This window comes from Azospirillum melinis, from assembly GCF_013340935.1.
In the GTDB taxonomy this organism is placed as follows: Bacteria; Pseudomonadota; Alphaproteobacteria; order Azospirillales; family Azospirillaceae; genus Azospirillum; species Azospirillum melinis.
This window is the reverse complement of the sequence record NZ_WHOS01000024.1, coordinates 57,672-104,519: the sequence shown is the minus strand read 5'-3', so window position 1 is coordinate 104,519 and position 46,848 is coordinate 57,672. Positions and strand designations below refer to the sequence as shown.

Genomic DNA, 46,848 nt, shown 5'->3' with positions numbered 1-46,848 from the left:
CCCCTCCCCTGCCCCCATCACCCAGACGCGAGACAGAGGCACACCATGATCCTTCTCACCGGCGGCACAGGCTTCCTCGGCGGTTCCTTCTACCTCGACGCCGTGCAGAACGGGTCCGCGGCGGACTGCCTTCTGCTGATCCGCGGCGCCGACGAGGCCGCCTGCCGCGCCCGTCTCGCCTCCAACCTCGCGCGCTGCGTCGACCGCGCCACGGCCGATGCCTATGCCGGCCTGTGCCAGATCCTGCCGGGCGACCTGCAATCGCTGGCGACCAGCACCGACCCGCGGCTGGACGCGGTGACCCATATCGTCCATGTCGCCGCCGACACCTCCTTCGACAGCCGCCATTCGGTCTGGCAGATCAATGTCGACGGCACGCTGGCGCTCGCCGCCCGCGCCCGCCGGATGAAGCATCTCCAGCGCTTCCTGCACATCGGCACCGCCTTCTGCTGCGGCGAGACGCCGTGGCTGGAGATGGTGAGCGAGGCCCCGGCCCCCGGCCACGACACGCCGCACATCGTCGAGTACACCCGCAGCAAGGCCGCGGCCGAGCGCGCTCTGGCCGCCGGCTTCCCCGACCTGCCGATCGTCGTCTGCCGCCCGTCCATCGTCGTCGGCCACACCCAGCTTGGTGTGCGCCCCAGCGCCAGCATCTTCTGGTTCTTCCGTCTGGTCGACCGCACCGGCATCCTGCCCTGCTCGCCCGACGGCTTTATCGACATCGTGCCCGTCGACTGGGCGTCGGCCCGTCTGCACGACCTGCTGCGCAAGCCGGACCTGAAGCACAACCTCTACCACATCTCCGCCGGCCTCGGCAGCCGCACGACCTGGGTCGATTTCGAGGAAGCCTTCGCCAGCCACGGCCATGAGGGCACCCGCCCCTACAGCTTCTTCGACCCGAAGGGTCCGGAAGGCTGGAAGCCCTTCGACCGCGCCTATCGCCTGGCCTTCCCGCAGCGCGACATCCTGCACCGGACGATGGCCGCCGGCGGCCGCAAGTACCACCGCTTCACCGCCCAGGACATCGCCTTCGACAACAGCCGCCTGCTGGCCGAAGGCTTCGCCCCGCCGCCGCGCTTCGCCGACTATATCGGCGTCTGCCTGCAACAGCCGCGCACGACCGTCGAGGAGCAGTTCGTCGACGACGCCGCCAGCTTCGAGTTCGACGAGTCGCTGGCTCCCGCCAACGCCGCCGCCTGACGCACCAACGGGTCCGCCGGAAGAAACGCCATGCCGCTGCTTATCCCCACCCGCCTCGCCTCCAGCCCGATCCACGGGCTGGGTCTGTTCGCCGAGGGGCCGGTTGCGGCCGGCGTGCCGGTGTGGCGGTTCGATGCCCGCGTCGACCGCCTCTTCGCTCCCGACGATGCGCTGCTGGACGAGTTCCCCCAGCTTTCCCGGCTGGTGGATTTCCACGGCTGCGTGATCGACGGGGTCGGCGTCCTGCTGCCCGGCGACGACGCCCGCTTCCTCAACCATGACGACGAGCCGTCCATCGGCCGGGCCGACCCCGGCGACTGGCGGGTCTTCGTCACCCGCCGCGCCATCGCCGCCGGCGAGGAGATCACCTGCAACTACGAGGACATTTGCGCCGATGTCCGCGATGCGGGTGCGGCCAGCTACCTGTCCGCCAGCGATCTGTCCGGAGCGCCGGCATGAGGCCGCGCGCGTCGCATCACCCCCTGATGACCAGCATCGTCGAACCCGCCGCCCTGACTCCTGAGCGGCGGGCGGTGATGTTCGCCCTGCTCAGCGTCTGGTTCGAGGGCTACGGCGAAGAGTATTTCAACGAGGAGCTGGGCGACCTCGACCACTGCGTCCTGCAGGAGGATCCGGATACCGGCGAGCTGGTCGGCTTCGCCACGATCTACCGCCAGGAGGCGGAGATCGCCGGCACCGCCGTCGGCGCCTTCCACACCGCCCATTGCATTCTGGAACGGCGCTTCTGGGGGTCGAACGGGCTGGTGCGCGCCATGGTCGCCGAAATGGTCGGGCGGGCGCGCGCCGACCGGTCGGGGCGGCTCTGGTACTGGAGCTACAGCGCCGTCGGCTACCGCTCCTACCGCTACATGCCAATGCTGTTCCTCCGCCACACGCCCAGCGCGGACCGGACGCTCGACGACCTCGACCGGGCCTTGCGCGACCATATCGGCCGCGAATGCTTCGCGCACTACTACGATCCCGATACCGGGACGGTGGACTGGAAATGGCAGGGCTACGGCCTGACGGAGGAGGCCCGCGCCATCAGCGAGGCCAAGCTCGACAGCCCGGCGGTTGCCCAGTTCCGCCACCTCAACCCGCGCTGGGCCGACAGTGTCGAAATCCTCTGCCTCGCCCGCCTGACCGACGACAACCTCACCCCGTTCGGCCGCCGCTGGTTCCCCATTGCCCAGACGGCCTGACGCCTGACGCCCTTTCCCGGAATGACCATCCCGATGCGCCCGATGTCCCAGATCTCACTTCTCCGCACCGCAGCCCTGGCCGGCACCGCCACCGCCGCCCTTGTCGTCGCGCTTCAGGCCGCCCCGGCCCTTGCCGAGGCTGAATTCAGCCTGACCATCGGCGGCGATGCCTATTTCCAGGGCGCCTATGTCAGCCAGAAGCAGGACAGCGGGCTGCGCTCGACCGAATTCTCCAACCGCCTGCGTCTGACCGTCACCCCGTCGGCCACCACCGACAACGGGCTGACCTACGGCGCCCGGCTGCGTCTGGTCTCCGGCAACGGCGACCCCTCGGTGTCGAGCCGCACGGTGGAGAACGACCGCGCCTTCCTCTTCGCCAACGGGTCCTTCGGCACCATCCAGGCCGGCGTCATCAACGGGCTGTCCGACGAATACGGCATGATCGGCCCCAACACGGAGGGCATCGCCGGCAGCCCGGACAGCAACGGCATTCTGTTCCTCCACGGCTCGTCCACCTATGCCGCCCTGCCGCTGGCGGCGACCAGCCTGCGCACGCTGGTGTCCTACGACACCGGGACCAAGTTCATCTACATCAGCCCCAGCTTCGGCGGTTTGCAGGCCGCGGTGTCCTACACCCCGCGCACCGGCGATTCCAACACGTCGATCAACCGCCGCAAGGTGGATGCGCTTGGCGATGCGCTCGCCTTCCGCGACGTGGTCGAAGCGGGTGCCGCCTTCCAGAACAGCTTCGGCGACGTGACGGTGGAGGCCAGCGCCTTCTACCAGACCGGCAAGGCGGTGCGGCAGAGCGACGGCATCGCCAGCCAGTCCTTCGAGGATCTGAACTCGTTCCATGTCGGCGCCAATGTCGGCTACGGCCCGGCGAAGGTCGGCGTCAGCTACGCCTACAGCGGCGACAGCGGCTATGCCAAGGGGACCGCGCAGTCGCGCAACCAGCAGAACCTGATCGTCGGCGCCCAATACACCAGCGGCCCGCTGCTGTTCGCCGCCAACTACATGCGCGCGCTGGGCAACGACATGGCGACCATGACGACGCCGGCCAAGGCCGATGTCTGGCAGGGCGGCGTCACCTGGACCGTCGCCCCCGGCCTGACCACCGGGCTGGAGTATGACTATGTCCGCTCGACCCTGTCGGGCGCTGCGGCCAGCGGCGGCGACCTGACCGACCGCGCGCACATCCTGATGCTGGACACCCGTCTGGCATTCTAAGGGTCCGGACAAGCGCACCCTGACGGGCCGGCCCGAATGCCGGCCCGCCGGAACCCCCGGGAGCTTTCACCGCACTGCACGCCACGCATCGGACTCCGTTCCGTTCATCCCTTCGCAACCCGTTTTCGCGGCAATATATCTGTGGTAGAATCCACCCGCTGTTTATAAAGAAAAAAGATAATCAGGGGTTGGTGTGGATATGACCTGTCTGGAGCCGGCAATGCCGCCACTGGCGTCGCCGACGGCAAGCTTCGATCCGTCACAGCTCCTGGAATTGACTCAGAAGGCGCGGGAACCGCTTTACATCTTGCGGAACCGGGACGGCCGGTTGGGAGCTTCGAGCCTTCCCCCGGATCTTGCCGGCGGCGAGCTTCATCCCGTCGCCACCCTGCCGCCACTTTATCCGGAGTGGCTGGGCGACCGCGCTTTTCAGGAAACCCATGGTTGCCGCTTCGCCTATGTGGCCGGCGAGATGGCACGCGGCATCGCCACGCCGGCGATGGCGGTGGCCGCCGCCCGTGCCGGGCTGCTCGGCTTCTATGGCAGCGCCGGCCTGTCGCCGCAGCGCGTGCAGGAGGGGATCGCCGAAATCCACGCGGCCCTTGGCACCCGGGCGCCGAACTGGGGCGCCAACCTGATCCACAGCCCCAACGACCCTTCGCTGGAAACCGCCGTTTGCCGCCTGTTCCAGCAGCAGGGCGTGCGCCGCGTCTCGGCCTCCGCCTTCATGGCGCTGACGCCGTCGGTGGTCGAGCTGGCCGCCAGGGGGTTGAGCCGCGATCTGGCCACCGGTGCGGTCCGCCGCCTGACCCACATCTTCGCCAAGGTCTCGCGCGCCGAGGTCGCCCGCCAGTTCATGGCCCCAGCCCCGCAGCGCATGCTGGCCGATCTGGTCGCCCAAGGCCGCCTCACCGCCGGGGAGGCCGACCTGGCCTCCACCATCCCGGTTGCCGAGGACATCACGGTGGAGGCCGATTCCGGCGGCCACACCGACAACCGCCCACTCTCAGTCCTTTTCCCGATCATCCAGCGCCTGCGGGACGAGCTGGTGGCCGCCCATGGCTATGACCGCAACATCCGCGTCGGCGCCGCCGGCGGGCTCGGCACCCCCGCAGCCATCGCCGCCGCCTTCGCCATGGGGGCCGCCTATGTCGTCGTCGGCTCGGTGAACCAGTCGGCCACGGAGTCCGGTCAGCCGCTGTCGGTTCGCCGCATGCTGGCCGACCTGTCCAGCACGGACGTGACGATGGCACCGGCCGCCGACATGTTCGAAATGGGCGTGAAGGTGCAGGTGATGAAGCGGGGCACCATGTTCCCCTTCCGCGCCCAGCGCCTGTACGACCTGTATTGCCGTCATTCCGGCCTGGACGATTTGCCGGCGGCAGAGCGCGCGACCCTGGAACGCGACGTCTTCCAGGCTCCGCTGGAGGAGATCTGGCGCCAGACCCGCGAGCATTTCGCCGCCCGCGACCCGGCGGAACTGGCCCGGGCCGAGGCCGATCCCCGCCACCGCATGGCGCTGGTTTTCCGCTGGTATCTGTTCAACGCCGCGCGCTGGCCGATGCTGGACGATGCCGCCCGGCGCCACGACTTCCAGGTCTGGTGCGGCCCGGCCATGGGCGCCTTCAACGACTGGGTGAAGGGCAGCTTCCTGGAAGCCGCGGAGAACCGCAGCGTCGAACAGATCGCCCGCAACCTGCTGGAGGGCGCCGCCGTGGTGACCCGCGCCCAGCAGATGCGCACGGCGGGCCTGCCGGTCCCGGCCGCCGCCTTCACCTGGGTGCCGCGCCGGCTCGCCTGACCCGCCGGCACGCCGGTTTCGCCCCCCTGATCCTCCTTCCGAACCTCCGAGACGGCCTTGAAGAACCGCCATCCCATCGCAATCGTCGGCATCGGCGCCATGTTCCCCGGTTCCGGCACCACGCACGGTTTCTGGCGCGACATTCTCGCCGGACGGGATTGCATCGGCGACGTGCCGGCTACCCATTGGCTGGTGGAGGATTATTACGACCCCGATCCGACGGCGCGGGACAAGACCTATTGCCGGCGCGGCGCCTTCCTGCCGCCCGCCACGCTGGATCCGCTGGAGTTCGGCATCCCGCCCCAGGCGCTGGCCGCCACCGACACCGCGCAGCTTCTGGCGCTGATCGTCGCCAGGGAGGTGCTGGACGAGGCCTGCCGCTCCCGGTTCCGCGACATCGACCGCAGCCGGACCAGCATCGTGCTGGGCGTGGCCTCCGCCACCGAACTGGTCGGCACCATGGGGGCACGGCTGCAACGGCCGGTCTGGGTCAAGGCCCTGCGCGAAGCCGGCCTGCCGGAAGCCGAGGTGACCGCCCTCTGCGACCGCATCGCCTCGCAGTATGTGGAATGGCAGGAAAGCACCTTCCCCGGCGTGCTCGGCAATGTGGTGGCCGGGCGCATCGCCAACCGCCTCGACCTTGGCGGCACCAACTGCGTGGTGGACGCCGCCTGCGCCAGCTCGCTGTCGGCCCTGCTGATGGCGATGAACGAACTGGAGCTGGGCCATTCCGACATGGTCATCAGCGGCGGCGTCGACGCGCTGAACGACATCTTCATGTACATGTGTTTCAGCAAGACGCCGGCCCTGTCCAAGAGCGGCGATTGCCGGCCATTCTCCGACGCCTCCGACGGCACCATCGTCGGCGAGGGGCTGGGGCTGTTCGCCCTGCGCCGGCTGGAGGATGCCGAGCGTGACGGCAACCGCATCTATGCCGTCATCCGCGGCATCGGCTCGTCGTCGGACGGGCGCGCCACCAGCGTCTATGCCCCCCGCCCCGAAGGTCAGGCGGTCGCCCTGCGCCGCGCCTATGCCGACGCCGGCTACGGCCCGCGCAGCGTCGAGCTGGTGGAAGCCCACGGCACCGGCACCCGCGCCGGCGATCTGGCGGAGTTCACCGCCCTGACCCAGGTGTTCCGCGAAGCGGATGCGGAAACGGACTCCTGGTGCGCCATCGGCTCGATCAAATCGCAGATCGGCCACACCAAGGCCGCCGCCGGCTCCGCCGGTCTGCTGAAGGCGGCGCTGTCACTGCACCAGAAGGTTCTGCCGCCCACCATCAAGGTCGAGCGGCCCGACAGCCGTCTGAAGCTGGAAACCAGCCCCTTCTACCTCAACACCCGTGCGCGTCCCTGGGTGAAGGGCGCGGGACTGGATCGCGCCCCCCGGCGCGCCTCCGTCAGTTCCTTCGGTTTCGGCGGCAGCAACTATCACGTGGCGCTGGAGGAATATTCCGGGTCCCACACCGCTTCCCGCCTGTGGGCGGGCGGTGCGCTGGTGCTGGCCGGCGGTGCCGACGCGCAATCCCTTGCCGATGCCGCCCGCACCCTCGCCGAGCGCATGAAATCGGAAGGGCTGGAAGCGGTCGCCCGCGACAGCCGGATCGCCTTCGATCCCGCCGCACGCCATCGCCTCGCCATCGTCGCCGCCGACACCGCGCAGTTCGAGGCGCGCTTGGCGACGGCGCTGAGCCGGTCCGGTCCCTTTTCCACCCGCGGCATCCATCTGGCGGTGGGCGAAGCCACCGGCGGCAAGGTCGCCTTCCTGTTTCCCGGCCAGGGCAGCCAGTATGTCGGCATGGGCGCCGATCTGGCCGTCGCCTTCGATGAGGCGCGGGCCGTCTGGGATGCCCAGGCAGCGCTGCCCACCGCCCCCGGCCAGCCGCCTTTGCACCGCGTGGTCTTCCCGCCGCCCGCCTTCACCCGGGAGGAGGGCGACGCTCAGGATGCCCTCCTGACCCGGATGCTGCATGCCCAGCCCGCCATCGGGACGGCGAGCCTCGCCCTGCTGGCGGTGCTGGAGCGCGCCGGCCTCCGCGCCGATGCCGTCGCCGGCCATTCCTTCGGCGAGATCACCGCACTCTGCGCCGCCGGAGCCATCGACCGGCACACCGCCCTGACCCTGGCCGGCGAGCGCGCCCGCTGCATGGAGGCCGCTGCGGCCGGCAGCGACGGCGCCATGATCGCGGTGGCCGCCGGACGGGAGCGTGTCGCCCCACTTCTGCAAGGGCTGGACGTGGTGCTGGCCAACGACAACGGCCCGGAGCAGGTGGTCCTGTCCGGCGCCCGCGCAGCGGTCGAAAGCGCCGTCGCTTTGCTGGAGGCCGAGGGGCTGCGGGCCGTCCGCCTGAAGGTCGCCAGCGCCTTCCATTCTCCGGTGGTGGCAGCGGCGTCGAAGAGCTTCCGCAGCGTTCTTGAGAACACGCGGTTTGGCGCCGCCGCCATCCCGGTCTATGCGAATCTCACCGCTGCCCCCTACGGCGACAGCGAAACCCGCGACCTGCTGGCCGGGCAGATCGCCGGGACGGTCCGGTTCCGCGAAACGATCGAGGCGCTGTATGGCGACGGCGTCCGCACCTTCGTCGAGGTCGGCCCCGGCGCGGTGCTGACCGGTCTGGTGGCGCAATGCCTGGACGGCCGCCCGCATCTTGCCGTGCCGCTCGACCGGCGCGGTGCCGATGGCGTCCTCAGCCTGCTGGACGGGTTGGGCGCCCTGGCGGTGCATGGCGTGCGCCTGGATTTCGAAGCGCTGTGGGCTGGCTTCGCCGAGGAGCGCAAACCAAGAAAGCCGTCACCGGCCGCGGTCCAGATCTCCGGCGCCAATTTCGGCAAGATTTATCCGCCCCAGGGCGGTGCGGCCGCATTGCCCAAGCCCAACCCGCCGCGGCCCGTTCCCACGCCGGCCGTGCCAATTCCGGCCGCGCCTGCATCGTCGGCACCGGTCCAATCCACCGCCTTCCAGTCCCAGCCCATCGAAGAAGCCCAGATCATGGTCACGAACTCCCCCGCTCCGCAGCCGGCGCCCAACCCCGTCGCTACGGCGTCGGTGGAGACGATCTATCACCATGTCGCCGATGCCCACGCCGCCTTCCAGCGCGCCATCGCCGAGAGCCATCAGGCCCTCCTCGCCGTCGCCGGCCAAGCGATCCAGAGCCTCAGCGGCGTTCCGGCGCAGCAGCCTGCTTTCACCGCCCCGCCTGCGCCGATCATGCCGAGCGCACCGGCCATCGCCGCTCCGCAGCCAATGCCGGTCCTGGCTCCCGCCCCTGTGGCGGCACCCACTCCGCCGATGCACCGGCCGGCGCCGGCTCCAACGGTCCCGCAGCCTGTGGCCACGCCCAGGCCGCAACCGGTGGCAGTCCCCATTCCGCCTGCAGCCAGCGCCCGCGACACGGTTCTGGCGGTGATCGCCGAGAAGACCGGCTACCCGGTCGAAATGCTGAGCGCGGAGATGGAGCTTGAGGCCGGGCTCGGCATCGATTCCATCAAGCAGGTGGAGATTTTCTCGACACTGCAGGAGCGCATCCCGGCACTGGGCACTGCCGACATGCGCGAGTTGAACGCGCTGAAGACCATCGGCCAGATTCTTGCCATCGCCGCCGACGGCCGCGGCGGCAGTCCGGCCCCGGCGCCCGTCACGGCAGCGCCCGCAGCCGTGCCGTCAGTGACCGAACCGGCCGTGCCCTCCGTCGATGTCGGCAAGCTGTTCATGGGGCTGGTCGCAGAGAAGACCGGCTATCCCGTCGAGATGCTCAGCCCGGAGATGGAGCTGGAAGCCGGCCTCGGCATCGATTCCATCAAGCAGGTGGAAATCTTCTCGGCTCTGGTCGAACGGCTGCCGGACCTCGCCTCGGTCGAAATGCGCGAACTGACCGCGCTGAAGACCGTCGGCGCCGTGATCGCGCGCATCAGGGGCGACGCTTCCGCCGCCCCGCAGACGCCGCAGTCGCAGTCCCTGCCCGCGTTATCGTCCGGCACCCTGCGCACCTGCTCGGTGCTGGAGGACCGACAAGCCTCCGGAACCGACATGTTGCGCGGCCTGACCAGCATCGCCGTCATCCCGGATTCGGCGGGCGTCGCAGCCGAACTGGTGACGCTGCTGTCGGCCAGGGGCATCGCCGCCCGCCTCACCGAAGAGCCGGGCGCGCAGGACGACGGCGTGCTGTTTTTGGCCGGCCTCGACGGCGCCGATGCGGCGTCGAGCGCCGACCTGCACTGGCGCGCGCTTGCCGCCGCCAAGGCCGTCGCTCCCCGCCTGGGCGAGGCCGGCGGCGCCTTCGTCACCGTCCAGAATGGCCGGGATGCATGGCTCGGGCTCGGCGGCCTCGTCCTGACCGCCGCGCATGAATGGCCGGCGGCGCGGGTCAAGGCCATCGGCCTGGAGGCCGGAAGCCGCTCCGCCGCGGAACTGGCGCAAATCCTGGCGACCGAACTCACCACCGGCGACGGCGATGCCGAGTTGCGGCTGACCGCCGACGGCCGGCGTCTCGTCCGCACTCTTCGTCAAGAGGAAGCGGCGGACGGCCCGCTGCCGCTTCCCGAGGGTGCCGTGATCGTCGTCTCCGGCGGCGCCCGCGGGGTGACCGCGGTGGCGCTGGAGCAGTTGTCCCGCCACATCCGCCCGACCCTGGTCATCCTCGGCCGCAGCGACCCCGACGCCGCCCCGGTCCTGCCCGGCCTCGCCGGAAATTCCGACGAGACGGCGGTGCGACGGGCGGTGATCGCCGGCCCCGGTGCTGGCAAGCCGCCGCGCGAGATCGAGGCGACGGTCAGAACCATCCTCGCCGCCAACGAGGCCCGCGCCACGCTCCGCCGGCTGGAAGCGGCCGGCGCCCGCGTCCGCTACTGCCGCGCCGACGTACGCGACGCCGCCTCCGTCGCCCAGGCGCTGGCGACGGTCCGGGCGGAGGCCGGCCCGATTTCCGGCATTGTCCATGGCGCCGGGGTGCTGGCCGACAAGCGCATCGGCGACAAGACCCGCGACCAGTTCGACGCCGTCTTCGGCACCAAGGTGGACGGGATCGGCAACCTGCTGGAGGCGACCCGCCAGGATCCCGTGCGCGTCATCTGCCTGTTCTCCTCCATCGCGTCGCTGCACGGCAATGCCGGCCAGTGCGACTACGCCATGGCCAACGGCGTCCTGAACGCCGTGGCGCGGGCGGAGGCGGCGCGCCGCCCCGACTGCACGGTGAAGGCCATCGCCTGGGGGCCGTGGGACGGCGGCATGGTCGGACCGGCGTTGAAGCAGCATTTCCGCCGCCTGTCCGTCGGCCTGATCGCCCCGGACGACGGCGCCGCCTTCATGCTGCGCGAACTGTCCCAGCCCCCCGCCGGAAACCCGGTCGTTTCCTGCATCGGCCGCTCGGCATGAGCCGCGTCCCGCCCATCGCCATCGTCGGTCACGGCTGCGTGCTGCCGGGTGCCCTCAGCCCGGCGGAGCTGTGGCGGGCCGTGGTCGAGGGGCGGGATTTGCTGCGCCCGGTGCCGCCCGGCGTCTGGCGCGTCGACACCGCACAGGCCCTGTCGCCGCAGGCGCCGGAACGCTCGGCCACCGACCGCGGCGGCTATGTCCAGGGCTTCGATGCCGTCTTCGATCCCAGCGGCTTCGCCTGCCCGGCCGAGGATCTGGCCGGCCTCGACCCGCTGGTGCTCTGGCTGGTCCACTGCGGGCGCGAGGCGTTGCGCGAGGCCGGGCTGACCGTCGCCCTGCCGGAGCGGTGCGGCCTGATCGCCGGCAACCTGTCCTACCCCACCGCCAGCCTCAGCGCCTATGCCGAGGCGGTGTGGCTCGACCGCGAACGGCCCAACCCAGCCAACCGCTTCTCCTCCGGCCTGCCGGCCCGGCTGGCGGCCCGCGCGCTCGGCCTCGACGGTCCGGCCTTCTGCCTGGACGCCGCCTGCGCCTCCTCGCTCTACGCCGTCAAGCTCGCCTGCGACCAACTGCGCGACGGCCATGCCGACCTGATGATCGCAGCGGGCGTCAACCGCGGCGACGATCTGTTCCTCCACATGGGCTTCACCGCCCTCAACGCCCTCAGCCCGACCGGCCGCAGCCGTCCCTTCCACCGCGAGGCCGACGGGCTGATCCCCGCCGAGGGGGCCGCCTGCGTGGTGCTGAAGCGGCTGGACGACGCCGTGCGCGACGGCAACCGCATCCTCGGCGTCATCCGCGGCATCGGCCTGTCCAACGACGGGCGCAGCCGCGGCTTCCTGGTCCCCGATGCCGGCGGGCAGGAACGCGCCATCGCCGCGGCCTATGCCCAGGCCGGCCTCGGTCCGGAGGCGGTGTCTCTGGTCGAATGCCACGCCACCGGAACCGCGTTGGGCGACGCCACAGAGATCGCCAGCATGGGCCGGGTCTTCCAGGGGCTGGACGGCGTCCCCATCGGCTCGCTGAAATCCAACCTGGGCCACCTGATCGCCGCCGCCGGGCTGGCCGGCATGGTCAAGGTGATCCAAGCGATGGCGGCAGGCGTCCGCCCACCCACCCTGCATGCCGACTCCGCCCCGCTGGACGGCATCGCCGCCTCCCCCTTCCGCCTGCTGAACCGGGAGGAGCCATGGGAGGTCGACGGTCCCCGCCGCGCCGCCATCAGCGCCTTCGGCTTCGGCGGCAACAACGCGCATCTGATCCTGGAGGAATGGCAGCCCGCCACCCCGTCCGTGCAAGTGGCCGCCGTCCCGCCGCCGTCTCTGCGCGTTGCCGTCGTCGGGCTCGCCGTCGTCACCGCCGCGGACGATTTCGCCGCCGCCCTGGCCGCAGCCCCACCGACCGGGGACGGCCAGCGCGCCCTGGACAGCATCACGCTGGACCTCGCCACCGCCCGCGTCCCTCCCGCCGACCTGCGCCATGCCCTGCCCCAGCAGTTGCTGGCGATGAAAGCGGTGGCGCAGGCTGTTGCCGACGCTCCCCCCCTGGCGGCGGCCACCACCGGCGTGCTGATGGGCATGGGCTGCGATGCCGAGGTGGCGCGGCGCGGGCTGGGCGTGCGCCTTGCCGGCCTCTGCGATCCGGATGCCAGCGTCGAACTCGGCCCACCGCTGAACGCGGCCGGCGTCATCGGCACCATGCCGAACATCGTCGCCAACCGCTTCAACGCACAGTTCGACTGGCGCGGTCCAAGCTACTCGGTGTCGGCGGAGGAACTTTCGGGGCTCGCCGGGCTGCGCATCGCCGCCCGCGCCCTGGCGACAGGCGAACTGGACGCCGCGGTCGTCGGCGCGGTCGACCTGTCCTGCGAACCGGTCCATCGCAGCGCGCTAGCCGCCCTGCGCCCCGACCTCGCGACGGCCGGCGACGCCGCCGTCGCCCTGGTGCTGCGCCGGGTGGAGTGCGCCGAGGCGGCAGGGGAGCCGATCCACGCCATCCTCGACCTGTCCGAGGCCGGTGGCGCCGATGGCGCCGAATTCGTCCTCGCAGGCCCGCAGGGCGCCAGCCCGGTCACCCGCCGCTTTGGCCATGCCCATGTCGCGTCCGGCCTGCTGCATGTCGCCGCCGCCATCGTTGCCTGCCGCGGGCGCATGCAGCCCGCGGACGGCCCCGCCCGCCCCTGGCTGGGCGCCGGACCGTTGCGCACCCGTGTCACCGTCGAGGCGCTGGGCGGAGCCGCCGACAACCTGCTGGTCGAAAGCGGCGGCATCGTCCGGCCGGCCCTGCCTCCGCCCGCCATCCGTCTCCGCTGGTTTGCCGCCGGCAGCCGGGCCGAGCTGTGCGGGCGCATCCGGCGCGGCGAGGATGGCGGGCAAGGCCCCGTCCGCCTGTCCTTTGCCTGCCCATCCGGCCGGGAAGCCGACACCCTGTCCCGCGCGCTCGCCCTGGCCGAAGGCCGCGCGGCCGTCGCCGACGGCATCCATTTCCGGGAGCGGCCGCTGGGCGGCGCGCTCGCCTTCGCCTTCACCGGGGCCGCTGCGGCCTACAAGGGCATGGGCCGCGACCTGCTCCTGTCGATGCCCGACATCGGTCAAGCGGTCACACAGCGTTTTCCTGTCCTGGCCCATGCGGCGGAACGGCTCTATGGTTCCGCCGCCCCGCTCGACGCCATGGCGCAGTTGCAGACCTGTGCGCTGCTCTGCCAGACCCATGCGGAGGTCAGCCGCGGCGTCCTCGGCCTGCGGCCCCAAGCGATGCTCGGCCTGTCCTCCGGCGAGACCAACGCGCTGTTCACCGCCGGTGTCTGGACCGACATGGGCGCCATGTTCGCGGAGATCGACGCGTCGGGCCTTTATGGCCGTCATCTGACCGGCGACTGCCTCGCCGCATCCCAAAGCTGGGGACGGACGGGCACCGCGGACTGGCGCAACTGGCGCCTGCTCGCCCCCGTCGAGGAGGTCGAAGCGGCGCTGGCTGGCCTGCCCCGCGTCTCGATCACCATCGTCAACGCGCCGCAGGATTGCGTGATCGGTGGCGATGCCGAGTTCTGCCGGCAGGCTGTCGCCCGCCTCGGCACCCACCGTGCGCTGCCGCTCGGCCAGGACATGGTGGTGCATTGCGCCGAACTGGAGCCCTGCGCCCCGGTCTGGCGCCGCATCCACCGGCGCGCAACCACCCCGCCCGAGGGCGTCGCCCTTTACGCGAACGCCTTCGCCCAAGCCTATCCGCCGTCCATCGAGCTGTGCGCCGAGGCGCTGACCCGGCAGGCGGTGGAGCGGGTGGACTTCCCCCGCACCGTCCACCGCGCCTATCACGACGGCGTGCGCATCTTCGTCGAGCATGGCCCGCGCAACGCCCTGACCCGCTCCATCGCCGCGATCCTGTCCGGCCGCGACCATCTGGCGGTCAGCCTCGACCATCCGGGCCGCGCGCCGCTGGAGCAGTTGGCCCATGTGGCGGCCGAACTGTTCACCGCCGGTCTGGATCCCGCCATGGCCGAGGTCGCCCGTCGCCTGGAGCGTCCGGTTGCGGCACCGCCGGCCCAACCCCTGACCTTCCCCGCCCCTGCCGCCCCCCTGGTGGGGACGCTCGGGCAACAGATGCACCCCGCGCCGCCCCTGCCGCCGGTCGCCGGCCTTCCGCCCCCCGATCTGGCCGCCCGCCGCCCCCTGGACGCAGTGCCGGAGCAGGTCGCGTCCGAAACGGTGTCAGCGCACGTCCCGCCGGCCGATAGCCCGATTGCCCGCATCCTCGCCCGCACGGCGGAGCTTCACACCGGCTACCTGACCATCGCGTCGGACCTGCATCGGACCTACCTGCACGGCTTCGGTGTGTCGACATCGCAGCCGACCACAAGCGCCCTCTCCCGCCCCGGGAGAGGGAGGGGACCCACCGAAGGTGGGGAGGGTGAGGGGCAGGGCGAGAATCAAGGAGCGCATGGTTCCTCGGATCACCCCTCACCCTTCCCGCCGCTGCGCGGCGGGCCCCTTCCCTCTCCCGGGACGGGAGAGGGAGCGCTTCCCCCCCTTTGGACCCGCGCCCAGTTGGAAACCCTTGCCTCCGGCAAGGTCTCCGAAATCTTCGGCCCGCTGTTCGCACAGCAGGACGGCTATGCGCGTCAGGTCCGCATGCCGGAACCGCCGCTGCTGCTGGTCGACCGCGTCGTCTCCATCGCCGGCGAGCCGGGCAGCATGGGCCAGGGCTCCATCGTCACCGAGACCGACGTCACGGCCGACGCCTGGTATCTGCACAACGGCCGCATGCCGGTGGGCATCGCCATCGAATCCGGGCAGGCCGACCTGTTGCTGGTCTCCTGGCTGGGCGCCGATTTCCGCAACAGGGGCGAACGCGTCTACCGCCTGCTCGGCTGCGAGATGACCTATCATGAAGGTGGTCTGCCCACGGTCGGCGATACCCTGCGCTACGACATCCACATCGACGGCCATGCCCGCATGGGCGAGGTCGGGCTGTTCTTCTTCCATTACGACTGCCGCATCGGCGACCGGCTGGTGCTGTCGGTCCGCAACGGTCAGGCCGGTTTCTTCACCGACCGGGAACTCGCAAACTCCGGCGGCGTGCTGTGGAGCGCCGAGGAGGATCGGCCCAGGGACGGTGCCCGCCTCGACCCGCTGCCCTGCCCGTCGCGCCACCGCTCCTTCACCGCCGAACAGCTCGACCTCTGGACCGCCGGCCGGGCCTTCGCCTGCTTCGGCGCGGGGTTCGAGCTGGCCGGCAGCCACCAGCGCACCCCGGCCATCCCGCAGGGCCGCATGCGCCTGATCGACAGCGTGACCGTCTTCGAGCCGCAGGGCGGTCCCTGGGGCCGCGGCTATCTGCGCGCCGAAAGCGATGTGCCGGCCGATGCGTGGTTCTATGCCGGCCATTTCAAGAATGACCCCTGCATGCCCGGCACCCTGATGGCCGAGGGCGCAGTGCAGGCGGTGGCGACCTTCATGGCGGCGGGCGGCTTCACCATCGGCCGCGATTCCTGGCGGTTCGAACCGGTGCCCGACGAGCCCGCCCGCTTCGTCTGCCGCGGGCAGGTGATCCCCGACGCCGGCCATCATCTGGTCTACGAGGTCTTCGTCGAGGAGATCGAGGACGGGCCGACGCCCATCGTCCGCGCCGCCCTGCTGTGCAGCGCCGACGGCTTCAAGGTCTTCCATTGCCGCGCCTTCGCGGTGCGGCTGGTGCCCGACTGGCCGCTCGGCCAGGGCCGCCACGCCCTGCCGGCACGGCTGGAGGCGCCGCGCATCGTCGGCACCCGCGGTGACGTGCGCGGCGATCAAGAGGCGCTGCTGGCCTGCGCCTGGGGGGCGCCGTCCGCCGCTTTCGGCAGCATGTATGCCCGCTTCGACGCCGGCCGGGTGCCGCGCCTGCCGGGGCCGCCCTATCACTTCATGACCAGCGTGGCGTCGGTGAACTGCCCGGCCGGGGAGCCGACCGTCGGCGGCACCATCCTCGTCGATTGCGCGGTGGAGCCGGACGCCTGGTATTTCGCCGAGAATGCCGCCCCGGTGATGCCATTCTGCGTGCTGATGGAGGTGCTGCTCCAGCCCTGCGGCTGGCTGGCGTCCTATATGGGCTTCGCGCTCGCCTCCACCGAGGATCTGGCGATCCGCAACCTGGACGGCGACGACGCCCGCGTCTTTGCCGAGGTGACGCCCGCCGACGCCTGCGTCCGGACCGAAGCGACGCTGACCCGTTTCTCCCGCGCTGGCGGCATCACCCTGATCGCCTTCAAGGTCCGCGCCTGGGTGGACGACCGGCCGCTGATGGATCTGGAGACCGCCTTCGGCTTCTTCGCCGCTGCGGCCCTGGCGAAGCAGAACGGCCTGCCACCCCTGCCCGATGATACTGCCCGCGGCATTCCGCCGGCGACGCCGCCCACCGAACCCCGACGCATCAGACTGGCGGAGGGCAAGCTGCGCATGGTGGACGAGGTCACCGGCTGGTGGCCGCAGGGGGGAGCCGCCGGACTGGGGCTCGTCCGCGGCCGGCAGGCGGTCGATCCGGAATCCTGGTACTTCAAGGCCCACTTCTTCCAGGACCCGGTGCAGCCCGGCTCGCTGGGTGTCGAGGCGCTGCTGCAATTGCTGGAACGCGCCATGCTGCTGGCCGGGCTCGACAGCGAAATGCCGTCGCCCCGTTTCGAGGGTGCTGCGCTGGGCGAACCGCTGCGCTGGAAATATCGCGGTCAGGTCGTGCCGACCAACCGCACTGTCTCCACGGAAATCGAGATTGTGCGGATCGAGCGTGACGAGCGCGGCATCCTCGCCGTTGCTCGCGGCAGCCTGTGGGCGGACGATCTGCGCATCTACGAGGTGGACGGCCTCGCCGCCCGCCTCGTGCCCAGCGGTAATGGGCCCAGCGGCGATGAACCGGGGAACCTCCGCCTGGATCTGAACAGGGCTCCCTGGCTCGGCGACCACCGCCCCACCCACACCGCTCCGGCGGTTCCGCTGACCTGCCTTGCCGACGCCATGGCTGCCGCCGTGCCGGGCGGGCGGATCGTGGGTCTTGAGGATGTGCGGGTTCAGCGCTGGGTGACGGTGCCGGTGACGCTGCGCCCCGAAACGGAGCCGGACGGCCGCGTCACCCTGCGGGACGGCGGCGCGGCCGTGGCGACCGGACGGGTGATCCGGGAGGCGGATTGGCCGGTTCCGCCGCAGCCCTTCGCCCTGCTGGACGATACGCACCCCTCCCCCTGCCCCTACAGCGCCGGCGAGCTGTTCCACGGACCCGCCTTCCAGATCCTGAGCGACCTGCGCACCGGCCCGCGCGGTGCGTCCGCCACGCTCGACGCGGCCAAGGCGGCGCGGGTGCCGGGGCTGATCGGCCCGGCGCTGCTCGATGCCGGACTGCACGCCATGCCCCGCCATGCGCCCGAATTCTGGTGGGGTGACAGGGCGGCCGGGATGCTGGCTTATCCCAGCGCCATCGAACGGCTGAGCCTGTTCGGCCCGACGCCGCGTGACGGCCTGATCCGCATCGAGGTGCGCGCGCTGCCGCTCGACGGTCAGCTCGACGGCCAGGGCCGCGCCCGCTCCCGCCTGCAATGGCTGGCCGGCGGCCGGGTTTGGGCCGAGATGGAACTGGCCGACGTGCTGTTCCCCAAGGGCGCACTCGGCAAGGCCCCAGCCCTGGCCCGTCAGGCCTTCCTGCGTGACCGCCAGACCGCTCCCGGAGTGCGGCTGTCCCGGTCGGAGGACGGCATCACCAGCCTGAACGGCCGCGAGGTCGCAGCCAGCAACTGGCTGCCGGGAACGCTGGAAACCATTTACGGCGTGTCCGGCAACCCCGCCGAGATGGCCCGCGCCATTGCCGCCAAGGAGCATGCCGCCGCCCATCTCGGCGTCCACCCCGGCACCGTGACGGTCGAGGCTGGCATCGCCCGCTGCCCGGCAGCACCCCTCACCCCGGTTCCGCTGTCGATCACGCAGGAGGGTGCCGACTGGCTGGTGGGCGGTACGGCCTCCGCAGCCCCCGACCTCGCCCCGCTGCAACGGTTCTGGCGCTCGCATCTGGGGACCGGCGACTGGCCGGTGGAGGATCTGTTCCTGGCGCTGGCCGGCGAGTTCGTCGGACAGGTCCGCGTGGCGGCTCCCGACCAGCTCGCCCGCATCGGCCAGCGCGGCGCGCTGTTCCTCGGCAACCATCAGGTGGCGGTGGAGTCCCTCACCTTCGCGCTGGTCGGCGCAGCCCTGACCGGCCGGCCGATCCTGACCGTCGCCAAGGCCGAACACCGCGACACCTGGCTCGGCCGCCTGCTGACGCTGAGCGGCAGCGCTCCCGAACTTCGCCTGCCGCCCATGATGATGCTGTTCGACCGCGAGGATCCCGCCGCCATGCTGGGGCTGATGGAACAGGCGCGCACCGCGGTGACGCGGGACGGGCTGTCCATCATGGTCCATGCCGAGGGCACGCGCTCGCTCTCCTGCCGCACGCCGGTCACCCGCCTGTCGGGGGTCTTCCTCGATCTGGCGGCGCGGCTGGAAATCCCCATCGTCCCCGTCCGCTTCGCCGGCGCCCTGCCGGTGGAGCCGGCAACCGAACGGCTGGACTTCCCCCTCGGCTTCGCCCGCCAGGACATCCACATCGGCCGGCCGCTGTGGCCGGAAGACCTGGCGAGTCTGCCGCTGGCGGAGCGCAAGAGGAGGGTGCTCGACGCCATCAACGGGGTCGGCCCCGCCTTGGCCGACGAGGAGCCCAACCAGCCGCGCCCGGCATTCGAAACAAGGGCGAAGGCGCTTGCCACAGAGTGCGGGCTGTCCCCTCCCCTGGCGGCGGCAGTGCAGGCCGTATTGAACGCAATTCCGGCCGACCGACCGCTGGGTCGCCTCGCCCGCCGGATCGCGGCGGGCGAGGCCGGCGACGAGAGCGACCCGTGGCTGTCGGCACTCTCCCGCTGGTTCCGGGCCGGATGATCTGGCCTCAGAAAACCGGGCCTCAGAAAACCGGAATGCCGACGATCATCAGGCCGAAGACGCCCAGGAGGGCGTGGGACACGCTGCTGCCGACCAGCGATCCCTGGCGCGCGAAGATCCAGCCCCAATAGAGGCCGAAAGGAAACACCGCCAGCGCCAGCATTATGGACACATGCAGATGGGTGGCGCTGAACAGCATGTTGGACAGGAGGATGGCCTCCAGCGTCTTGTATTTGCTGGTCAGGAACAGCTGGAACGACGCCTGGGTGCCGCGGGCGATGGTTTCCTGGATCGGCGTGAAGGCACAATAGGCACTGCCGTACAGCAGAACCTCGCCCACCGACAGGCCGGTGGAGCGGGCGAAATCGAACACCGCCTGCCCCTGGAGGGCCGGGATGAAGGTCACGCCGATCCATTTCAGCAGCACGATCAGCACCGCGATGGGAATGGACAGAACGATGCCTTCCAGGGCGTTGCCCCGCCAGTTCTTCAGCGTGAAACCATAGGTGCTGGGCGGCCACGGGCTGGTCTTGACCGTGCGGTAGACGCCGAAGGCGAAGCCGGTCAGGATCGGCAGGCTGATCAGAGAAGTGTCGGGAACCACCTTGCTCAACGCCGTGGTGACGCCCAGCGCGAACATGTAGAAACACAGCCCGACCAGCAGGCGGAAGATGAACTTGCTCATCTCCACCCGGTTTTCCGCCTCGCTCAACCGGCTGCGCAGGGTCTCCACCGTCACTTCGTTGGTGCGGCGCAGGCGGGCGGCCAGTTCATAGGCCATGTTGATCTTCAGGCGGCTGTCGACGTCGAGCGGCGAGTCCGGCTGCTCGCGCAGGCGGGCGATGGGAACCGCCATGACCTCGCTGTCCTCGACCGCGCGCACCGCACCGGAGCGCGGACCGCTGTCCAGCAGCGACACCTCGCCGATGGACTGTCCCGCCGTCAGCAGGGCGAGCCGGTGGAGGGCGGCGCCGCCGGCATCCCGCTTCAGAACCTCGAAACTGCCGGACAGGATGAAGTAGAGGGCATCGCCGGGCGCGCCTTCCTCGAACAGGATCCGGCCCTGCGGGACGTGGATGGGACCATCCATGATGGAGGCCAGCTGCCGGATGTTCTCATCCGAGAAGCCAGTCAACAGGGGCGCCCTGTTCAGGCGCTCCTCCAGAAGCTCGGAGATCGTCGGATGCCGCGCATCCGCCGGCGCGCCACCAAGCTCCACCATGTCATGCCCCTTCAGGAATACCGACGGGGGACACTATAGGGCGACTCACCCTCCGACAAAAGCTGTGCACCACGAATGATGGCAACGGCCATTCGGTCGGTTGCATGGATGGGCGGCGCAACGGCGCCTCATCCGAACGAAGCGTTCGCCCGCAGGGTGTCGGAGGGCTTCTCCCCGAACATCTCGCTGTAATAGGCGGAAAAACGACCCAAATGCCAGAATCCGTGGTCCATCGCGATTTCGGCGACGGTCGCCGTCCGCGGGTCGGCAACGCGCAGGGCCCGGCGCGCCGCGTTCAGCCGCACCATCTTCAGGTAATCCTTGGGCGACACGCCCATGACGTCGGCGAAGCTGTATTCCAGCATCCGCGTCGTCACCCCGATGGCCTGGGCCACCTGCGCCACCGACAGCCGGTCGTCCGGATGGGCCTCCACATGGTCGCGGAACTGGCGGACGAATTTCTGGCGCTGCGAATGACCGACGGTGGGGGGACGGACCGCCTGCATGATGCCGGCCTCGACCACCGACACGCACTGGTCCAGCAGGGGAAGAAGGACTTCGCTCTGCTCCAGCAGGACGGGCGACGCGGCGAGCACGCATTGCAGCACCGCCCGCAGTTCACCGGCGCGCGCGTATGAAAAGCAACTGGCCGGCACCTCGGCGGCGTCCGGCACCGTCACGCGCAGCTGCTCCGCCCGTCGGCGGTCGATGGCGAGCGCCAGCACCGACATCGGGCCGTTGCACAGGAACTCCGACAAGGTGCCGCCGCGCAGGAGCAGAACCTCGTTCTCGCCGACCGGCCGGCCGTCCAGCCGGGCCGGGGCCGAACCCGGCAGCGGGACGGCGACCACCAGCGTGTCGGGCGGCGGAGCCGTGTGCTGATGCAGGCGAAGATTGGTGTCCTCCCGGAACACGCTGATGCCCGGGGCCACGACCTCCTTCAGCCGGCCGAGGAAACGGCCGGGTTGCAGTTGGCGGTAATGCTGGGTCCAGCCGACGAGAGCCTTTTCCTGCTCCCACACATCTTCCGCGATGTCGGTGTCCAGCCGGAGGGTCTTGGGCTCCACCATCCGCTGTTGCTCCAGGCACGGCACGATTGGGCCGGTTCGTGTGGCTGTTGCGGCAATGTCCAGGCAGCGGTCTTGCCTGGACGCCCATGTTCCGCGCTTTCAAGAAGATGTCAAACACAGAGAAGGATGATCTCTTCCATTTCGCAAAACGGATAGGGCTATTTTTTGAACAGTTCGCTGCCTTGTGAAAATATATCCTGCCAAAACCGCGGGCAGGATGGCGAATACATGCGTCCTTGCGGACTAACGATTGGCCGTCACAAAAATGCTGGCGGAGTTGAAAATTTTTAAGGCTTCCGCCCATTTTGCCGACCCTGCAAACGCAGGTGTGATTTTCAAACCGCCGAGAGCGGTTTCAGGAGAGGGTTATTGCCGGACTCTCAAAACAATACGATAAGCAAACAAATTATCGCCATTGCCCATAATCTCCGTAAGTATATCGAAAAAAATCAGCCTATCAAAAATAAAATATTGAACACCTTCACCTCGATAAATCTGCCACTCAGATAAACATCGTTTCTTTAAATATATCAGCGAAGATTACCCTCAAAACATCGCTCCGAGAGTCTCATTTTCACTGAGGATATTCAGAAAAATACGCCGATCTTCTGGAGATTTTCGCAAAGTGGATAGATCAGAGCCCGGTCGCCATTGCACGATCCCGGTCGACCACGGCACTGCCGAAACAGACGGCAGGCCGGGGCGACCCCATGGGACATCGGAAGCGGCAGGGAGGGCACGGCATGACGGATGTGCTGATCCTCGGCGGCGGGCCGGCGGGAGCGGTGCTCGCCCGTCGCCTGACGGGCCTGGGGCATGGCGTGACTCTGGTGACCTGCGCCCGGCGCCCGGCGGTGGAAGGATTGTCCCTGCGGGCCGTCGAAGGGCTGCGGCGCGCCGGCTGCCTGGAAGCGGTCGCAGCGGCCGGCATGCCGGCGGCGCGCCGGGTCGATTGGAACGGGCTGCACACCGCTTTGAACGGCGAACATCTGGTCGACCGCAGCCGCCTCGACGCCGCCCTGCTGCGCGATGCCAGTGCCGGAGCGGTTGCCCTGTCCCATGGCACGGCGGCAGCGGTCAGGCGTGGAAAGGACGGCTGGCTGGCGGTCGATGCGGCGGGCACGATGCTGGGTTCCGGCCGATTTCTGGTGGAGGCCCGCGGCCGCAGGGCGCCAAACGCCCCGGCGCAGGAGTCCGGCCCCCGCACGCTGGCGGTCGGTCGGGTCTACCTCGGTCCCGCGGTCGAAACGGGCAGCGCCGCCTTCTCCTTCGCCGACGGCTGGGCATGGCTGGCTGCCCTGCCCGATGGGCGGCGGGCCGTGCAACTCGTCATCGACGGTGCCGAAAGCCCGGCCCGCGCCGACCTGACCGCTTGGCACGCGGCGACGGTCGCATCGCTGCCGCAGGCGGCCGGATGGATCGCCGGCTGCGCCCCGCTGGGCGAGGCGGAGGTGCGCGACGCCACCGCGATCAGGCGGTCGCCCGGCGTGGAAGCCGACCGGCTGCGGATCGGCGATGCCGCCTTCGCCGTCGATCCGCTGTCCGGCCATGGCGCCTATGCCGCGGTGGCCTGGGCCTTCGCCGCCGCCGCCGTCAACACGCTGGCCGCCGATCCCGCGGCCCTGCCGGCGGTCGAACGCTTCGTCGAGGATCGCTGTGCCGGGCTGTTCGCCCACGCCGCCGACGCCGGCAAGCAGTTTTACCGGGCCGAGGAACGCTGGTCCGGCCGCCCCTTCTGGCAACGTCGCGCCGCTTGGCCGCCGGCCCCGCTGCCCACCGCCGACCGCGGCATCCGCCGCCGCGCCGTGGTGGTGAACGACCGGATCGAGGAACGCCCGGTCCTGGTCACGCCCGCCCTGCCGCGCGGCGTGCTGGCGATCGACGGAGTCGAGCTGGGCCCGTTGCTGGACAGCGTGGCGAGCGACCGATGCCTCGACGGCGATCTGGCCCGGCGCTGCGGCCGGCAGCTCGGTCAGGCACCGGGACGGGTGGCGGTCGCCCTCGCCTGGCTGGCGAACAACGGGTTCCTGCCGGGCGGGGCAAAGCCGCCTTCGGCACTGACGACAACGATGAAGAACGCCAACTCGTAAGAACGGGGGAGTACCGATGGGACAGAAACCGAGAGGGCCCGGCCGCTGGCCCGGTCTTTTGCTGGGTGCGGTTGCGGGCGGCGTCGTGTTCGGCGGTGCGTTGACGGTCGCCCAGGACGCTCTGGCCGACGATGGCCGCATGCAGGGCCGCGCGCTGGTCGAGGAACGCTGCTCCGCCTGTCACCAGAAGGAGGCCGACGGGTCGCTGCACCGCATCGACCATGTGCGCAAGACGCCCGAAGGTTGGACGATGACGCTGTTCCGCATGCGCCAGTTCCACGGCGTCGCCCTGTCGGACGAGGAGCAGCGCACGCTGGTGCGCTATTTCGCCGACCGCCAGGGTCTGGCGCCGGAGGAGGCCGCCCCCTACCGCTATGTCCTCGAACGCCGTCCGTCGGTGGTCGAGGAGCCGGTGACCGACGGCGACCTGACGGTGATGTGCGCCCGCTGCCACAGCGTCGCCCGCGTCGGGCTTCAGCGCCGCGATGAGGACGAATGGCGCCGTCTGGTCAACTTCCATCTCGGCCAGTGGCCGACCATCGAATATTCCGCCCAGGGCCGCGACCGCAAATGGTGGGAGATCGCCTCCACCGAAATCCCGCAGACGCTGGGCGGCAAGTTCCCCTTCAGGACCGACGCCTGGACCAGCTGGCAGGCGGCGCCCAAGCCCGATTTGTCCGGCCGCTGGGCAGTCGCCGGGCACCGGGCCGGCATCGGTTCCTATGGCGGCACCGCGACCGTCACCAAGGAAGCCACGAAAGATGGGGATGGTTACCGCATCGCCTACGACCTGACCGATTCCGCCGGCAAGCCGCTCAAGGGCGAAGGCAGATCGACAGTGTTCACCGGTTATGAATGGCGCGGCACCGGCACGCTGGACGGCAAGCCGGTGCGCGAGGTGTTCGCCGCGTCGCGCGACGGCAGCCGGCTCGACGGCCGCTGGTTCCTCACCCAACAGGACGAGGTCGGCGGCAGCCTGCATGCGGTGCGGGCCGGCGGTGCCGACAGCACGATCCTCGGCACCAGCCAGAGCTTCCTGAAGGCCGGTAGCACCGCCCGCATCACCCTGTGGGGCAGCGGGCTCGATCGCGGCGAGGTCGGCTTCGGCCCCGGCGTGTCGGCGAAGATCCTGTCGCGCGGCCCGACCTCCGTAACGGTTGAGGCGACGGCCGCAGCGGACGCCGTTCCCGGTGCGCGCAGCCTGACGGTGGGCGGCGCCAAGTCCGCCGGCTTCGCGGTCTATGCCACGCTCGACAGCATCCGGGTGGAGCCGGACTTCACCATCGCCCGCGTCGGCGGCAATGGCGGGCCGGTCCCGCCGATGACGGCGCAGTTCGAGGCGGTCGGCTACCTCAACGGCCCGGACAGCAAGCCCGGCACCGCGGACGACGTGCGCGTCGGCCCGATGCCGGCAAGCTGGAGCGTCGAGCCCTTCAACGACGCCGCGGCGCAGATGGAGGACGTGAAGTTCGCCGGCGCCATGGGCTCCAACGGCCTGTTCACCCCCGCCGGCGCCGGCCCCAACCCGCAGCGCCAGTTCGGCACCAACAACATCGGCGACCTGAAGGTGGTCGGCACGGTGATCGACGGTTCCGCGACGCTGACCGGCACCGGCCGCCTCATCAGCACGGTCCAGCGCTGGAACGACCCGCCCATCCATTGAGGAGCAGAGCCATGGCAACCCTTCATCTGGTTCGCGACGACCTGCGCGACGTGACGGTCGGCGACCGGCGTGTCCTGTTCCACGTCCCCACCAGCGGCCTGTTCGAGCTGGACCGCGTCGGCGGTGCCCTGATCGACCTGTTCACCGAGCTGGGCGAGGTCAGCGAGGAGGATGTCCGCCGCCGCTTCGACGGCGTCGCCGATCCGGCCGAGGTCATCGACAGCCTGCGCGAGCTGATCACGCTGCGCGTCGTCGAGAGCGGCCCGGCCGTCAAGCGGACGAAGCCGCCGGTGACCATCAGCGAGTTCCCTCTCAGCACCGTCGTGCTGAACGTCAACACCGGCTGCAACCTCAGCTGCACCTACTGCTACAAGGAGGATCTGACCACCCCCGCCAAGGGCGAGCGGATGGAGTTCGACACCGCCGCCCGCAGCGTCGACCTGCTGCTGCAGGAGGCCAAGGGCCGCGACAGCGTCAATGTCGTCTTCTTCGGCGGGGAGCCGCTGACCAACCTGCCGCTGATCCGTCAGGTGGTGGCCTATGCCGAGGAGCGCGGGCGCGAAGCCGGGGTCCGCATGGACTTCTCGCTGACCACCAACGGCGTGCTGCTGACCGAGGAGATCGTCGACTGGCTCGACGCCCATCGCTTCGGCATCACCATCAGCATGGACGGGCCGAAGCCGCTGCACGACCGCAACCGCCGCACCGTCGGCGGCAAGGGCTCCTACGACGTCGTGGCGGCGAAGGCGCGGATGCTGCTGTCGCGCTACCGGTCCCGCCCTGTGGGCGCGCGGGTGACGCTGACCGCCGGGGTCACCGACGTGGTGGCGATCCACGACCATCTGAAGACCGATCTCGGCTTCTTCGAGGTGGGATTCTCCCCCGTCACCTCCGGTGCGATGTCGGCCTTCAACCTGACTGGCGACGAGCTGGCGACCGTCTTCGACAACATGAAGATGCTTGGGCTGGCCTATGTCGAGGCGGCCAAGCGCGGCGTCAACACCGGCTTTTCCAACATGCACCAGTTGATGACCGATCTGACGGAGGGAACGACCAAGTCGCTGCCCTGCGGCGCCGGGCTCGGCATGCTGGCGGTGGACAAGGAAGGCGACCTGCATCTCTGCCACCGCTTCACCGGATCGTCGCAGCCGACCTACGGCAATGTCGATGACGGCATCGCCAAGGACAGCCTGGGCAGCTTCCTGGAAGGGATGGCGAACCGGACCGGCACCGATTGCGAGACCTGCTGGATCCGCAAGCTGTGTGCCGGCGGCTGCTATCACGAATCCTACGCCCGCTATGCCGATCCGGCGCACCCGACCTATCACTACTGCAACCTGATGCGCGACTGGATCGACTTCGGCATCCGTGCCTATGCCGAGATCATGGTCGCCAACCCGCAGTTCATCGAACGCCACGTCGCGCCGCGCAGGGGGATGAAATGAAGCATCTGACGCCCATCAACAAGAAGGCCCGTCTGGTCGATCAGGCCGTCGAGAACGGCCATTTGGACGAGGTGGTGGCGATGCAGGTGGTGGTCGGCTGCGCCTCCACCATGGATCCCGGCTGGGAGGTCGATCCCTTCGGCAGCGTCGCAGCACTCTGCGCACCGATGGAGGCCGACCTCTACGGCTGCTCCGACCCCTGCTGGTGGCCGGCGCAGGTGCCCGATACCATCAACAGCTACCCGGACTGGAACGCCAAGGCGGCCTCGGCCCAGAACGACTGGCGCGCCCTCCAGTCGGTGTTTCCGAAGGACTGACCGCCATGAAGACCCATGCAAACGGAGTCCGTCCGATGAGAATCCGGCGTTCCATCTCCCATCTTGGCGGGCTGCTCGCCGCCCTGCTGCTCGCTGCCTCTCCCGCCGCGGCGAAGGACTATCTGCTGACCGGCGCCAAACCCGACAAGCTGGTGCTGGTCGATGCCGCCGCCCGCAAGGTGGAGCGGGTGCTGACCATCCCCGGCGGCGGGGTGGCGCCCGGCACCATCGTGCCCTCGTCGGACGGCCGCATCGCCTATGTCGTCAGCAACCACATGGGCAGCGTGTCCGGCATCGATCTGGACAGCGGCAAGCAGGTCTTCCGCGCCGACTTCTCGACAGGTGATCTGCGGGTGCGCAGCCTGTTCGGCATGGATGTCAGCCCCGACGGCAAGGAGCTGTACGTCTTCCAGGCACCGGTGCGCATGCTGCCCGGCGAGTACCGGGTGGAGGACACCCGCATCGCCGTCTACAGCACCGCCGACGGCGTCGGCGCCAAGCCGGTGCGCCTGCTGCCGGCACCGCGCCGGGTCGCCGTGCTCGCCTTCTCCAGGGATGGCGGCACGCTGTGGGCGCTCGGCTGGGACCTCTACGGCCTCGATCCGAAGACGGGGGCGGTGAAGGAGACGCACAAGGTGCTGAACTGGAGCCGCGCCAACCACAGCCCGCCCGACGTGCTCGACATCTGGCCGCAGTTCGAACAGGCGGCGACGCTTTCCACCCCCTACTTCACCGCCCGCACCGATCTGGCCGCGACCGATCCCGGCGCCTTCCGCACCGGCCTGATGACGCTCGACCTCGCCACCGGCCGGATGGACATGCGGGATTTCGAGGACACCAGCGCCGTCATCTTCTCGTCCGTCGTCAGCCCGGTGAAACGGACGGAGGCCTATTCCGTCTACACCCAGCTGACCAAGATCGACACCGACGGCGGCAAGCTGGTGAAGCGGGTCGACCTGCCGCACACCTACTACTCGATCAACGTCTCCAGCGACGGCAAGGAGGTCTATGTCGGCGGCACCGCCTGCGACATCGGCGTCTACGGCACCGATACGCTCGACCGCGTTGGACAGGTGGAGATCGCCGGCTGCCCCGACCAGGGCATCGCCTCCCTGCGGGTGATCCGACGCTGACGCAACCCCCTCTCCCCCCGGGGAGAGGAAGATACCTCCGCATCCGACCTGGTGTCCCCATGCCCCATTCCCTGCGCTGGGCCGGCGGCTTCGTCCGGCCGCACCGGAGCCGTCTGGCGGTCTGCGTCGCCCTGTCGCTGGCTGGCACCGGCATCGGGCTGGCACAGCCATGGCTGACCAAGCGCATCGTCGATGACGGGCTGACCGGCAGCGACGCCCGGCTGCTGGTGCTGCTGACGCTGGGCATGCTGGCGGCAGGGCTGGTTTCGACACTGCTGTCGGGGGCGAACCGGCTGGTCTACACCCGTGCGTCGGCCGGCGTGCTGTTCGCGATGCGGGAGCATGTGTACGGCCATCTCCAGACGCTGCCGCCGCGCTTCTATGCCCGCTGGTCGGCAGGCGACGTGCTGGGCCGGCTCGACGGCGATCTGGCGGAGGTGCAGCGCTTCGCCGTCGATGCACCGCTGTCGGCGCTGAACGCGCTGCTGACGCTGGCCGGGGCGGTGGCGCTGATGCTGCTGATCGACCCGGCGCTGACCGTGATCGCCTTCCTGCTGCTGCCGGCGCAAGCGCTGTTCCTGCGCGGCACGCGGTCCTGGGTGGAGCGCAGCGCCCGCGCGCTCCGCGACTCCATGGCGACGCTGACCGGTTTCTTCGTGCAGCGCCTGTCCGCCATGAAGCTGATCCAGTCGCTGGGCGCCGAGGGCCAGGAGGCCGACCGCCTCGCCGCCCTCGACCGCGATTGCCTGGGCCAGCTTCTGCGCCAGCAGATCGTCGGCATCGTCACCGGCGGCGTGCCGGGCCTGCTGGGGTCCGCCGGAACGGCGGCGGTGTTCCTGTGGGGCGGCCTGCGGGTGATCGACGGCGAGCTGTCGCTGGGCGCGCTGATCGCCTTCTCCGCCTATCTCGGCCGCGCCACCGGTCCGGTGCAAGGTCTGCTCGGCCTGATCGTCGGGGCGCAGCGTGCCCGCGTGTCGCTGGACCGTTTGAGCGAACTGCTGTCTGAATCCCCTGCCGTGAGCCGTCCGGCCCGGACGGTCATCCCGGCATGCCGGGGCGGTGCGCTGTCGGTCGAAGGCATTGTCTTCGGCCATGGCCCCGGCCGGCCGGTGCTCGACGGGCTGTCCCTCACCATTCCGGCGGGCTCCAAGGTCGGGCTGCTCGGCTCGTCCGGCGCAGGCAAATCGACGCTGACCGACCTGCTGCACCGCCATTACGACCCGGAGCGGGGCCGCATCACACTCGACGGCGTCGACCTGCGCGACCTCGACCCCGCCCTGCTGCGTCGGCGGGTGGCGGTGCTGGGACAGGACGCGCCGCTGCTGCCGGGCAGCATCGCCGACAATCTGCGCTTCGGACTGACCGCAGAGGAGAGCACGGCGCTCGACCGGGACACGCTGGCCGAGGCGGTGGCCGCCGCACAGCTCAGCGGTTGGATCGCCGGCCTGCCACGCGGGCTCGACACGCCGGTCGGCGCCTGGGCCTCCGCCCTCTCCGGTGGGCAGCGGCAACGGATCGCGCTGGCCCGCTGCCTGCTGCGCAAGCCGGACCTGCTGATCCTGGACGAGCCTGTTTCCGCGCTCGACCCGGCCGCCGCCGAGCGGCTGATCGCCGACGTGGACCGCCTGTTTGCCGGCCGCACCCGTCTGGTCATCAGCCACCGCGGCGAGGCGTTGGCCGGCTGCGACACGGTGTATCGCCTGGAGCATGGCCGTCTGGTGCCGGTCATCCAACCCCTGGAGGCCGCATGCGCATCGCAGTGATCGACAGCGGCATCTCGTTGCCCAACGCACAGGCGACCGAGCGCGCGGCCTTCCGGCTGCGTGAAGATACTCTCAGCATCGAACAAATCCCGGCCACCCCTGACCGCATCGGCCATGGCAGCGCCGTCGCCGCAGCGATCCTGGCGCAGGCCCCCGCGGCTGCGCTGATCGACGCCCAGATCTTCCATGACCGCATCACCGCCTCGCCTGCCGCGGTGGCGGCGGCCCTGCGCTGGGCCGTCGGCCGCGGCGCCCGGCTGGCGACCCTCAGCCTCGGCCTGTCCGCCGACCGCCCGGTGCTGCGCGCCGCGGTGGAAGAGGCGCTGTCGCACGGCCTGCTGCTGGTCGCCGCCAGCCCGGCGCGCGGCGGTCCGGTGTGGCCCGCCGCCTATCCCGGCGTCGTCGCCGCAACCGGCGACGCCCGCTGCGCGCCCGGCGAGATGTCCGTCCTGCCCGCCGCTTTCGGCACCTGTCCGCGCCGGCTGGACGGCGCCCCGCATGTCGGAGGCGCCAGCCTCGCCGTCGGTCATCTCGCCGGCCTGCTGGCCGCCGCCGCCCCGCCGTCGCACGAGGCCGCTCTCGCCCATCTGCGCAGCACCGCCCGCTGGCACGGGCCGGAACGGCGTCTGGTCTGACACCCCGGCCGCCGCGGGGGGCGAGGAAAAGCATCCGCTCTATAATCAGTTCGTAAAGCGGATAGATCGAGCACCCCACGACGGCGATACTTCCGCCGCTTCCCAACGGGCACCGCCCGCCCCTCCACAATTCCGGAACATCCCGATGTCCGATTACAAACTGCTGATCGGCGGCCGACTGGTCGCCGGCGACACCACCATGCCCGTCGTCAACCCGGCGACGGAGGCAGTGATCGCCGACTGCCCGCGCGGGTCGGCGGCCCAGATGGACGAGGCGGTCGCCGCCGCCAAGGCCGCCTTTCCCGGCTGGGCCGCACTGCCCATCGCGGAACGACGCGCGGCGATCCTGCGGCTTGCCGACGCGCTGAACCGACGCGCCGAAGAGTTCGCCCGGCTCCTGACCCGGGAGCAGGGCAAGCCCCTGGCGGAGTCCACCGCCGAGCTTGCCTATACTGAGGCCTTCCTGCGCAGCCTCGCCACGCTCGACCTGCCGGTTCGGGTGGTGGAGGACGGCGAGCGGCGGCGGGTCGAGCTGCACCGCCGGCCGCTGGGCGTGGTCGCGGCGATCATTCCCTGGAACTTCCCGCTGCTGATCGTCGCCTTCAAGCTGCCGCTGGCGCTGCTGGCCGGCAACACGATAATCATCAAGCCGGCGCCGACCACGCCGCTGACCACCCTGCGCTTCGGCGAGCTGTGCGCCGAGACCCTGCCGCCCGGCGTCGTCAACATCGTGACCGACGCCAACGACCTGGGTGCCCGCCTTTCCAGCCATCCCGACGTGCGCAAGGTGACCTTCACCGGCTCGACCGAGACCGGGCGGCGGGTGATGTCCTCGGCCGCGGCCACGATCAAGCGCATTACGCTGGAACTTGGCGGCAACGACGCCGCCATCGTGCTGGACGACGCGGACCCGAAAACCGTGGCGCCGCAGCTGTTCGCCGGCGCCTTCATGAATGCCGGGCAGGTCTGTCTGGCGATCAAGCGGCTCTATGTGCACGAGCGCCGCTATGACGCGATCTGCGCTGAGTTGGCCGCCCTGGCCGAAGCGGCGGTGGTCGGCGACGGGCTGCTGCCGGACGTGCGGATCGGCCCGCTCCAGAACCGTGCGCAGTATGACAAGGTTCTGGGTTTCCTGGAGGAGGCCGGCCGCGACGGCAGGATCATCGCCGGCGGTGCCGTCACCGGCGGGCCCGGCTGGTTCATCCGCCCGACCATCGTGCGCGACATCGCCGACGGCGCCCGGCTGGTGGATGAGGAGCAGTTCGGCCCGATCCTGCCGGTGATCAAGGTCACCGGCATCGACGATGCCGTGCGGCGCGCCAACGCCTCTCCCTATGGGCTCGGCGCGTCGGTCTGGTCGTCCAACCCCGACCGGGCCTATGAGGTGGCATGCCGGCTGGAGGCGGGGACCGTCTGGATCAACACCCATCTCGATTTCGGTCCGACCATCCCCTTCGGCGGCGCCAAGCAATCCGGCCTGGGCGTCGAGTTCGCCGAGGAAGGGCTGGCCGAATTCACCCAGCTCACAATCATCAACCGGGCCATCAGCCGGGCCAACTAGCCGAACGGGGAATCGACAGGCCGCCTCCGCGCGGGTTCAGTAGGGGGACCGCACCGCTCCCACCGGGGGCGGTGCCCATAAAGGACCGCCGGTCCACAAACCATGGTCCAGAAATCATCCGGGGAAGGAAAGCAGCCTTGAGTACCGATACCACGTCGCTGACCCAGAGCTATGTTCACGGGGCAGGCAACACCCCGTTGCTGGGCGAGACCATCGGCGCCCATCTCGACCGCATGGCGGCGCTGTCCCCCGACCGGCCTGCCCTGATCGTCCGTCACCAGACTGTCCGCTGGACCTATGCGGAGTTCAAGCGCGCCGTCGACCGGGTGGCGGCGGGGCTGGTGGCGCTGGGGCTGAAGCCGGGCGAGCGCATCGGCATCTGGTCGCAGAACAACGCCGAATGGGTGGTGACCCAGTTCGCCACCGCCAAGGCCGGCCTGATCCTGGTCAACATCAACCCGGCCTACCGCCTGCACGAGCTGGAATACGCCATCAACAAGGTCGGCTGCGCCGCCCTGATCCTGTCGCCGTCCTTCAAGTCCAGCGACTATCTCGGCATGATGGCCAAGCTGGCGCCGGAACTGGAACAGGCGGCCGCCGACAGGCCCCTGTCGCTGAAACGGCTGCCAACCTTGCGCCACCTGATCCGCCTGGGGTCGGAGAAGACGCCGGGCATGCTGAATTTCGACGACCTGCCGGCACTGGCCCGCCCGGCCGACGTGGCGGAGCTGGGACGGCTGGCCGGCATCCTGCAATTCGACGATCCCGTGAACATCCAGTTCACCAGCGGCACCACCGGCAGCCCGAAGGGCGCCACGCTGACCCACCACAACATCCTGAACAACGGCTTTTCCGTCGGCGAGGCGATGCGCCTGACCGAACAGGACCGGCTGTGCATCCCGGTGCCCTTCTATCATTGCTTCGGCATGGTGCTGGGCAACCTCGCCTGCGTCACCCACCGCGCCTGCATGGTGATCCCGGGCGAGGGCTTCGACCCCGTCGCCGTGCTGAGCGCGGTGCAGGAGGAGCGCTGCACCGGGCTGCACGGCGTGCCGACCATGTTCATCGCCCTGCTCGACCATCCCGACTTCGCGCGCTACGACCTGTCGAGCCTGCGCACCGGCATCATGGCCGGCTCGCCCTGCCCCATCGAGGTGATGAAGCGCGTGGTCTCCGAGATGAACCAGCGCGAGATCACCATCGCCTACGGCATGACCGAGACCAGTCCGGTCAGCTTCCAAAGCTCCACCGACGATCCGCTCGAACGGCGCGTCTCCACCGTCGGGCGCATACAGCCGCATCTGGAGGTGAAGATCGTCGATGCGGAGGGCCGCATCGTCCCGCCGGGCACGCCGGGGGAACTGCTGACCCGCGGCTATTCGGTGATGCGCGGCTATTGGGGCGACGCCGAGCAGACCGCCAGGGCCATCGACGAAGCCGGCTGGATGCACACCGGCGACCTCGCCACCATCGACAGGGAGGGCTACTGCAACATCGTCGGCCGGCTGAAGGATCTGGTGATCCGCGGCGGCGAGAACATCTATCCCCGCGAGGTGGAGGAATTCCTCTACACCCACCCCGACATCGCCGACGTGCAGGTGTTCGGCGTTCCCGACCAGCAGTATGGCGAACAGCTCTGCGCCTGGATCCGGCCGAAGCCGGGGACGGCGCTCACCGAACAGCAGGTGACCGCCTTCTGCCAGGGCAACATCGCCCACTACAAGATCCCGAAATACATCCGCTTCGTCGAAGAATTCCCGATGACCGTCACCGGCAAGATTCAGAAATTCGTCATGCGCCAGACCATGATCGAGGAACTGAACCTGTCCCAGGACCGCACCGCCTGACGCACCCAGCCTCCAGCCGGCGGCTTGCCGGCCGGAGGAGTCCCGGCTTCATGCGTCTGCCGGCAACGCCGGGGCGACTGGGGTCAAGACGCCCGTCCGCCCCATGGCAGCCAGGGGCCGATCCAGCCATATACGGCTCCGGTGGCGGTCGAGAACCATCCCTTCGCCTCTTCCGCCAGCGGCGGAGCCTTGTCCTTCCATTGCTTGATCCACTCGACGGCCGGCTGCATGTCCTCCTCGACCGATTTCAGCCGGTCGCTGACTTTGCCGAACTCCTCGCGCTGCTCGTTCAGCCGGGTCGATGCCTGTTCCTGCAATGCGGACAGGGTCTCCATCATTCCCTTCGCCATCTCGATGGTGGCGTTCAGTGTCTCCATCCGGGACGCATCTCCGGTACTGCGATCCGCAAGAGTCTGAAGGTTGGGCATCGACGCCAGCCTCCGCTCGATCTCGTCAAGCCGGGCCTGGAGTTTGTCCAGCCGCTCCAGCAGGGCCGGATCGGCGGGCGCCGGCACGGGAGTGGACACCGCGGCAGCGGGAACCGGCGTGGAGGTCGGAACCGGTGCGTTTGCCGGGCCGGAGGCGCCGCCGGCCGCCGGAGCAGCCGCGCGCAGCAGGTCGGCCGACACGAAACCGGTCCGGCCGCTCTGCGTCACCACGCTGTACCAGGGGGCATCGGCCACCTTGCCGGTCACCCGCAGGCGGCTTCCGCCATCGACCAGCTCGATGCGCGCCGCCCGTGCCGAGGGCTGCTCGCGCACATTGATCCGCGCGGTCGCCACGAAGTCTCCATCCAGCGGCGTGACCTGCGCCGGCAGTGTGTCGCGCGCGCTCTGCGCCCCGGCCGTCAGCGGCGAGGCCAGGAGGAACAGGGCCAAGGCGGCCAGGGCCAAGGCGTCCTGGGGAAGCGGACGAAGGGCCGGACGGGTCGAATTCATGGTTTCGCGCTTTCCTCGTTCACAAAGTCACTGGCCCTGATCAGCCGGTCGATTTCCGCCTCTTCGCGGGCGAGCTGGGCCTCCAGCTCCGGACTAACCTTCCGGCTGCTCCAGAATGCGTCCTGATAAAAGGTGTCGTACCAGTTCTGGAGCGTGTTCATGCCCACGTCCATGGCGACGCCGCCGAGCAGCGACGCGGTGACGACCAGGACGGTCAGGGAGGTCGGCTCCATGATGCTGTCTCCTCGCGGGTCAGAAGGTCTCGGGTCAGAAGGTCTCGCTGGCGAGGTCGCCCTCGGCCACCACGCGCAACCGCTCCAGCGCCTCCTGGCCGAAGCACTGGAACAGCACCGGGGTGGTCAGGGTGTCCAGCAGGGTGGAGCTGATCAGCCCGCCGAAGATGGCGACCGCCACCGGATGCAGGATTTCCGTCCCCGGCATGTCGGACGAGAACAGCAGCGGGATCAGCGCCAGCCCGGCCGACAGCGCGGTCATCAGCACCGGCGTCAGCCGCTCCTCGCAGCCGCGCATGATCAGCACGCGGCCGGTCGGAACCCCCTCATGCAGGGCGAGGTTGATGAAATGGCTGATCTTGAGCACGCCGTTGCGCACCGCGACACCGGTCACCGCGATGAAGCCGATCATGGCGGCAAGGCTCAGATCCTGGCCGAAGACCACCAGGGCGGCGACGCAGCCGATCAGGGCGAGCGGAATGTTCGCCATCACGATCAGGCTCAGCACCACCGAGCGGTAGCGCTGGTACAGGACCAGGAACACCAGGGCGATGGAAACCGCGCACAGCCCGGCCATCACCGGCCGGCTCTCCTCCTCCTGGCGGAAGCTGCCTTCCAGAAGCGTGTTGTAGCCGGACGGCAAGGGTGTGGCGGCGATCACCGCCCGCATCTGCGCGACGATGGCCGACATGTCCGACCCGTCGGTGTTGGCGGTCAGCACGATCCGGCGCATGCCCGCCTCGCGCATGATCTGGTTGGGGCCGGCGGCATTGACGATGGTGGCGACGGAGGACAGCGGCACATAGCCGGCCGGGGTTTCCATGCGCATCTGGGCCAGGGTTTCCGGCGTGCGGTCGGCATCCGACAGGCGCAGCACGACGTCGAACCGCTTGCCGCCGTCGATCACCTGCGACACCGTCCGGCCGTTCGACAGGCTTTCCAGCGCCTGCGCCAGTTGCGCCGGCGTCACGCCGAACAGCTTGGCCCGCTCGTAATCCAGGGTGATCCGGATCTGCGGCACCTGGACCTGCTGCTCGACCAGAAGGTCGCGCAGGCCCGGAATCTCGTCGAACTTCTCGCGGAAGCGGCCGGCCAGCATGCGCAGCGTGCCCAGATCCTCGCCGAAGATCTTCATGACGATGGCGCCGCGCACGCCGTTCTGCGCCACCTCCATGCGCGAGGTCAGGAACTGGGTCACGGTCAGATCGACCGGCAGCACCGACAGGCGGTCGCGCAGATCCTCGATCACCTCGGCGCGGCTGCGGCCGTCCAGCCGGACGCGGATCGGGAACTCGCTGCTGTTGACCGGATCGGCGTCCTCGTCGTCCTCGTTGCGGCCGGTGCGGCGGGCGACGCTCACCACTTCGGGCACCTGCAGGATGATCTGTTCCGCCATCGCCCCGACGCGGCTCGATTCGGCAAGGGAAATGCCCGGCCGGTTCAGCAGCTGGACATAGAGCGTTCCCTCGTTGAAGGGCGGCAGGAACGAGCGCGGCAGCAGCGGCAGGGCCAGCGCCGACAGCACCACCAGCCCGGCGGCGGCGGCCAGCAGCGCCCGCGGGTTGTCGAGCGCCCAGCCGAGCGCCCGGCCGTTCAGCCGTTTCAGCCAGCGGATCAGCCGGCCGTCATGCGACTCCTCCAGATGCTTCATGTTGGGCAGCAGATAGGCGCAGAGCGCCGGCGTCACCGTCAGCGACACCAGCAGGCTGGCGAAGATCGACACGATGTAGGCGATGCCGAGCGGGCCGAACAGCCGCCCCTGCTCCCCCGGCAGGGCAAACAGCGGCAGGAAGACCAGCAGGATGATCGCGGTGGCGTAGATGATGCCCGACCGCACCTCCTGCGAGGCGCGCATGATGACCTCGATCACCTCCAGCGGCCGGTGGCGCCGCCGGTTGTCGCCCAGCCGGCGCAGCGTGTTCTCGACATAGACCACCGAATCGTCCACCAACTGGCCGATGCCGATGGCGATGCCGCCCAGCGTCATCGTGTTGATGGTGGAGCCCATCAGCTTCAGGGTGATGATGGTGAGGATCAGCGACACCGGAATCGCCAGCAGCGAGATGGCTGTGGTGCGCGCGCTCCACAGGAAGGCGGCCAGCACGAGGGCGACGATGACGATGGCGTCGCGCAGCACATCCTCGACATTGTCGACCGAGGCGCTGATCAGGTCGGCCTGGCTGTAGGAAATCCGGTCGGCCTGCACGCCCCGGGGCAGCGAGGGCGCCAGTTCCGCCAGCATGCTCTCAACACGGCCGGCCAGCGCCACGCTGTTGGCTGTCGGATGCTTGAGGATCGCCAGCAGGACCGCTGGTTCGCCGTTGAAGCTCCCTTCCCCGCGCTTTACCTTGGCGGCGAAGCTGACTTCGCCGATCTGGCTCAGAAGCACCGGGCGTCCGTCGCGGAAGGCGACCACGAGGCTGCGCAGATCGTCCAGGCTGCGGCTGCGGGCGACGTTGCGGATGATGAATTCGGTGTTGTAGAGGTCATTGAAGCCGCCGCTGCTGTTGCCGCCGAAGGCGGTCAGCGCCTGCTCCACCTGGGTCAGCGTGATGCCCAGCATATTCATGGCGACCGGGTTCGGGGTGAAGCGAAACTGCCGCACGTCGCCGCCGACGACATAGACCTGCGACACCCCCTCCACCGCCATCAGCCGGGGCCGGACGGTCCAGTCGGCCACTTCGCGCAGGGCCATCGGATCCATGCCGGGGGCCTGCACCACCAGTTGCATCGCCAGCCCCATCACCGACGACATCGGCGCCAGATGCGGGACGACGCCGGCCGGCAGCCGCTCGCGCACCATGCCGATCCGTTCCGTCACCTGCTGGCGGTTGCGGTTGGGATCGGTCCCCCAGACGAACTCGACATAGATCAGCGAAAAGCCGGGGCTCGACGCGCTGCGGATGCGCGACACCCCCGGCATGCCGTTCAGCACCAGTTCCATCGGATAGGTGATGAGCTGTTCGACCTCCTCGGGTGCGTAGCCGCCGGCCTCGGTGACGATCGTCACCATCGGCGGATGCAGGTCGGGAAGCAGGTCGATCGGCATGTCCCGTGCGATCAGAACGCCCCAGCCGGTGATCAGCAGCGCCGCGATCAGGACGAGGGGGCGCTGGCGCAGGCTGATTCCGACAAGAAAGGTGAACATGACGACGGGCGTCTCCGAAGGCGGCCGGAAGGCTGGAGGTGGCGAAGGATCAGGCTGCCTTGCCGGGCCAGCGGCGGCGGATGGCCACCGGATGCTGCCACAGCCACAGGAGGGCCACGATCAGGGCGACCGCCACCCCCGCCCAGACGATCGGCCGGTGGGCGGATGCGGCGCCGGGGACGGTGTCCGCCAGTCGCGGCACCAGCAGGTCGGCAGCCCCGGTCGCGGTCGCCCCGGCCAGCGCCATCCTCACCGTCAGCGGCGTGACGCTGGCCGCCGGCAGGTAGGGTTCGGAGCGGTAGATGCCGGGAGAAACCTCGCTCAGCTCCAGCGTCTGCCGCGGGGTGTCGATCCGCAGTTCGGCTCCGCTCAAAGCCTCGCTGCTGTCATAGCGGTCGACGAAGGCGAACAGCCGCTTCTGGTTGGCGATCACCACGACGCTGACGGGTTCCGCGGCAGCCCCCCTCACCGTCGTCCGGGCCAGTTCCATGACCATCGCGACGCGTGGCGACGCGGCAGTCCCGGCCGGCCCGGCTTCGTCGGCTAACGCCCGGCCGGCGGAACCGGCGGTCAGCCCTGCTGCCAGACACACCGCCAGCACGGCGGACGCCGCGCCGGCGGCGGCGCAACGGAGCCAGTCTGCCGTCTTGCTGCGAAACTCCATGGCGTCCTCCACTGTATCTGCATTCATTGTTTTGGCTGGGCGTTGTTTTAGCCGGGCATCGTTCTTGCCGGGCGGAAGCGGAAAGGCGGCATTACTGGAACTGCGACAGCAGCCGGGCACCATGGGTGACGATCCGGGCGCCCGGTTCCAACCCCGCGGAGATCAGCACGCTGCGGCCATCGATCATCTCGGTCTTGACCGTGTGCGGCATGAAGACCTCAGGCTCGACCAGTTCCCAGACCTGTTCGGCCCCGCCCGAATCGTTGACCACCGCCTCGCGGGCGATGGGAATGCCCTCGCGCATCTTCGATTCGTTGCGGACCGTGACGGTCACCGGACGGCCGACCCGAAGACCCTCCATCGGGTTCTCGATCCGGAACATCAGGGGCACCGACTGCTGCTGCAACGCCAGCCCGCTGCCGATGAAGGTCAGGTCGAGCGCGTCGCCCTCCGGCGTCACCGCGCTGGCATTGTGGACCAGCTGAGTGCCGCGGGCGACCTCCGGGTCGGCGGCGACCGCTTCGATCCACAGGCGCTGCGGGTTGACGATCTCGAAAATCTTTTCGCCGGGATGGACGATGCGGCCGTTGATGGCGGTCGACGCGCTGACCACGCCGTCGATGGCCGCCCGCAGCACCTCCTGGGTCTGAAGCATCGGCAGCAGGGCCTCCCGCTCGCGGCGCAGACCTTCCAGCCGGACTTCCGCCTGCATCACCTTGCCGTCGCGGAAGGGCACGAACCAGAACTGCTTCAGGATCTCCACGCTTTCGGCGGTGATCCGGATCTCGTTGGTCAGCCGTGCCACCTCGCGCCGGACCTGGCTGCGATCGACGACGCCGATGGCCGGCGCGACATAGCCGAGGATCTGTCCCTTGCGCACCGTTTCCCCCAGGACCGGCATGCCGGTCTTCGGCGGTTCGATGCGGCCGAGCAGGCTTGCCTCGACATCGCCATGGGCGTTCGGGTCCGGCACGATCCGGCCGGGCAGCTTGACCGTCAGCGGCGTGCGCACGCTGTCGGCCCTGTGCGTGCGGATGTCGAACATCCGTTGCAGCGGCTTCGGCACGAAGTAGGAGCCGTCCGGCCTGCGCTGAGGCTTGTCGATCGCCAGCGATGCCAGCAGCTTCGCATCCGTCGCGCGCGGTTGCGGCACGGAAGCCACCGCTTCGGCCACGGCGGCCACCGGCGGCGTTGCCGGTTCGGATGGCGCCGGTTGGGACGACGGCGAAGCAATGGAAGCGGCCGGAGACGCGGCGTTCGGAACGGTTGACGGCGCTGCGGAAGCGGTCTGGCCGGCCTCCCGTGCCGAAGAATCCTGCGCCGATGCCGCCGGCATCGCGGCGTCCGTGACATGGACTTGGCTGACCGGGGTGCGGTTGACCCCGAACATATAGGCGACTTCCCAGCTGAATTGGCCGAGGGCGTTCGATCCGCTGGAAATATAGCTGCCGACCGCCGCGACCGGTGCGGTTGCCGTGTTCACCACCGTGCTTGCCGCCGAGCAGGCGGTCGAGCCGATCCATTGGCCGGTGCCCGACAGCCAAGTCCCGTCGGCGGACAAGGCGGCGGACGAGGCGGCGGATGAGCCCCCGGACGAAGCGGCGGCCGGTGCGGCAGGCGGGCGCCGCACCCTGACGGGAGCCTCATCCTCCGCTTCCGTTCCGTGACGGCTCCAGGCCGCGGCGGGTGCAGCGGACAGCGATGCCAGAAGAACTGCGGCGGAAACCGCCGAGGACACCGCGCGGGACAGCCCCGCGCTCCGCACGAGCGCCACCGGCTGATCGAGCAGCTGCCGGCCCCGCTGCCGGGGGCCCTTCGCCGGCCTTGCGGAGCCGACGACATGAGGCTGGTCTTGGCCCGCCATGGTGCGATCCACCGTTCCAAACACGTTCGGCATGTAGATTCCGGCGTTCGATGATGCCCGATCCGGCCGGCAAAGCAGCGAACGCACGACCGTCCCGGATATGGACCCGCTTCCCCGGCCGGCGCGCAAACCTCGCCTGCCGTCATTGGACCCGAGGAAGCCTAACGAATTATGAATGACCATGTTGGGATGCACCGTTCTGAAATATAAACGGCAGGATTGCGAAATCTTCCAACAAGGATCGATCCGCAAGGACTGTTAAGAGGCGTAACTTTCCAAGGAATCCGGCGCCAAAATCCTTGTTATCACTGCCGATTACATATTCAACCTAACATATTGCCAGTGATAATCCCCCACATCCTTTGATGAAAATTTCTTCGACAGACAACAATAAGACTCTGATTCGGAACGAAAAGTTTCAACACCGCCGGAGTCTGCAAATTTCCCGTGAACGCTTTTCCGTTTACCCTGATTGAGGTAGCCTGTCCGATATGAGATATGCGGACTACTGGACACTCGAATCAAGGACCGCCTTTTCACATGCCGACGCCGCAGGAAGACGATGCCGCCCGGCACCGTCGGCGCCGCCCCTGTCGCCGGCTTGGAAATCGGTCGTCGACAGTGACTTGCGGACCGTAGCAGCCATGCCAAACCCGAGCGGAGCGTGACCGTATGCAAGACGTCCAATCCACCGAAGAAACCGGCAGCCGATCCGGCATCGACCGGCAGGCGTCCGAAACGGCCACGCCCGGACTTCAGACCGCGCCCGCCATCGTGCAGCCCAGCCGCAGCAACGGTCCCATCGTCCTGACCATCCTGCTGGCGGCGGCGGCGGTGTGCGGCACCGTTCTCTATTCCGACGACCTGCGCTCGTCCTTGCTGTCTCCGAGCCGCACTCAGCTGAAGCTCGATACGCTGGAGCGGACCGTCGCGGGGCTGACGGCGATGCCGGAGAAGCTGACGGCGCTGGAACAGGCGGTCGCGGCGACCGGCAAGCGCATCGACCAGCAGGCCGTTACCGGCCGCGTGGTATCGGTGATCGCGGCACGCCTGCTGAAGGAGTCGCTCGGCACGTCCGATCCATTCGTCGACGATCTCGCCCTGATGCGCCTCTCCGCTGCGGCGGATCCCGAACTCTCGAAGACGCTCGATTCGGTGTCGGGCTACGCGGCCAAGGGCGTGCCGACCCGGACCCAGCTCTATGCGTCCTTCGGGCTGCTCGTGCCGTCCGCTCTCCAGGCGGAGGTGCAGGATGGTGCAGGCGGACTGCGCGAAACCGTCTGGGGCTGGATGACCGGCCTCTCGACGGTCATCCTGGCATCGGCGTCCGATTCGCCACCGCAGGCAGCCGATACGACGGCTCAGCAAGGGGCGGCTCCACAACCGGCGGCTCCGCAACCGACCGAAACCAGGACCCCGGCGCTGCTGGCTGCCACGGCGGCCCGGCTCGAAGCCGGCGAACTCGCGGCGGCCATCGACATCATGGCTTCGCTCGACGGCGTTGCCGCACCGGTCGCGGCACCCTGGCTGGCCGACGCCCGCGCCCGGCTGGCCGCGGAGCGGACCGGCGCCGTCCTGGAAACCCGGATCCGCAGTTGGAGCGCCGCCGGCACCCAATAAGGAAGTCGGCCCACTGCCGGGATGCGCGCCCGGCCGCATGGCGGCCTGCGGCCCCGGACCGGTGGGCCGGACACCGATCATTTCCCGCTTCCACCGCCAGATTGCGAGGCTACCGGTGACAGAGCTAAAGAAAAAGGTATCGGCGGTGATGGTTGCCGCCGGGCTTGCGCTTTTCGCCGGGACGGCGGCGCAGGCGGCAACGGTGCTGAACCGCGGCAACGGTGGCGAGCCGTCGACGCTGGACCCGCACCGCACGGACGGGCGCATCGAATCGAACATCCTGCGCGACCTGTTCGAAGGGCTGGTGGTGTATGGCCCCGACGGCCGCATCCTGCCGGGCGTCGCCGAAAGCTGGCAGGTGTCGGAGGACGGCAAGCTCTACAGCTTCCAGCTCCGTGCCGACGCCCGCTGGTCCAATGGCGACGCGGTGACGGCCGAGGATTTCGTCTACAGCCTGCGCCGTGCCCTGACGCCCAAGGACGGCATCCAGCCCTCCTCCAACATGCGCGTCATCAAGGGCGCCGCCGCCGTCATCGACGGCACCAAGCCGGCCGACACGCTGGGCGTCGCGGCGCCGAACCCGCGCACCGTGACCATCGCGCTGGAGGCGGCCACTCCCTATTTCCTCGACCTGATCGCCGCCGACAACAGCGCCCTGCCCGTGCATCGCGGCACCGTCGAGTCCCAGCGCGAGCGCTGGACCGATCCCGGCAAGATGGTCAGCAACGGCGCCTATGTGCTTGAGGAATGGCGGGCCCGCCAGCAGATCGGCCTGGGCAGGAACGCCAATTTCCACGGCCGCGGCGGCGTCGCCATCGACAAGGTCAACTTCTTCCCCATCGACGACTCCGCCGAGGAGGTCGACCGCTTCAAGGCCGGCACCCTCCACCTCACCTACGAGGTGCCGCAGGACCGGGTGAAGTGGATTTCGCTGACCGAACCGAAGGTGTTCTGGAACAGGCCCTTCCTGGCGACCTACTATTACGCCTTCAACCTCACGGTCGAGCCGTTCAAGAGCAACCGCGACCTGCGCCGCGCGCTGTCGCTGGCGGTCAACCGCGAGAACATCGTCGACAAGGTGACGCGCGCCGGCGAGACGCCGGCCTACGGGCTGGTGCCGCCCATCGTCCCCAACTATCGCCGCCAGACCGCCGACTTCATCGCCGAGCCGATGGACAACCGCCTGCGCGAGGCGCGCCGCCTGTTCTCGGCCGCCGGCTTCAGCCCGATGCAGCCGCTGGCGGTCGAGATCCTCTACAACCAGTCGGAAAACAACCGCGTCATCGCCGACGCCATCATTTCCATGTGGCAGGACGCCTTCGGCAAGGGCATCCAGGTCAAGCCGGTCAGCGTCGAACGCACCGACTATCTCAAGCGCCGCGCGCGGCGCGATTTCCAGATCGTCCGCGCCGCCTGGATCGGCGATTACGCCGACCCCACCGTCTTCCTCAACCTGATGCTGTCAACCGCCCTGCCGCCGCGCAACGATCCCGGATACCGCAGCCGCAAGTATGACGAGCTGCTCGCCAAGGCGGCGGCCAGCGAGGATGCGGCCCAGCGTTCCTCCCTGCTCGGCCAGGCCGAGAAGGCAATGATCGACGACGACCCGGTCATCCCGATCTATCACTTCTCCACCAAATCGCTGGTCAGCCAGCAGATCAAGGGCTGGGTCTACAACGTGCGCGACGTCCATCCCAGCCGCTTCCTGTCCTTCGCCGAGAAGGCCGCCTCGTGATCGCCGCCACGGCGTCCACGGCAGCCTGACAGCAGACAGACGGCACAGCGAAAGCAGAGCGACAGGGGGAAACACATGGATTTCGGCCTTCTCACCATTCCGCTGGTGACACTGGCGATGGCCTTCGGCTTCGCCGTGTTCACCGATACCCAGACCATCCATTTCGACTATGTCGACGTGCCCGATTCGATCTCCCAGGAAACCGGTCTGACGCCGGCGGTGGTGATCACCAAGCTGGCCGACGACATGCAGGAGATCGAGCGGCAGGCCTTCACCAAGGCCGAAGCCCGTCAGGTCGAACTGCATGCCGACCAGAGCGCCACTTCGGTGCTGGGTGAATATCTCGGCGTCACCCCGCTGATCCGCGTGGTGCAGGAATCGGCGCACATGATCCCCTTCACCTTCTCCGGGGAAATCGTGCGCCACGACCAGCAGGTCGAATTCATCCTGCGCAGCTACGACAGCCACCACAACAAGACGCGGATTTCGCGCAACGGCTCGGTCGACGACATGAAGGGCCTGATCCACGGCGCCGCCTATGAGGCGATGCGCGTGGTGAACCCCTACATTCTGGCCGCCTACCAGTTCAAGCGCGACCGGCTGTCGCGCGATTTCACCCCGACCCTGGAAATCCTGCGCCGGGAGCTGGAAGGACACGATTCGCGCTACGCCCCCTGGCTGCACAATCTGTGGGGCATGGTTCTGTACCAGCAGAACGACCGCCACGGCGCCATCCACCAGTTCGAGGAGGCGGTGCATCTCGACCCGAACTTCCTGTCTCCGCGCCTGAACCTGGGCGTCGTCAATGCCCGGCTCGGCGAATACGATTCGGCGGTGCGGAACTTCACCGCGGTGGTGCAGCACCCCAACGTGGCGCAGAGCCCGGCGGTGAAGGCGGCGGCGCTGAGCGAATGGGGCTTCACCCTGGCCCTGACCGGCCGGATCGACGAGGCCTATGCCAAGTTCGACGAGGCCAGCAGGGCCGATCAGAATTTCTCCGACGTCTATTCGAGCTGGGCCGAGGTGCTGAGCGCCCAGGGACGCCGTGAGGAGGCGGAGCGGATGACCGCCAAGGCGCTGAAGCTTGCGCCCAAGGAGGTCGTCTACACCGAAAACCTGATCGGCACCGTCCAGAACGTGCCGGCCACCGCCAGCATGAACTGACGGGTGGCAGGACGTTGACGGTATGACGGAGGGGGGCCGAAGCATGAGGCGGAACGCACACTCCACAACCATTTCCGCTGCCATCTCCACTGCCATCGCCGCGGTGGCGGCGGCGATGGTCATCCTGGTCGCGGCGGCTCCGGCCGTTGCGGCGGGTGGGCATGGCGGCAGCGGGCACGGTGGCCGCCAGGTCCGCCATGCGGTGCCGGTCCATGCCGAGGTCAAGCATGCGTCGGCCCACCGCAGCAAGGGCAAGGGTCATGGCGAAAGCCACGATGACGACCATGGCGGCGGCCACGGCACCAGCGTCCTGCTGCTGGTGATTTACGGCCTGCTCGGCGTCAGCAACGACCATGGCGGGGATCATGGCGGCGGGCATTCCAGCCCCATCGCCTCGATCTTCGGAGGCGGCCATGGCGGTGGGCATGGCGGAGGCCATGGCGCCGACCATGGAACGGGACACGGCCCCGACCCGGCCGGAGCCCATGGCCCGGCCGACGCCACGGTCATCCCGGCAGCAGCCCATTGATGGCGGCCAATTGCCGGTGAATGGTCCGGGACCCGCGGGTTCCGGTCGGATTTTCAGAGCGGAGACCATGCAAGCAACCGAAAACAACGGTAAGGGCCGGTCGTTATGACCGTTGATGTCGCAGGCTGCCATGCCGTCCTTCATATCGACCGGCTGACGTCCAATCTCGCGATGGCCAGATCGATGCTGGACCGTGGCTCCCGCATCCTGGGCGTGGTCAAGGCCAACGCCTATGGTCATGGCGCCCTTGCCGTGTCCCGGGCGCTTGAACGTGCAGGCATCGACGGTTTCGCCGTCGACGGCCCGGATGAGGGAATCGAGCTGCGGCAGGCGGGGATCGCATCGCCGATTCTGGTGATGAACCCGCTTTGCCCCGACGAGGCATCCCCGATGATCGGGTTCGGCCTGACGGCGACAATCAGCGATGTCGAAGCGGCCGAAGCGCTGCAAGCCGCGGCCCGCCGGGCCGGACGCCCGGCGGACATCCATGTCAGAGCCCGGTCCGGCTGCGCCGGGCTGGGCGCGGACGGGGACGCACTGGTCCCCCTCCTGCGCGCGTTGCGCAGCCTCGCCAATCTGCGGGTGGAAGGGTTGTTCACCCACATGATCGGTCCCTACCGGGACGACCCCGGCCAGATCGGGCGGGAGGTCGCGGGCTTCCACACCCTGATCGACCGGCTGCCGGCTGATTTGCCGAGGCCGCCGCTCGTCCATGCCGTCACCAGCCCCGGCCTGTTCAATGCCCCCGACGCCCGATTCGATATGGTCCGGCTGGGCGCCGTGCTTTACGGCATCCGCATGGTCGAGGCCGGCGGCGCGCCCTTCCCGTTCCGGCCGGTGATGGAACTGGTTTCGCGCGTCGCACATCTCTGCCGGCTGGAGCCGGGCGATGACATCGGATACGGCCCGGCCGCCCGGCGACGGAGCGATGGACGAAGTGGGGGGCCGGCCGGGGGCGGGACCGGAGGACGGGCCGCG

At 69.3% G+C, this 46,848-nt stretch carries 28 protein-coding genes (1 of these 28 cut by a window edge); 21 read left to right on the top strand and 7 right to left on the bottom strand.

Going from position 1 to position 46,848, the window contains the following annotated elements; genetic code table 11:
• Positions 1–45 precede the first annotated feature (45 nt).
• The 7 genes from GBZ48_RS18940 (at position 46) to GBZ48_RS18910 (ending at position 19,229) form a co-directional block, all read left to right on the top strand.
• On the top strand, positions 46–1,200 hold the full coding sequence (locus GBZ48_RS18940; RefSeq protein WP_174472413.1) for an SDR family oxidoreductase: 1,155 nt from the start codon (positions 46–48) through the stop codon (positions 1,198–1,200).
• Between the two features lie 30 nt (positions 1,201–1,230).
• Entirely contained in the window at positions 1,231–1,659 is a 429-nt protein-coding gene (locus tag GBZ48_RS18935; protein WP_174472412.1) for an SET domain-containing protein, read from the top strand.
• Entirely contained in the window at positions 1,656–2,402 is a 747-nt protein-coding gene (locus tag GBZ48_RS18930) for a hypothetical protein (protein ID WP_174472411.1), read from the top strand. The genes GBZ48_RS18935 and GBZ48_RS18930 overlap by 4 nt, the downstream gene beginning before the upstream one ends.
• Positions 2,403–2,444: 42 nt before the next feature.
• A complete protein-coding gene (locus GBZ48_RS18925) occupies positions 2,445–3,632 on the top strand; it encodes a porin (RefSeq protein WP_174472410.1) in 1,188 nt (395 codons plus the stop codon).
• A gap of 328 nt (positions 3,633–3,960) precedes the next feature.
• Entirely contained in the window at positions 3,961–5,433 is a 1,473-nt protein-coding gene (locus tag GBZ48_RS18920; protein ID WP_246307295.1) for a PfaD family polyunsaturated fatty acid/polyketide biosynthesis protein, read from the top strand.
• A gap of 57 nt (positions 5,434–5,490) precedes the next feature.
• Positions 5,491–10,803 carry a type I polyketide synthase gene (locus GBZ48_RS18915; protein ID WP_174472408.1) on the top strand — a complete coding sequence of 1,771 codons (5,313 nt, stop codon included), beginning with the start codon at positions 5,491–5,493 and terminating at the stop codon, positions 10,801–10,803.
• Positions 10,800–19,229: a beta-ketoacyl synthase N-terminal-like domain-containing protein gene (locus tag GBZ48_RS18910; RefSeq protein ID WP_174472407.1), complete on the top strand. Its 8,430-nt coding sequence runs from the start codon at positions 10,800–10,802 to the stop codon at positions 19,227–19,229. Before GBZ48_RS18915 ends, GBZ48_RS18910 begins: the two co-directional genes overlap by 4 nt.
• 22 nt (positions 19,230–19,251) lie before the next feature.
• Here GBZ48_RS18910 and GBZ48_RS18905 read toward each other — a convergent pair whose 3' ends face one another.
• Entirely contained in the window at positions 19,252–20,451 is a 1,200-nt protein-coding gene (locus GBZ48_RS18905) for a cyclic nucleotide-binding domain-containing protein (RefSeq protein WP_174472406.1), read from the bottom strand.
• 128 nt (positions 20,452–20,579) lie between these two features.
• On the bottom strand, positions 20,580–21,521 hold the full coding sequence (locus GBZ48_RS18900; RefSeq protein ID WP_174472405.1) for a helix-turn-helix domain-containing protein: 942 nt from the start codon (positions 21,519–21,521) through the stop codon (positions 20,580–20,582).
• Between the two features lie 743 nt (positions 21,522–22,264).
• Between GBZ48_RS18900 and qhpG the strand changes: the two genes are divergently transcribed.
• The 9 genes from qhpG (at position 22,265) to GBZ48_RS18855 (ending at position 33,975) form a co-directional block, all read left to right on the top strand.
• Positions 22,265–23,611, top strand: coding sequence for a flavin-dependent monooxygenase QhpG (qhpG, locus tag GBZ48_RS18895; protein ID WP_174472404.1), 1,347 nt, complete (start codon positions 22,265–22,267; stop codon positions 23,609–23,611).
• Positions 23,612–23,627: 16 nt separating this feature from the next.
• Positions 23,628–25,274: a quinohemoprotein amine dehydrogenase subunit alpha gene (gene peaA / locus GBZ48_RS18890; RefSeq protein ID WP_174472403.1), complete on the top strand. Its 1,647-nt coding sequence runs from the start codon at positions 23,628–23,630 to the stop codon at positions 25,272–25,274.
• Positions 25,275–25,285: 11 nt separating this feature from the next.
• Positions 25,286–26,719, top strand: a complete 1,434-nt coding sequence (gene peaB, locus GBZ48_RS18885; RefSeq protein ID WP_174472402.1) for a quinohemoprotein amine dehydrogenase maturation protein — start codon at positions 25,286–25,288, stop codon at positions 26,717–26,719.
• The gene (gene qhpC, locus GBZ48_RS18880; RefSeq protein ID WP_109050738.1) at positions 26,716–27,036 is read left to right on the top strand and encodes a quinohemoprotein amine dehydrogenase subunit gamma; all 321 of its coding nucleotides are present in this window, start codon (positions 26,716–26,718) and stop codon (positions 27,034–27,036) included. Before peaB ends, qhpC begins: the two co-directional genes overlap by 4 nt.
• Before the next feature lie 35 nt (positions 27,037–27,071).
• Positions 27,072–28,169: a quinohemoprotein amine dehydrogenase subunit beta gene (peaD, locus tag GBZ48_RS18875; RefSeq protein ID WP_174472401.1), complete on the top strand. Its 1,098-nt coding sequence runs from the start codon at positions 27,072–27,074 to the stop codon at positions 28,167–28,169.
• A 59-nt stretch (positions 28,170–28,228) separates the two neighbouring features.
• Positions 28,229–29,932, top strand: coding sequence for an ABC transporter ATP-binding protein (locus tag GBZ48_RS18870; protein WP_174472400.1), 1,704 nt, complete (start codon positions 28,229–28,231; stop codon positions 29,930–29,932).
• Complete coding sequence (gene qhpE, locus GBZ48_RS18865; RefSeq protein ID WP_174472399.1) at positions 29,917–30,567, top strand: subtilisin-like serine protease QhpE; 651 nt, start codon at positions 29,917–29,919, stop codon at positions 30,565–30,567. Before GBZ48_RS18870 ends, qhpE begins: the two co-directional genes overlap by 16 nt.
• Positions 30,568–30,712: 145 nt before the next feature.
• Positions 30,713–32,128: an aldehyde dehydrogenase family protein gene (locus GBZ48_RS18860; RefSeq protein WP_174472398.1), complete on the top strand. Its 1,416-nt coding sequence runs from the start codon at positions 30,713–30,715 to the stop codon at positions 32,126–32,128.
• Between the two features lie 137 nt (positions 32,129–32,265).
• Positions 32,266–33,975: an AMP-binding protein gene (locus GBZ48_RS18855; protein ID WP_246307294.1), complete on the top strand. Its 1,710-nt coding sequence runs from the start codon at positions 32,266–32,268 to the stop codon at positions 33,973–33,975.
• Positions 33,976–34,058: 83 nt separating this feature from the next.
• Here GBZ48_RS18855 and GBZ48_RS18850 read toward each other — a convergent pair whose 3' ends face one another.
• The 5 genes from GBZ48_RS18850 to GBZ48_RS18830 all read right to left on the bottom strand — a co-directional run bounded on the left by GBZ48_RS18850 (position 34,059) and on the right by GBZ48_RS18830 (position 40,822).
• Entirely contained in the window at positions 34,059–34,913 is an 855-nt protein-coding gene (locus GBZ48_RS18850) for an SH3 domain-containing protein (protein ID WP_174472397.1), read from the bottom strand.
• Entirely contained in the window at positions 34,910–35,146 is a 237-nt protein-coding gene (locus tag GBZ48_RS18845; RefSeq protein ID WP_109451626.1) for a hypothetical protein, read from the bottom strand. The genes GBZ48_RS18850 and GBZ48_RS18845 overlap by 4 nt, the downstream gene beginning before the upstream one ends.
• Positions 35,147–35,180: 34 nt before the next feature.
• The gene (locus GBZ48_RS18840) at positions 35,181–38,294 is read right to left on the bottom strand and encodes an efflux RND transporter permease subunit (protein ID WP_174472396.1); all 3,114 of its coding nucleotides are present in this window, start codon (positions 38,292–38,294) and stop codon (positions 35,181–35,183) included.
• Between the two features lie 49 nt (positions 38,295–38,343).
• Positions 38,344–38,958 carry a hypothetical protein gene (locus GBZ48_RS18835; protein WP_174472395.1) on the bottom strand — a complete coding sequence of 205 codons (615 nt, stop codon included), beginning with the start codon at positions 38,956–38,958 and terminating at the stop codon, positions 38,344–38,346.
• A 91-nt stretch (positions 38,959–39,049) separates the two neighbouring features.
• Positions 39,050–40,822, bottom strand: a complete 1,773-nt coding sequence (locus GBZ48_RS18830; RefSeq protein WP_246307293.1) for an efflux RND transporter periplasmic adaptor subunit — start codon at positions 40,820–40,822, stop codon at positions 39,050–39,052.
• Positions 40,823–41,494: 672 nt separating this feature from the next.
• Here GBZ48_RS18830 and GBZ48_RS18825 point away from each other — a divergent pair.
• The 5 genes from GBZ48_RS18825 to alr all read left to right on the top strand — a co-directional run.
• On the top strand, positions 41,495–42,442 hold the full coding sequence (locus tag GBZ48_RS18825) for a mitofilin family membrane protein (protein ID WP_174472393.1): 948 nt from the start codon (positions 41,495–41,497) through the stop codon (positions 42,440–42,442).
• Positions 42,443–42,590: 148 nt separating this feature from the next.
• Positions 42,591–44,177, top strand: a complete 1,587-nt coding sequence (locus GBZ48_RS18820) for a peptide ABC transporter substrate-binding protein (protein WP_211105807.1) — start codon at positions 42,591–42,593, stop codon at positions 44,175–44,177.
• Positions 44,178–44,252: 75 nt separating this feature from the next.
• Complete coding sequence (locus GBZ48_RS18815) at positions 44,253–45,341, top strand: tetratricopeptide repeat protein (RefSeq protein WP_174472391.1); 1,089 nt, start codon at positions 44,253–44,255, stop codon at positions 45,339–45,341.
• A 43-nt stretch (positions 45,342–45,384) separates the two neighbouring features.
• The gene (locus GBZ48_RS18810) at positions 45,385–45,870 is read left to right on the top strand and encodes a hypothetical protein (protein ID WP_246307292.1); all 486 of its coding nucleotides are present in this window, start codon (positions 45,385–45,387) and stop codon (positions 45,868–45,870) included.
• A gap of 105 nt (positions 45,871–45,975) precedes the next feature.
• Positions 45,976–46,848: the 5' portion of an alanine racemase gene (gene alr / locus GBZ48_RS18805; protein WP_174472389.1), read on the top strand. It continues 315 nt past the right edge of the window; 873 of the gene's 1,188 nt are visible here — the first part of the coding sequence; its start codon is at positions 45,976–45,978; the stop codon falls past the right edge of the window.

Excerpts from the sequence above, each read along its gene's own strand:
- GBZ48_RS18940 (WP_174472413.1), top strand. The coding sequence starts at position 46 with ATGATCCTTCTCACCGGCGGCACAGGCTTCCTCGGCGGTTCCTTCTAC.
- GBZ48_RS18935 (WP_174472412.1), top strand. The coding sequence starts at position 1,231 with ATGCCGCTGCTTATCCCCACCCGCCTCGCCTCCAGCCCGATCCACGGG.
- GBZ48_RS18930 (WP_174472411.1), top strand. The coding sequence starts at position 1,656 with ATGAGGCCGCGCGCGTCGCATCACCCCCTGATGACCAGCATCGTCGAA.
- GBZ48_RS18925 (WP_174472410.1), top strand. The coding sequence starts at position 2,445 with ATGTCCCAGATCTCACTTCTCCGCACCGCAGCCCTGGCCGGCACCGCC.
- GBZ48_RS18910 (WP_174472407.1), top strand. The coding sequence starts at position 10,800 with ATGAGCCGCGTCCCGCCCATCGCCATCGTCGGTCACGGCTGCGTGCTG.
- GBZ48_RS18905 (WP_174472406.1), bottom strand. The coding sequence starts at position 20,451 with ATGGTGGAGCTTGGTGGCGCGCCGGCGGATGCGCGGCATCCGACGATC.
- GBZ48_RS18900 (WP_174472405.1), bottom strand. The coding sequence starts at position 21,521 with ATGGTGGAGCCCAAGACCCTCCGGCTGGACACCGACATCGCGGAAGAT.
- qhpG (WP_174472404.1), top strand. The coding sequence starts at position 22,265 with ATGACGGATGTGCTGATCCTCGGCGGCGGGCCGGCGGGAGCGGTGCTC.
- peaA (WP_174472403.1), top strand. The coding sequence starts at position 23,628 with ATGGGACAGAAACCGAGAGGGCCCGGCCGCTGGCCCGGTCTTTTGCTG.
- peaB (WP_174472402.1), top strand. The coding sequence starts at position 25,286 with ATGGCAACCCTTCATCTGGTTCGCGACGACCTGCGCGACGTGACGGTC.
- qhpC (WP_109050738.1), top strand. The coding sequence starts at position 26,716 with ATGAAGCATCTGACGCCCATCAACAAGAAGGCCCGTCTGGTCGATCAG.
- peaD (WP_174472401.1), top strand. The coding sequence starts at position 27,072 with ATGAGAATCCGGCGTTCCATCTCCCATCTTGGCGGGCTGCTCGCCGCC.
- GBZ48_RS18870 (WP_174472400.1), top strand. The coding sequence starts at position 28,229 with ATGCCCCATTCCCTGCGCTGGGCCGGCGGCTTCGTCCGGCCGCACCGG.
- qhpE (WP_174472399.1), top strand. The coding sequence starts at position 29,917 with ATGCGCATCGCAGTGATCGACAGCGGCATCTCGTTGCCCAACGCACAG.
- GBZ48_RS18860 (WP_174472398.1), top strand. The coding sequence starts at position 30,713 with ATGTCCGATTACAAACTGCTGATCGGCGGCCGACTGGTCGCCGGCGAC.
- GBZ48_RS18850 (WP_174472397.1), bottom strand. The coding sequence starts at position 34,913 with ATGAATTCGACCCGTCCGGCCCTTCGTCCGCTTCCCCAGGACGCCTTG.
- GBZ48_RS18845 (WP_109451626.1), bottom strand. The coding sequence starts at position 35,146 with ATGGAGCCGACCTCCCTGACCGTCCTGGTCGTCACCGCGTCGCTGCTC.
- GBZ48_RS18840 (WP_174472396.1), bottom strand. The coding sequence starts at position 38,294 with ATGTTCACCTTTCTTGTCGGAATCAGCCTGCGCCAGCGCCCCCTCGTC.
- GBZ48_RS18835 (WP_174472395.1), bottom strand. The coding sequence starts at position 38,958 with ATGGAGTTTCGCAGCAAGACGGCAGACTGGCTCCGTTGCGCCGCCGCC.
- GBZ48_RS18830 (WP_246307293.1), bottom strand. The coding sequence starts at position 40,822 with ATGGCGGGCCAAGACCAGCCTCATGTCGTCGGCTCCGCAAGGCCGGCG.
- GBZ48_RS18825 (WP_174472393.1), top strand. The coding sequence starts at position 41,495 with ATGCAAGACGTCCAATCCACCGAAGAAACCGGCAGCCGATCCGGCATC.
- GBZ48_RS18820 (WP_211105807.1), top strand. The coding sequence starts at position 42,591 with ATGGTTGCCGCCGGGCTTGCGCTTTTCGCCGGGACGGCGGCGCAGGCG.
- GBZ48_RS18815 (WP_174472391.1), top strand. The coding sequence starts at position 44,253 with ATGGATTTCGGCCTTCTCACCATTCCGCTGGTGACACTGGCGATGGCC.
- GBZ48_RS18810 (WP_246307292.1), top strand. The coding sequence starts at position 45,385 with ATGAGGCGGAACGCACACTCCACAACCATTTCCGCTGCCATCTCCACT.